At 39.0% G+C, this 57,671-nt stretch carries 36 protein-coding genes (2 of these 36 cut by a window edge); 9 read left to right on the top strand and 27 right to left on the bottom strand.

Annotation, left to right across the window (positions count from 1 at the left end; translation table 11 throughout):
- Positions 1-343, top strand: the 3' portion of a protein-coding gene (locus tag ABJN95_RS07985) for a RidA family protein (protein ID WP_348369856.1). 239 nt of this gene lie to the left of the window's left edge; only the last 343 of its 582 coding nucleotides appear in the window; the start codon falls outside the window, past its left edge; the stop codon is at positions 341-343.
- A 1-nt stretch (position 344) separates the two neighbouring features.
- Here ABJN95_RS07985 and ABJN95_RS07980 read toward each other — a convergent pair whose 3' ends face one another.
- On the bottom strand, positions 345-1,607 hold the full coding sequence (locus ABJN95_RS07980; protein WP_348369855.1) for an aminotransferase class V-fold PLP-dependent enzyme: 1,263 nt from the start codon (positions 1,605-1,607) through the stop codon (positions 345-347).
- Between the two features lie 166 nt (positions 1,608-1,773).
- Here ABJN95_RS07980 and aqpZ point away from each other — a divergent pair, with 166 nt between their 5' ends.
- The 7 genes from aqpZ (at position 1,774) to ABJN95_RS07945 (ending at position 8,142) form a co-directional block, all read left to right on the top strand.
- Positions 1,774-2,469: an aquaporin Z gene (aqpZ, locus tag ABJN95_RS07975; RefSeq protein WP_348369854.1), complete on the top strand. Its 696-nt coding sequence runs from the start codon at positions 1,774-1,776 to the stop codon at positions 2,467-2,469.
- A gap of 95 nt (positions 2,470-2,564) precedes the next feature.
- Complete coding sequence (locus tag ABJN95_RS07970) at positions 2,565-3,881, top strand: gluconate:H+ symporter (protein ID WP_348369853.1); 1,317 nt, start codon at positions 2,565-2,567, stop codon at positions 3,879-3,881.
- Positions 3,882-4,040: 159 nt separating this feature from the next.
- Positions 4,041-4,505, top strand: a complete 465-nt coding sequence (locus ABJN95_RS07965; protein WP_348369852.1) for a RidA family protein — start codon at positions 4,041-4,043, stop codon at positions 4,503-4,505.
- 4 nt (positions 4,506-4,509) lie between these two features.
- Positions 4,510-5,622 (top strand): D-TA family PLP-dependent enzyme, encoded by a 1,113-nt coding sequence (locus ABJN95_RS07960; protein ID WP_348369851.1) that lies wholly within the window; start codon positions 4,510-4,512, stop codon positions 5,620-5,622.
- A gap of 2 nt (positions 5,623-5,624) precedes the next feature.
- Entirely contained in the window at positions 5,625-6,689 is a 1,065-nt protein-coding gene (locus tag ABJN95_RS07955) for a membrane dipeptidase (RefSeq protein ID WP_348369850.1), read from the top strand.
- A complete protein-coding gene (locus tag ABJN95_RS07950) occupies positions 6,686-7,426 on the top strand; it encodes a GDSL-type esterase/lipase family protein (protein WP_348369849.1) in 741 nt (246 codons plus the stop codon). The genes ABJN95_RS07955 and ABJN95_RS07950 overlap by 4 nt, the downstream gene beginning before the upstream one ends.
- Before the next feature lie 68 nt (positions 7,427-7,494).
- Entirely contained in the window at positions 7,495-8,142 is a 648-nt protein-coding gene (locus ABJN95_RS07945) for a hypothetical protein (RefSeq protein WP_348369848.1), read from the top strand.
- 219 nt (positions 8,143-8,361) lie between these two features.
- Here the strand turns inward: ABJN95_RS07945 and ABJN95_RS07940 are convergent, their stop codons facing one another.
- Positions 8,362-10,545, bottom strand: a complete 2,184-nt coding sequence (locus ABJN95_RS07940) for an acylase (protein ID WP_348369847.1) — start codon at positions 10,543-10,545, stop codon at positions 8,362-8,364.
- Positions 10,546-10,678: 133 nt separating this feature from the next.
- Here ABJN95_RS07940 and ABJN95_RS07935 point away from each other — a divergent pair, with 133 nt between their 5' ends.
- Positions 10,679-12,418 carry an ABC transporter ATP-binding protein gene (locus ABJN95_RS07935; RefSeq protein ID WP_348369846.1) on the top strand — a complete coding sequence of 580 codons (1,740 nt, stop codon included), beginning with the start codon at positions 10,679-10,681 and terminating at the stop codon, positions 12,416-12,418.
- A gap of 72 nt (positions 12,419-12,490) precedes the next feature.
- Here ABJN95_RS07935 and ABJN95_RS07930 read toward each other — a convergent pair whose 3' ends face one another.
- The 25 genes from ABJN95_RS07930 to ABJN95_RS07810 all read right to left on the bottom strand — a co-directional run.
- Positions 12,491-12,823, bottom strand: coding sequence for a 2Fe-2S iron-sulfur cluster-binding protein (locus ABJN95_RS07930; RefSeq protein ID WP_348369845.1), 333 nt, complete (start codon positions 12,821-12,823; stop codon positions 12,491-12,493).
- A gap of 69 nt (positions 12,824-12,892) precedes the next feature.
- Positions 12,893-13,954: an NAD(P)/FAD-dependent oxidoreductase gene (locus ABJN95_RS07925; RefSeq protein WP_348369844.1), complete on the bottom strand. Its 1,062-nt coding sequence runs from the start codon at positions 13,952-13,954 to the stop codon at positions 12,893-12,895.
- Positions 13,955-14,028: 74 nt separating this feature from the next.
- On the bottom strand, positions 14,029-14,268 hold the full coding sequence (locus ABJN95_RS07920; RefSeq protein WP_348370080.1) for a NifU family protein: 240 nt from the start codon (positions 14,266-14,268) through the stop codon (positions 14,029-14,031).
- A 14-nt stretch (positions 14,269-14,282) separates the two neighbouring features.
- Entirely contained in the window at positions 14,283-15,422 is a 1,140-nt protein-coding gene (locus ABJN95_RS07915; RefSeq protein ID WP_348369843.1) for an Mrp/NBP35 family ATP-binding protein, read from the bottom strand.
- 155 nt (positions 15,423-15,577) lie between these two features.
- Positions 15,578-16,126 carry a LacI family DNA-binding transcriptional regulator gene (locus tag ABJN95_RS07910; RefSeq protein ID WP_348369842.1) on the bottom strand — a complete coding sequence of 183 codons (549 nt, stop codon included), beginning with the start codon at positions 16,124-16,126 and terminating at the stop codon, positions 15,578-15,580.
- 267 nt (positions 16,127-16,393) lie between these two features.
- A complete protein-coding gene (locus ABJN95_RS07905) occupies positions 16,394-17,059 on the bottom strand; it encodes an ABC transporter ATP-binding protein (protein ID WP_348369841.1) in 666 nt (221 codons plus the stop codon).
- 19 nt (positions 17,060-17,078) lie between these two features.
- Complete coding sequence (locus ABJN95_RS07900) at positions 17,079-19,472, bottom strand: ABC transporter permease (protein ID WP_348369840.1); 2,394 nt, start codon at positions 19,470-19,472, stop codon at positions 17,079-17,081.
- Positions 19,473-19,491: 19 nt separating this feature from the next.
- Complete coding sequence (locus tag ABJN95_RS07895) at positions 19,492-21,867, bottom strand: ABC transporter permease (protein ID WP_348369839.1); 2,376 nt, start codon at positions 21,865-21,867, stop codon at positions 19,492-19,494.
- A 231-nt stretch (positions 21,868-22,098) separates the two neighbouring features.
- On the bottom strand, positions 22,099-24,459 hold the full coding sequence (locus ABJN95_RS07890) for an ABC transporter permease (protein ID WP_348369838.1): 2,361 nt from the start codon (positions 24,457-24,459) through the stop codon (positions 22,099-22,101).
- Positions 24,460-24,486: 27 nt separating this feature from the next.
- Positions 24,487-26,886, bottom strand: a complete 2,400-nt coding sequence (locus ABJN95_RS07885; protein ID WP_348369837.1) for an ABC transporter permease — start codon at positions 26,884-26,886, stop codon at positions 24,487-24,489.
- A gap of 23 nt (positions 26,887-26,909) precedes the next feature.
- Positions 26,910-29,324 carry an ABC transporter permease gene (locus ABJN95_RS07880; protein WP_348369836.1) on the bottom strand — a complete coding sequence of 805 codons (2,415 nt, stop codon included), beginning with the start codon at positions 29,322-29,324 and terminating at the stop codon, positions 26,910-26,912.
- Positions 29,325-29,361: 37 nt separating this feature from the next.
- A complete protein-coding gene (locus ABJN95_RS07875) occupies positions 29,362-31,752 on the bottom strand; it encodes an FtsX-like permease family protein (RefSeq protein WP_348369835.1) in 2,391 nt (796 codons plus the stop codon).
- A 16-nt stretch (positions 31,753-31,768) separates the two neighbouring features.
- Positions 31,769-34,177 carry an FtsX-like permease family protein gene (locus ABJN95_RS07870; protein ID WP_348369834.1) on the bottom strand — a complete coding sequence of 803 codons (2,409 nt, stop codon included), beginning with the start codon at positions 34,175-34,177 and terminating at the stop codon, positions 31,769-31,771.
- 24 nt (positions 34,178-34,201) lie between these two features.
- On the bottom strand, positions 34,202-36,571 hold the full coding sequence (locus ABJN95_RS07865) for an ABC transporter permease (RefSeq protein ID WP_348369833.1): 2,370 nt from the start codon (positions 36,569-36,571) through the stop codon (positions 34,202-34,204).
- 25 nt (positions 36,572-36,596) lie between these two features.
- Positions 36,597-38,921 (bottom strand): ABC transporter permease, encoded by a 2,325-nt coding sequence (locus tag ABJN95_RS07860; protein WP_348369832.1) that lies wholly within the window; start codon positions 38,919-38,921, stop codon positions 36,597-36,599.
- Positions 38,922-39,188: 267 nt separating this feature from the next.
- The gene (locus ABJN95_RS07855; RefSeq protein WP_348369831.1) at positions 39,189-41,621 is read right to left on the bottom strand and encodes an ABC transporter permease; all 2,433 of its coding nucleotides are present in this window, start codon (positions 41,619-41,621) and stop codon (positions 39,189-39,191) included.
- 67 nt (positions 41,622-41,688) lie between these two features.
- Entirely contained in the window at positions 41,689-44,124 is a 2,436-nt protein-coding gene (locus ABJN95_RS07850) for an ABC transporter permease (protein ID WP_348369830.1), read from the bottom strand.
- A gap of 66 nt (positions 44,125-44,190) precedes the next feature.
- Positions 44,191-46,575 carry an ABC transporter permease gene (locus ABJN95_RS07845; protein ID WP_348369829.1) on the bottom strand — a complete coding sequence of 795 codons (2,385 nt, stop codon included), beginning with the start codon at positions 46,573-46,575 and terminating at the stop codon, positions 44,191-44,193.
- A 22-nt stretch (positions 46,576-46,597) separates the two neighbouring features.
- Positions 46,598-48,997 carry an ABC transporter permease gene (locus ABJN95_RS07840; protein WP_348369828.1) on the bottom strand — a complete coding sequence of 800 codons (2,400 nt, stop codon included), beginning with the start codon at positions 48,995-48,997 and terminating at the stop codon, positions 46,598-46,600.
- Positions 48,998-49,019: 22 nt separating this feature from the next.
- Positions 49,020-51,389 carry an ABC transporter permease gene (locus tag ABJN95_RS07835; protein ID WP_348369827.1) on the bottom strand — a complete coding sequence of 790 codons (2,370 nt, stop codon included), beginning with the start codon at positions 51,387-51,389 and terminating at the stop codon, positions 49,020-49,022.
- 35 nt (positions 51,390-51,424) lie between these two features.
- Positions 51,425-53,809, bottom strand: a complete 2,385-nt coding sequence (locus tag ABJN95_RS07830; protein WP_348369826.1) for an ABC transporter permease — start codon at positions 53,807-53,809, stop codon at positions 51,425-51,427.
- 22 nt (positions 53,810-53,831) lie between these two features.
- Complete coding sequence (locus ABJN95_RS07825; protein ID WP_348369825.1) at positions 53,832-56,264, bottom strand: ABC transporter permease; 2,433 nt, start codon at positions 56,262-56,264, stop codon at positions 53,832-53,834.
- Positions 56,265-56,275: 11 nt separating this feature from the next.
- Positions 56,276-56,851 (bottom strand): DUF2807 domain-containing protein, encoded by a 576-nt coding sequence (locus ABJN95_RS07820; protein WP_348369824.1) that lies wholly within the window; start codon positions 56,849-56,851, stop codon positions 56,276-56,278.
- Between the two features lie 57 nt (positions 56,852-56,908).
- Entirely contained in the window at positions 56,909-57,604 is a 696-nt protein-coding gene (locus ABJN95_RS07815; RefSeq protein ID WP_348369823.1) for an ABC transporter ATP-binding protein, read from the bottom strand.
- Between the two features lie 61 nt (positions 57,605-57,665).
- A protein-coding gene (locus ABJN95_RS07810; protein ID WP_348369822.1) for an efflux RND transporter periplasmic adaptor subunit crosses the window boundary here: on the bottom strand, positions 57,666-57,671 show its end. 1,245 nt of this gene lie beyond the right edge of the window; 6 of the gene's 1,251 nt are visible here — the last part of the coding sequence; its start codon lies beyond the right edge, outside the window; the stop codon is at positions 57,666-57,668.

Here is a 57,671-nt window from a genome sequence, read left to right as displayed (position 1 = left end):
ACCCATTTCCGCAACTGGTGAACGTATTGAAGGTAAAGTTGGAACAGACCTCACCACCGAAGAAGGTTATGCAGCCGCTCGTTTAACCGCCATAAACCATCTCTCCGTTCTAAAAGAACAAATTGGTGAATTGAACAAAGTAGTTCGCGTTGTAAAAGTATTCGGTATGGTCAATTGTGATGCCTCCTATTCCGATCATCCAAAAGTGATTAATGGTTATTCTGAAGTCATGATCGAAGTGTTTGGAGAACGTGGTAAACATTCTCGGTCTGCAGTCGGCATGAACTCGCTTCCTTGGAACTTGGCCTGTGAAATCGAAACTATTGTGGAGATTCAGGAATAAATCATCCCCTACCAGCCAAAGTCTTTATCGCCTTCACAAAAGAATCTAGCTCATTTGTTGTGGTATACACATTGGGTGTAATTCGGCAGCCCTGAACATTTTCACGATTAATACCCACTGTGAAGATCTTGAATTCATCCATCAAATTCTTGGCCAAGACGGTAGGTTTCATATGAGTAATACCCACATTGGCTATTCCACAACTTCGATGTTCATCAACAGGCGTATTGACAACCACGTTCTTAACTGCTCGTAATTGGTCGCTCCAATAACGCTGTAAGTACCGCATTCGTTTTTCCTTACGATCAATACCGATCATTTCTAAATAATCGATAGCATCATTTATGGCCAAGTCTGTATACACTGGGTGCGTTCCTGTATGATTTAACCTGCTAATATCTCCAGGCTCACGATCATGTTCTGCCAACAAAGGCCATATTTTAGAAATCTTTTCCTTTTTCACAAATAGTAGTCCTGCGCCCAAAGGAGTGCTTAACCATTTGTGCAAGCTACTACCGTAATAATCGCAGTCCATTTCTTTAATATTGACATCGATATGACCTACACAATGTGCCCCGTCAACCATCACTTCTACCCCATGCCTATGGGCCATATCACAAATCTTTCTTATAGGTAGTATTTGACCCGTAATATTTACCATGTGACTAACCATAATGAGTCTAGTCTTGGGCGTTAATTGACCTTCATACAATGCAACAATCTCCTCATCAGAGGCAGGATGGTTGGGAACGGAAACCATCTTATTTACGATTTTGTAGCGCTTCGCCATTAACTTAAAATGTTCTTGCATGGCCCCGTAATCTTGTGCTGCAAAAATAGCCTCATCTCCTTCCTTCCACGGAAAACCTCCCGTTATCAAATCAAGAGATTCCGTTGTATTTCGGGTAATAACAACTTCTTGTGCATCACAGTTTACCAACTTGGCCAAACGGTCGGCGACACTTTTTTTATTGTCCCATTGTACCGTCCGCATATAGTAAGAAGCTTCGTAATTCACCATTTTCACATGCTCCATAAATTTCTCAAGCGTAGGTTGGGGTACAAAGTTGTAGTAGCCGTTCTCTAGATTGATATAATCTGGTTTTAAGGCATAATCTTCTCTAATCCGTTCCCAAAATTCCTCTTCGCTATCAAAAGGATATGGTCTTGTTTTCTGTTTTACTTGAGCCTGGGCCGTCAAGGGTAAAAAAGGGGTTACCATGGCCATTTGCCCTAGGTTTTTAAGAAAGTCTCTTTTAAGCATATCATACCTATTTAATACCAACAAGATAAAAAAGAAAAGAGTACCAAATCGCAAACTGATCGGAATTAATTTGCTCTAAATGTGCGTCTTAAAGTTCTCTATTAAGAGAATTTTAACTACATTATAAGACAATTTTAATTTAATATTTAACTAAACCCTCGAAAAAATGAAAAAACTAGTAGCTGAATTTATTGGAACCCTATGGCTTGTGCTTGGTGGGTGTGGAAGTGCTGTACTTGCGGCAGGATTTCCTGAATTGGGAATAGGCTTTGTGGGAGTATCTCTGGCCTTTGGACTCACTGTTGTTACCATGGCCTATGCCATTGGCCATATCTCTGGCTGTCATCTGAATCCCGCTGTTTCTATCGGATTATGGATGGGTGGTCGTTTCGATGCTAAAGATTTAGTACCGTACATCATAGCGCAGGTTATTGGCGGTATTGCAGGCGCGGGAATATTGTACTTGATTGTTACCAATCAAGCCGGATTTGAAGGAGTAGGAGGTTTCGCTGCCAACGGTTTTGGAGAGCATTCTCCTGGCGGGTTTAACATGACCGCTGCCCTAATTACCGAAATAGTAATGACCTTTATTTTTCTTTTTGTGATTCTGGGTAGTACACACTCAAAAGCGCCAAAATATTTGGCTGGTTTGGCGATAGGTTTATGTTTAACCCTTATTCATTTAATAAGCATTCCTGTTACCAATACTTCTGTAAACCCCGCTAGAAGTACTAGTCAAGCACTTTTTGCCGAAGGTGGGTGGGCTATGGGTCAACTTTGGCTGTTCTGGGTCGCCCCTATTGTGGGTGCGATTTTAGCTGGGCTGGCATATAAATATCTTTCTCCGGAAACTGATAATTAAAGACTTACTAAAATTTTGGAAATGCATTCTGGCCAAGGGTCGGAGTGCATTTTTTATTTGGTATATTTAAACCGTACTTTTCAAAAAGCCAGCTAATGCCAATCGCCATTGTTATTACAGGGATACTCATTTTATTCCTTCTTATTGCCCGTTTTAAACTCAATGCCTTTATCGCCTTTATTTTAGTATCTCTCTTTGTCGGTGTAGGTAACCAAATGGAAATACTTGATGTGGTTAAATCTATTGAAACAGGACTCGGCAAAACCTTAGGCGGACTTATACTGATTCTAGGTCTTGGGGCTATGCTCGGTAAATTGGTTGCCGATAGTGGCGCAGCCCAGCGAATTACCACTAAACTCGTTGATAAATTTGGAAAAAAGAACATTCAATGGGCCGTGGTCCTCACGGGTTTTATTGTGGGCATACCCATGTTTTATACTGTGGGTTTTGTCATCTTGATACCTCTGGTTTTTACCGTTGCTGCTGCAACAGGTCTGCCATTGATCTATGTTGGGTTACCCATGTTGGCATCGCTTTCCGTTACCCACGGATACCTTCCGCCCCATCCAGCTCCAACAGGAATAGCCGTAATGTTCAAAGCGGATATTGGCAAAACCTTGCTCTATGGAATTATGGTAGCCATTCCGGCAATCATTGTTGCAGGACCTCTATTCTCTCGTACGATTAAGAATATAAAAGCAACTCCTTTAAAGGAATTTATAAATCCAAAAGTCTTGACAGATGATGAAATGCCCAATATGTTCATCAGTATTTTTACGGCTTTGCTCCCTGTTATTTTAATAGGAATAGCTGCTATAATTGATGTTGCTATTCCAGAAGAAAGTGCAGTAAAAGAAGTCGCATCGGTCATTGGCAATCCGGTGCTTGCCATGTTGATTTCGGTATTGGTTGCTATTTACACCCTCGGTCTGGCACGAGGTCGAAAAATGAGCGAAGTGATGAACTCTGTAGCCAGCGGTGTTACTGGTATTACCATGGTTCTGCTAATTATCGCAGGTGCCGGAGCATTAAAAGAAGTATTGATCGATAGCGGTGTTAGTGATTATATTGGCAATATGTTGAAAGGTTCTACCATTTCTCCTTTGATTTTGGCTTGGCTCATTGCCACCGTAATTCGAATTTGTGTAGGCTCAGCAACCGTTGCAGGATTGACAGCAGCTGGTATTGCACTTCCACTATTAGCAGATTCTGGTGCGAGTCCTGAATTAATGGTATTGGCAATCGGTTCTGGCAGTTTGATGCTTTCGCATGTAAACGATGGTGGCTTTTGGCTGTATAAAGAATATTTCAATCTATCTGTAAAAGACACCCTAAAAACATGGACGGTAATGGAAACCACCGTTGGGGTAATGGGTTTGTTAGGTGTTCTTGTATTGGATATCTTTATTTGAAATTCTAACAGCTGTTGAAGCGCGTATGGAAAATAAAGAAGATGTTATGTGTTTGTAAACGAGAACGCTATGCTACCAGAATTAAGAAACTAGACTAACATATAGGTGCTTTAAAACATCACCTTTTAGTAATCCATAAACTTTAAAAACGGAACAACGATGAGCACACCTTCAGAAAAAATTAAAGAACTAGGGCTAGTCTTGCCCCCAGCACCTCCTCCGGCAGGGCTATATAAGCCAGTATTGGTAGTTGACAACTTTCTATACGTATCGGGTCAAGGACCTATGTTGTCTGATGGTTCACTATATAAAGGACGTGTTGGAGACAACTTAAGTTTAGAACAAGGTAAGGAAGGTGCCCGCCATGTTGGCTTGACCATGTTGTCGACCATCACTACGCATTTTGGCGATCTTGACCGAATAAAACGCCTGGTAAAAACCTTGGGTATGGTTAATAGCCATCCCGATTTTGGCGATCAACCGCTAGTTATTAATGGTTTTAGTGAATTGATGGCAGCTGTCTTTGGGTCTGATCATGGCGTGGGTGTTCGAAGCGCTGTCGGCATGATACTACCCAGTGGTATTGCCGTTGAGATTGAAGCTATGTTTGAACTTCACAAATAGAATTATGCCTGAAAACCCTTGGTACGCATTAACAGATTCAAGTAAAGTGAATTCGCCTTCGTTGTTGGTTTATCCAGAACGTATTGAAGAAAACATTCGCAGCATGGTCGCTATTTCAGGTAGTGTTTCCAATTTGCGGCCACATATCAAGACGCATAAAATGGCCGAGATTGTACAGATGCAACAACGTCATGGCATTCAAAAATTTAAATGTGCCACTATTGCCGAAGCAGAATTATTAGGTCAATGTGGTGCTAGCGATATCTTATTGGCCATGCAACCCGTTGGCGCCAATATAGGCCGTTTTTTCAAGTTGGTGCATGCATTTCCAAAATCTCATTTTTCAACCTTGGTCGACAATGAAACTACGCTTTCTCAAATTGCCCAAAAAGCAGCAGAAGTAAATAAAATTGCAGCCTTATATTTAGATATCAATTCGGGTATGAATCGCACCGGATGTATTCCGAATGAGCAAGCTGTTTCCTTATATAGTTCCATGGAAAATAACCCGAATATTCATGCGCAAGGATTTCATGTCTATGACGGACATATTCACAATTCTGATATGCAAGAGCGAACTGAAACATGCAATGCAGCATTTCAAAAAGTGTTGGATTTGAAGGATGCCATTAAAAAGAATGGCATTATCGTTCCTGATATTATTGCCGGTGGTTCCCCATCTTTTCCTATACATGGAAAAAGAACCGGAGTTGATGCCAGCCCCGGAACCACCTTACTTTGGGATGCCCGTTATGCAGAACTTTTCCCTGAAATGCCCTTTATACATGCGGCCGTTTTGTTAATACGTATTATCAGCAAACCTGCAGAAAATATCCTTTGCTTTGATTTAGGTCATAAATCTGTAGCTCCTGAAATGAACTTCCCAAGGGTACAAATATTAGGCTTAGAGAATAGCAAACAAATAGGTCAAAGTGAGGAGCATTTGGTAGTTCAAACTCAACGGGCAGCAGAATTTGAGGTAGGCCATGTTTTCTACGCCATACCTGTTCACATTTGCCCCACCGTGGCCAAATATGAAGAGGTATTGACCGTTTCAGATGGAGCAGTAACAGATTCTTGGAAAGTTGCTGCCCGGAATCAAAAAATTACAATTTAAGCATGTTCATATTCGATGCCCATCTTGACCTTTCTATGAACGCCATGGAATGGAATCGTGATCTTACCAGGTCAGTAAGAGAAATTCGTGATAGTGAAAGGGGCATGACCGACAAACCCGATAGAGGAAATAACACCGTTTCCTTCGAAGCGATGCGCAAAGGCAATGTGGGGCTTTGTATGGCTACGCAAATCGCACGCTATGTACATAAAGATAATGCGCTACCAGGATGGAATTCACCGCAACAGGCATGGGCGCAAACTCAAGGTCAATTGGCTTGGTACAAGGCAATGGAAGAAGCTGGAGAACTAGTTCAGATTCGAAATAGGGAACAACTTAATGCGCATTTAGAACGCTGGAAAACGTCAAAAGAGAAAATACCCATTGGCTATATTTTGAGTTTGGAAGGAGCAGATTCTATAGTTTCTATTGATTATTTAGAGAGGAGCCATGCCCAAGGTCTGCGCGCTATTGGTCCGGCTCATTACGGCCCTGGCACCTATGCTCACGGCACAAACTCTGTTGGAGGCATTGGCGCAAAAGGCAAGGCACTACTCAAAGAAATAGAACGTCTTGATCTTATTTTAGATGCCACCCATTTATGTGATGAGAGTTTCTGGGAAACCATGGACCATTACAAGGGTGCGGTTTGGGCGAGTCACAACAATTGTAGATCATTAGTGAATCATAACCGCCAATTCGCCGATGAGCAAATTAAGGAGCTAATCAATAGAAAGGCTGTTATAGGAGTTGCCTTAGATGCTTGGATGATGGTGCCAAATTGGGAACGCGGTAAGTCTACCCCAAAAAGCATGGGGGTAAGCCTTCAACAAATGGCAGATAATATCGATCACATTTGCCAGTTGGCCGGTAATACGTTACATGTGGGCATCGGAACCGACTTGGATGGCGGTTTTGGTAAAGAACAAAGCCCCTTCGATTTGGATACCATTGCAGACCTCCAAAAGGTACCTCACTTGTTAGCGGAACGCGGATATACTCCGGAAGATATTGAAAATATTATGAGTCTGAACTTCATTCGATTCTTGCAAAATACTTGGCAATGAATAGAAGAGAATTTACCATCGCATCTGCCTTAGGGGTTACCGGAAGCATTCTTTTTGGTTGTAGCGATTCAAGACCTTACCCTTTTAAAAAGAATCAAGTTATTGCCTGTTTCGGTGATAGTATTACCTATGGTGGGGGCAATGGATATGTGGAAATTCTCCAAGAATTGGCAGATAAATCACGGCCTGATCTGAACCTCAACTTTTTGAATTGGGGCAAAAGCAGCGAGACCATAACGGGCTTAACAGAAGTCGGTCATCCCGGCCCTAGGCCTTATATTTTTGAAAGACTCGATGAGCTTTTAGCCAGTAGACCAATTGACATCGCCCTATTTTGCTACGGAATCAATTGCGGTATATACGGCAAACCTTCTCAAAAACTCTTTGACAGTTACAAAATAGGTGTGCTCTCAATTCTTGAAAAGGCAAAAGCGAAAAATATCAAAGTGATACTGTTGACTCCACCACCCCTGACCTTGAAAACCGCTCCTCTCGAAATTGATGTTGAAGCGGAATTCACCTGGTTGAATCCGTATCCAAATTACGATGAAGAGGTATTACAAGAATTTAAAAAAACGGTACTGACCTTAGAACATGATGCTCTATTCACAAGTATTGATATTCATACCCCGCTTTCTCAAAATCAGGCGACTTGTTATGATAAAGATCCGATACATCCCAATTTGACTGGTCACCGCTTAATTGCGCATACGATTATCGAAAAATTGAGGATTTAACAGCAATTTAAGCCCCTCTGGCAAGGTATTTGTTATTTTTGAGGAGATTTAACGATCTTTTTCTTGCTATGAAAACACTTCTTAGAACTGTAGTATTTCTGATTCCATTGTTAGGGTGGTCGCAAACAGATATTCCGACGACAAAGCCATTGAAGATCGAGGCTGCCAACAAATTAGACAAAGAAGGAAAAAAAGATAAAGGTACCGCCCTGCGCATACCTGATGTGATCAAGGAGCAACCCAAAATCAATTTTAAGGATTCACTAGGAAGAAAGCCTGTAAAAATGGTCGATGACCGTAAATTGGTGCAGGCAGGTGCTGGCATGAAAATCGACCCCAAAGTTGGACCACGAACGGCCAAAGAAGGGTCAAAAGATCACTTTCCAGATCAAAATCTAGGCGAAATCAAAAGCAATGGCAAATTCGTCGGTGTTGTAGCCCGAGATCATGAATTTGTTGATGGTGACCGAGTAAAAATATATCTGAACGAAACCATCGTAGACCCTAACATGTTGTTAACTGGGGCTTTTAAAGGGGTGAATATCGATTTGAATAAAGGTTTTAACAGAATAACTTTCGAAGCCCTGAATGAAGGTTCTTCATCACCGAATACGGCACAAGTCGATGTTTATGATGACCAAGGGCAATTGATTTACTCCAACAAATGGTTGTTATCAGGTGGGTCTAGAGCTTCTTTGATTGTCACCAAGGAATAGGACCATCTCAAGGCAAATTTTTCAAAATATTGTATTGTTGATAACTACAGCGATTCGCTCGTTGCGACATGGATTTGTCAATTTATCTCATTGACAAACGAGTGCATTTTACAAGTCTGAACTCTTTGCTGACCTCCGAATTTTTAAAAGTGCGCTTCAATGTGCTCAGCTTGAAAAGTATTTTGAGTTGTCTCACTCTTGCTTTCGAATTTAGTAAGCTTATCTTTTCCCAGGTACATAGGTTTCTTTCGCTCGTTTTAAAACATCCTCTTTATAATACGGTACATCTTTCCATTGCACATTGGCATACCTTTGAATTTGGTCGTCAAAATGTGGTGATGTTGGATCTCCACTTTGGCCTCCTGCTAAAACTGTTTTTGCCTTTACTTTTTCCCCAAATTCTACAGCCGCCACAAAGCTATTGCCCCTAGTACCATACATTTTTTTGGTATTGTTATCATATCTAGCTCCATATGCCGCTAAGGCACCCCATCTTCCAGAAGCAAAACCTATAGGAATGCTTGGTTTACTATCATCAAATGGCTGACGAATATCTCCGTTTAAACGTTGGTATCTGTTGACCTCTCCCCAAGGTATTTTCCAAGTGCCAAAATCAGCAGTTAGCTGATCAATTACAGCTTCAAAAATACGAAGGCGTTCTTGTATTGGAGATTGACTCCCCCAATAGGTAACGCGTTGCATAGGTGTCATTCCAAGAGGGTATTTTCCCTCTTGATAGTATCGTGTGCCATAATAGTGAGCCAGAGTCATAGCAACCGATGCTGTAGCAGTTCGATAATCCCATTCGCCTAGCACATCGATAGCACCCTGAAGCTTTGGATTTCGATCATGTTGGTCGTAATAGGCCTTTATCAAACCTGGAATCAATGCCTGAAAAGCAGGCAAATAAGGGTCATGGGCCAGGCTTATCAAACTATCTAGAGTGTAGCCTTTTTTGTCTTTTAACAAGTTGATGGCATGTACTCCACGAAAGTTCTCTCTGTCAATAGACATATAATCGGGATAGTTTTCTTTCTTGGGGCTGAATTCTAGGGCAGCAGTATAGGGAGTAGAATTACAATTCTGCAGCCAGCCGTTCTCAGGATTTAGCAAACCGATATTTTCATCAACCGTATGCAAGCCTTGCCAATCAGTTTTAGGATTCCATCCTGCTACGGGTTTCGAGTAGTCAAAAGACTGATCTCGCTTGGGAATAAAATTTCCGTGAAAATAGGCGATGTTGCCTTCGGCATCGGCATACACCGTATTGTTCGAAGAATTAGTTCTGATATCCATCATTTGCCGAAACCCTTTATAACCCTCTTGTTTTGTTCTAATAAATGACTGCTCTAAGGCTTTTACTGGTTCCCACATCATTGCTGAAGCTGTCCATTGACCATCTTCCATGTGGGTAATAGGTCCATGATGGGTATGGTAAGCAGCAAAAGTTTTTTGCGTTAAACTATCTCCTTCTTTGTACTTCAACTGAATCTTGGAAACCTTTACTGGTCTTAGCTCTTCTCCATATTGATAGACAATATTACCCTCTAGCCTCGTAATATTCTCCTTGAACTCGTCCATCACATCTGTATATGTTGATGTGTGCATCCATCCGGTTTTTTCATTAAATCCTTGGTATACAAAAAACTGCCCCCAAGTAACCGCGCCATACGCATTTAATCCTTCCTCACTAACCACATGAACTTCACCCCGAAAGTAGAAAGAAGTGTGTGGATTAATCAATAACATGGTGTTACCCGATTCGGTCAATTTTCCTGAAATTGCAATTCCATTGGAGCCTTGGGGTTCTGTTATCTCTTCTTTCTTTTCCAATTCTATAAGCTCCGCCTGGGGAATTTGTATCTCACCTTCATAAAAAGCTTTTAGTTTACTAGTTCGAATTCTTTCGATATCGCCCCCAATAGAACCTTCGCTGAAATACATAGGCATCCACGGTTCAAAATGAGTCAATAATCTAGGTTTAACTTCTGGGTGGGTTTCCAAGTAATAATTAATACCATCAGCGAAGGCGTCACAGAGTTTTTTCAACCAATCAGGACTCTTCTGATAATTAGCTTTTGCCTCCGCTTCAGTCATAAACAATTTAGCACGCAAATCACTAAACAACGCTTCTTCACCTTCAACTTCAGCTAAACGACCCGTTGCCCAAATATAATTTTGTTCAACACGATTAAAATCATCTTCACACTGGGCATAAAGCAACCCAAATACAGCATCTGCATCTGTTTGACCATAGATATGAGGCACTCCGAAATCGTCACGGATGATGGATACACGCTCTGCTTTTTCGGCAAGCGTCAATTGACTAAAATCTGTAACCGATTTGGAATCCGTTTTACAAGACGAAAAAACAACAAGTACAACAAGTAGTATGGTTCTCATAAGCATTGAATTAGCAGTGTAAATTAAGCGACTTGATAGTGAAATACTAATTTTTACTTAAAAAACAGTGGAGATTAAATTCACCATTTTTTTAAAGTACCTTGCATATTCAAACTAATTTTTACCTTTATAAATGGCCGAGAAAAAAGTAAGTGTTCTTAAGGCGTTTAAAACCATAATTTGGCCCAGACGCAATCTCGTTTTTATAGGATTATTGCTTATCGTAATTAGCAAAGCGGCAAGTTTTGTGGCTCCAATATCGCTTCGGTATTTTTTAGACGATATTGTTCCTAACAAAAACTATGACTTGCTAAAAATTCTAGTTGCAGTTGTAATTTTGTCTTTTTTGGTTCAGGCTATTATGTCTTTTCTCTTGACAAAAGTGCTTAGCATACAGGCACAATTCATGATTTCACAACTTCGGGCGCAGGTACAAAAGCAGGTGCTTTCATTACCAATACGTTTTTTCGACAATACAAAATCAGGAGCTTTGGTTTCTCGAATTATGAGCGATGTTGAAGGTGTTCGCAACCTCATCGGAACCGGGTTAGTGCAACTGGTGGGTGGAACCATTACAGCAGTGGTATCTGTTATTTTGCTTTTACGTATTAGTCCGGCTATGACACTCTTGACCTTTGTTCCTTTATTAATTTTTGCGTTCATAGCCTTAAAGGCATTTAAAATTATCCGCCCTGTATTTCGAGAGCGGGGTGAAATCAATGCAGAAGTAAAGGGAAGGCTCACGGAAACTTTAGGAGGTATTCGCGTAATCAAAGGATTTAATGCCGAAGCACAAGAAGGTAAAGTTTTTGAAAGTGGAGTTGAACGACTTTATAAAAACGTAAAAAAGAGTTTAACGGCAACAGCAGTTATGACGAGCTCTTCAACTTTTCTTTTGGGCTTAGCCACTACTGGTATCATGATGGGTTATGGGGGTATTAAAATGATGGAAGGTGATTTAACAACAGGTGAATATTTCGAGTTCACCTTTCTTTTGGCACTTATGGTGGCACCCATTGTTCAGATGAGTAATATCGGAAGTCAACTTACCGAAGCATTGGCGGGCTTAGACCGCACCGAAGAACTTATGAACCAAGTTACCGAAGCAGATGAAAAAGAGCGTACCATTAAGCTCTCGAGCATAAAAGGCGATATGGATTTTAAAGATGTATCTTTTGCATATGAGGAAGATAAAGATGTAATTCACAACATTAGCTTTAAAGCAAAATCTGGTGATGTAATCGCATTGGTAGGCAGTTCTGGTTCTGGAAAATCAACTATAGCCGGACTTGCTGCCAGTTTCTTAAACCCCGATTCAGGACAAATTACCATTGATGGACAGGATTTGGCTAAAGTTGATTTGACCAGTTTCCGACAGTTTTTAGGGGTAGTCTTACAAGATGATTTTCTTTTTGAAGGTACGATACGAGAGAATATTCTTTTTCCGAGACCGACTGCTAGCGATGAAGAATTACAAGCAGCGGTAAAATCGGCCTATGTAGACGAATTTACCGACCGGTTCGAAGAAGGGTTGGATACCCTTATTGGCGAGCGGGGCGTAAAACTTTCGGGCGGACAGCGGCAACGCATTGCTATTGCAAGAGCAGTGTTGGCAAATCCTAAAGTTTTGATTTTGGATGAGGCCACCTCTAATTTAGATACTGAAAGCGAAGCCTTGATTCAAAGGAGTTTGGCGACCTTAACCGAAGGGAGAACCACTTTTGTGATTGCACACCGATTAAGTACGATTCGAAAAGCGGATCAAATTCTGGTCATTGAAAATGGGAGGATTGCCGAACAGGGTACACATGATGCGCTAATAGCTAAAGAAGGGAGATATTATAATTTGTTTACCTATCAGGCCCGAATATAAATAGTAACAATTCATTTCAAGCGTATAGCGGCAATATCGATTTCAGTTTGTTTCTTCGCAGAGACAGTTACATTAAGGTTCTGCAGGTGCCAACGCTACTTCGAGTCCGTCAAGATCTTCCGACATATGAATTTGGCATCCTAAACGAGAATTGTCTTTTACATAAAAGGCTTCCGCAAGCATAGCCTCTTCATCATCTGATTTTTCAGGAAGCTCGTGCTCTGACTTAATATAACATTGGCAAGAGGCACACATCGCCATTCCACCACAGATACCAATAGTTCCTTCTGGAGCTAGTTCATAGGAGCGCACTACTTCCATTAAATTCATATTCATGTCGGTAGGGGCGTCGATTTCATGACTCACTCCTTCACGGTCGGTTATTTTGATTTTTATGTCTGACATTCAGGTTTTAGTATTAAAGCCTATAGCGATGTAGCCCTATGACAACGCTCAGGATGAAAAATTGATTTACTATTCGATTGCCTTTACAACAGCTTTAGGGGCTTCTTTTTTGCTACCGTCAAAACCGGTAACTCCTCCAACAGTGGTATATTTCATGACATATTTCTTATCAGGAAAAATACGTTGGTACGCACTTTGGCACATCAATGTTGCTTCATGAAATCCGCATAGGATCAGTTTTAATTTCCCCGGATAGGTGTTGACATCGCCAATGGCGTAAATACCAGGAATATTGGTTTGATAGTCTAAGCTGTTATCTACCCTAATAGCGTTCTTTTCAATTTCGAGCCCCCAATCACCTATGGGTCCTAATTTGGGCGACAATCCAAACAAGGGAATGAAATTATCAACCGCTAAAGTAAATTCCTTTTCATGATCTCCCGCTTTTTTAATCACCACAGCCTGCAAATTATCCTCTCCTTGTAAACCAACGATTTCAGCTGGAGTAATCAGATTAATTTTACCTTGATTCTTAAGTTCTTGTACTTTTTCAACGGAATCTAACGCTCCTCGAAATTCATTTCTTCGATGTACCAAAGTAACTTCAGAAGCTACGTCTGCAAGGAATATACTCCAGTCTAAGGCAGAATCACCACCTCCCGCAATAACAACGCTCTTATTTCTGTAAACCTCTGGGTCTTTTATAATATAGGCAATGCCTTTGTCTTCAAACTTCGATAGGTCTTCAAGTAATGGTTTTCTAGGCTCGAAACTTCCTAAGCCACCCGCTATGGCAACTATTGGAGCCTGATGTTTGGTTCCCTTATTTGTGGTGACAACAAATGTGTCGTCTTCCAACTTTTCTATGGTTTCTGCTCGTTCTCCTAAAGTAAATCCGGGTTGGAAAGGTTTGATTTGTTCCATCAAGTTATCGACCAATTCTCCGGCCAGGATGTCTGGAAAACCTGGAATATCATAAATGGGTTTTTTAGGATAGATTTCGGAACATTGCCCTCCGGCTTGGGGCAGTGCATCGATCAAATGACACTTCAATTTGAGCAACCCGGCCTCGAAAACGGCAAATAGACCCGTAGGTCCAGCACCGATGATCAATATATCTGTTTTAATCATTTAATAATCTGGTTTGTAGTGTCCACAAAACTATGGTGTTCGTCGGTATGAAAAGATGAGAATTGTCAGGAAAATTAGGCAAGATTAATGACTTCTTCTATTTGGGGGGCATACTTCTTGATAGTCATTTCTACGCCGCTTTTTAGGGTCATCTGGTTTACCGAACATCCAACACAGGCGCCTTCTAGCCGAACTTTCACCGAATTTTCATTTTCGATTGATACTAGGGTAATATCGCCCCCATCGCTTTGTAAAAAAGGGCGGATCTCCTCCAAGGCCTTTTCAACATTCATTTTCAGTTCTTCGGAAGTCATTGTTGTCATAATTCCTACTTTTTAACGGCAGAGCAACCTGCCATTGTTGTTATTTTGATTGCTTCTGTAGGTGGTAAGCTTTTATTTCTAGCAACTACTTCTTGTACAACATTCTTGGTCAAATCTTCAAAAGCAGTCTCAATGGGAGTTGCTGTTTGCATTGCTGCGGGCCTACCTATGTCACCTGCTTCCCGAATGCTTTGTACCAGTGGAATCTCTCCCAAAAAAGGAACTTTCAGGTCTTCAGAAAGATGCTTGGCACCTTCTTTTCCGAAGATATAATATTTGTTTTCAGGAAGCTCAGCAGGTGTAAAATACGCCATATTCTCAACAATACCCAATACGGGAACATTGATAGAATCTTGTTGAAACATGGCAACCCCTTTTTTAGCATCTGCTAAAGCCACTTCCTGCGGTGTACTTACAATAACAGCACCCGTAACGGGCATGGCTTGCATGATACTTAAATGAATATCTCCAGTTCCCGGAGGTAAGTCTAACAACATAAAATCTAATTCTCCCCAATGTGCGTCAAAAATCATTTGATTCAATGCCTTGGAAGCCATTGGCCCTCTCCATATAACAGCTTGGCTTGGTTGAGTAAAAAAACCAATGGATAGCATTTTCACACCATAGCTTTCAACTGGTTTCATTTTTGATTTGCCATTGACATTGACAGCCAAGGGTTTTTCTTGGGCCACATCGAACATAATAGGCATTGACGGCCCGTAAATATCTGCATCAAGTAATCCTACTTTAAAACCCATTTTTGCCAAAGTAACCGCTAAATTAGCAGTAACCGTAGATTTACCAACGCCGCCTTTTCCGGAAGCAACGGCAATGATATTTTTTATTCCGGGAATAGGCTTCCCTTTAATTTCATTGGTTTTTGGCTTTGCAGCAGCTGCTTCAACCTTAAGATTAACCTTTATTTTTGCCTTTTCATAGACCTCCTTATGAATAATCTTTAAGATTTCAACTTCCGTTTTTTTGCGCGCTTGTAAGCTGGGGTTGCTAATGGTAATATCTACCTCAACCTCATCACCAAAAATCTGTATGTTTTTTACCGCACCGCTTTCGATCATATTTTGACCTTCACCAGGAACCGTAATTTGCTCTAAAGCTTTGAGAACATCCTTCTTATCTATCTTCATTATATAAAATCATTCTAAACAACAAAGATACAGTATAGCCCTGAGAAGCTAAAAGGTTTAGATTGAAATGTAATATGAAGGTATTGATATATGCTATTCGCTTAAATGCACCAATTTTTTAAGAATATAGACCTTAGTAGCTCACCTTAAGAGTTTTATATTTTGTTAAACAAATCCGCTACGATCTCCTTTCCCATAGTCTTTGTAACAAGAGGTGATGCATTTCGCTCAGGAAAAATCGAAAAGTCCATTTTTATGCTTGGCAAAGGACCATCCATAACTTTTTGAACAAACTCTTTTTCACAATTTTCCGCAAAACGTTCATCAGTAATCATAATCAAGCCATCTATACTACCGTCAAATAAAAGGCTAACGATTTTGTTTTTTAGAGCCAATTTGTTTCTCGATTGATGCACTACCAACTTACAACCCCGTCTTGTGGCTTCATCACTAACACCTTCCATAATATTCGCGCAATGCATATTGGAGAATTCAGGAACTATTAAACCTATCGTATTGGTCTTTTTTAGCTTTAAAGATTTTGCTGAGTAGTTGGGTTTGTAATTATAGTTGTCGGCAATCTTCTTGATTTTAGTCCGTGCGGGTTCACTAATTTCCCGACTATTATTCAGGGCCTTTGACACGGTTGACTTTGAATATCCTGACAAATAGGCTATTTGTTTGAGATTGATTTCTGACTTCATATATACCTATAACACTTTTAAAACAATTCTTATTTTAAGTGAGTTATAGCCATCCTCACGAACTGATATCTCTTTGTATTACAAAGGGAAAACAGTAAGAATCACGTCATCATTATATCAGAGCATTGGCTCAACTACAACGTTTGCGTAAAAGACGTAAAATTTATGTGAACTGTTACAAGCCTGTCAAAAAAAGTTTGTTTTTTAACAGGATTTTTACGGTTTTGACATTAAAATCTTACATAAAGGTCATTGAAATAATCACGGTTATACTTTTCGCCCATCTAGCAAGTTGATAATGCGTGAACCGTAGGCTGCATTTTGCTCAGAGTGTGTGACCTGAATAATGGTCACCCCATCTTCCTCATTGAGTTTCTTAAAAAGCTCCATAATTTCCTCGCTCTGTTGCGAATTCAAATTTCCAGTAGGTTCATCAGCCAATATTAATTTTGGACTGGCAATCAACGCTCGTGCTACACCTACCAATTGCTGTTGTCCTCCACTAAGCTGTGTGGGAAACAAATCTTTCTTTCCAACAATATTAAACCGGTCTAACATATCGGCTACCATGGCTTTTCTTTCTGATCCTTTGAATTTTTTATACAATAAAGGCATTTCAAGATTTTCTTTTACTGTGAGGTCATCTAACAGATGGTAAGACTGAAAAACAAATCCGATATATTCTTTATACAAATTTGCGCGATGTTTTTCCTTTAAAGCATGAACAGATTCATGTAAAAATTGATATTCTCCCTCGTCAAAATCATCAAGCATACCGATCACATTGAGCAAGGTAGATTTACCCGATCCTGACGGACCCATGACGGAAATAAACTCCCCTTCTTGAACTTCAAGATTGATATCCTTCAACAGGAAGATTCTTTGACCTCCTGAATTGACCCATTTGAAAATATTGTTTAATTGTAATAACATCTTATCTCTATATTTAAATTTATTCTTCTCTTAAAGCCTTTATCGGATTTGCCATAGACGCCCTCAATGATTGAAAACTACAAGTTACTAAAGCAATTGCCAAAGTAATAAACCCTCCCAGCAAAAACATCCAATAAGATAAGTCTATTCTGTAAGTGAAACTCTCTAGCCATTGGTGTACGAAATAATAGGCAACCGGTGCAGAAAAAACAAAGGCAATCACTACCAATATGGTGTATTCTTTGGTAAACAAGGATAAATTCTCAGTTAATGACGCACCCAAAACTTTTCTAATGCTGATCTCCTTTCTTTTCCTAGCAACCAGGAAAGACATAAGGCCAAACAAGCCTAAACAAGCTATGAGTATAGCTATTATCGCAAACACTCGAAATCCAGCAAAGATGAGCTGTTCAACGTGATATTCTTTCGACATCGAATCATTCAAAAAGTTGTACTTATAAACGGAGTTCGTAAACACATCCTTCCAAACCGTTTCAACTACACTTAAACCCCCATTTGATACTTTTATAAAGGCTTTATTGGTAAAAAAAGCCCAATTTAATATGATACAGGGAGAAATCTTATGTTGCAGCGAATTATTATGAAAGTCTTTCACGACGCCAACAATGGTCGCTTGACCCTCGTTTATTTGAATCTTTTTTCCTATGGCTTGCTCGGGTTTCCACCCAAAAGATTTTAAAAAGGTTTCGTTGACAATGAACTCATCAAACTCTTCTTTGTTGGTCAAAAAGTTTCGGCCGGCTAATAATTCTAAATCATAGAAATCCAAATAACTAGAATCTCCAACTTTCATTTCCGCTTCCAATGCTTCTTCTTCCGCTTGCTCAGGCAATCTGAAGTTTGTACCTAGTTGAAACCCATCTACTGCCATCGGAGGGCCCGAGCCGAAGGACACTTTAGACACCGCACTATTGGCCAATAATTTTTCTCTAAAAACCCTAGATTTTTCAGTTTGAGGCGCTTCAGTAATGACTATGGAATTATGTGAAAATCCTAAATCAACACTATTAAAATGATTCATTTGGTAGGATATCACTATGGCCGCAATTAAGAATAATTGCACAATGATAAACTGAAACGTGACCAATGATTTTCTTTGATTAAATTGGCTTTTCGATTTAATAGGCATCTTGTTCTTTAAGGCTTGAACTGGCTTAATGGCCGAAACCACAACGGCAGGATATAGCGCTGCGAAACATACTATAAATAACCCAATAATTACCATAAAGCCTAAATGACCCCATTCCAACTGAAGATTTAAAGAAAATATAGTCAATGTATTGTTCAAAAAGTCTAAACTAAACGATATCGCCAAAGCAGATACCAATAGCGCGATTAGTATCACCAAACTATTTTCAAGTATGAATTGAAACACTAAACTTCTACGATTTCCTCCCATTACTTTGCGCACACCAACTTCTTTGGCCCGTGCGTTGGATTGGGCCGTTAAAAGGTTTATAAAGTTTACCATTGCCAGCAAAAGAATGAAGATGCCTACCACTAACGAAATAGTCAATACTTTCTGCGGCATGATATAACCTCCCGGACTTTGCCCGTACAAAGTAGTTGTATGCATTTCGTTAAGAGGTTGTAGTTTGTAAGAAATGCGCTTTTCATCCTTCTCATTCAAGTACTTCTTTTTCCAAGAATCAATATTGGTTTCCAAAGCCTGCTGCCCACTCTTATTATGTAGTGTTATGAAAGTTGATCCTTGATAGTTACCAGACCAATTGGAAGTAGCATATTGGTTGTTTATTTTAAAAAATTCATAGGGAATAAGCATACTGTATTGATGGTCGGAATTCGCTGGTGGATTCTCAACTACTCCGGTAACCAGCAATGGGTCTTTGCTCTGTAAATAGATAACCTTCCCTAAAACAGTTTGAAAGTTGCTGCTTTCTCGAAAGAACTTTTCCGCCAACTGCTTCGTCAATACAACAGAATTTGTTTCTTTAAGCGCTGTATTTTGGTCTCCAGCCAACCACTTCAAATCAAAAGTTCTGGGATAGAATGAATCGACAAACAACACTGCAGGTTCATCGAAGAGCTTCGTGTTTTTTAAGTTGTCTTCTACCTTAAAAGTTCTACGTACTGGTCCAGAAACTTGAGTTACATTTTCTATCTCGGGAAAATCACTTCTTAATGCCTCGCCCAATGGATAAGCAGTCGTGTTCCAATACAAAGTCTCATTAGGCAATACCGTATGTTGTACTAATCTATAACTCTGTTCGGCCTTGGCGTGATAATCGTCAAATGAAGATTCGTATTGAACAAATATCAAAATCACCATACAGACCACAACCCCTAAAGACAGGCCTACCATATTAATGATAGTGCTTGTTTTGTTTTTCAATAAGCTTCTTATTCCTATTTTAAAGTAGTTTCTAAACATAGCTGAAAACTTTATATAGTTATTCTTCTCTTAATGCATTAATAGGATTTCTATTCGCAGCACGTATTGCTTGGCTACTAACCGTAAACATTGCCACTACTAAAGCGACCACTCCTGCACCTAAAAAATATCCTAGGTGTAATGGAATTTTATAAGCAAACTGCGAGAGCCAATCCTTTGCCAATACGTATGCAATAGGCAAAGCTATGAGCATTGAAATCAATACTAGTTTTATAAACTCACCGGAAAGCATAATCATTACCTGACTGATGCTTTGGCCAAGCACTTTGCGAATACTTATTTCTTTGCGCCGTCTTTCTGCTGAAAATGCCGCCAGTCCGAAAAGACCCAAACAAGAAATTAAAATGGCCATCGCCGCAAAATATTTAGAAAGGGTAGCTACCCGCTGTTCAGATTGATAGAGTTGCTGGTATTGGGTATCTAGAAAACGAAAATTAAAATCCAATCCAGGATTGAATTTATTGTACAATTTAGTTAAGGCAGCTATGGTAGACTTTTCTTCACCTGCCTTTATTTTTACAACTAAATTGCTGACCCATTTCGTTCTGCACAACAATGCCATTGGTGCAATTTCCTGATATAAGGATTGAATATTGAAATCTTTAACAACCCCAATAATCTCTCTATTTGGGCCGCGCATGTCTACAATCGTACCTATAGGGTTTTCCAAGCCCATTAGTCTTACCGCTGTTTCGTTTAATATAATTTTTGAATCATTATCGGGTTTTTCATCAATATAAGAACGTCCTTCCTTCATTTCGATACCTAACGTCTCTATAAACTCAGGGCCAACATGTGCATGCCTAAAGGTTATTTCCTTGTCTTCTTCGCGTTGACCTGGCCATGAATGTCCTCGAGATGAATTACTGAAGTTCGTCATTCCTCCTTGCATATAGGATGCGTTGACCACTCCTGGCAATTGTCTAGCCTCATCAAGAAATACTTCCATATTCGTGATGAGTCCGTCTTGACGCTCAAAAATCAACACGTTATCCTTGTTGAAGCCAAGATTTTTGGATTGTATATAATCTAGCTGCGTATAAACAACACTCACTGCAACAATCAGCAAAAGAGAAATACTAAATTGAAAAATAACCAGACCTTTACGTATAAAAAGTTCACCCAACGAGGTCGTTATTTTGCCTTTTAAAACTTTAACCGGACTAAACTTCGTAAGATATAAAGCGGGGTAGCTACCAGAAAGCAAGCCGGTAAGTAATGTTATACCAATAATAGTAAAGACCACTGAGCCTTGGATTGAAAAAGCGAGCTCCTTACCAGTCAAATCATTGAACCAAGGCAAGATAAACACTACTGCGGCATAGGCGCAAATCAATGACAAGAAGGATAAGCATATAGACTCGGAAAGAAATTGAAAAATCAAAGACTTTTTACTGGCGCCAACTGCTTTTTTAACGCCTACTTCTTTCAATCTTCTTGAGGCCCTTGCGGTTGAAAGGTTCATAAAATTGATACAGGCTATCGAAAGAACAAATAGAGCCACAATGGAAAAGAGAATCACATATGTTATACGACCACCTACTTGTTTTCCGTTTTCATACCTTCCCTTGAGGTAATTATCACTATACTTCGTGAAAAATACTTGCTCAACTACATTTTTATTTTTCCTTGTTATAAAATCAGCCATTTTACTATTAAAGGCATTGATGTCTACATTTGACTTCAGCAAAGCATACATACTCGAGCTGTTGCTGTACCAATTTATGTAATCTGGATTTCTAAGTTTTAAAAAGGTTTTATAGGGCAGTACAAAATCAAAATTTTCTGATGAGCTCTTAGGAATTTCATAAACACCAGTTACTGTAAATACATTGTCTATTCCTTCCTCACCTTCTTTGATAGCAATGGTTTTTCCTAATGGGTCTGTGTCTTGACCAAAAAACCGGTTGGCAAGTTCAGAAGAGATGGCCACAGAACTAACATCTGACAACACTGTATTTTCATCTCCCGAGATTAATGGGTAGGAAAACATTTTAAAAAAATCTTCGCTTGCCATGTTGCCAAAGGCGCTCAGTTTTTTTTCTTTGGTTTCCAGCCTGGCATTACTATCAAACTCATAAACTGCAGTAACCATTTCTACTTCAGGTACTTCTTGTTGCAATGCCGTAAGCATCAAACTAGAATTTGAAGTAAAAGTGCCAATCGCCCCTTGGCCAATGGGGGTGTTTCTCCGAACTTGATATAGGCGTTCTTCATTCGCATGAAACTTGTCTTTGCCGAGTTCATCAGAAACCCATAAATAGACTAATAATACACATGCAAGTCCGGTAGATAAGCCCACCAAGTTAATCAGGAACCCGCTTTTGTTCTTTCTAATGTTTCTTAAGTACAGTATTAAATTGTGTTTTATCATTTTCAAGTATTATGGTTATGGCTCAAAAAGTCTTATGCATCGTTCAAGTATAAGCAGCGTTCGCTGCAGCTACCTGAAAACTTTGACAGCTTAGCCTTGGGAAGGCGTTTGCAAGCTTAGAAATTGCTACCAAGGCCTGCCATTTCTCAAGGTTTTGTTCTTAAGAAGGCCACGCCAAGTAATTTTTAAATGTTTTTAACATAATTGATTATTTCTTTATTGACTGCTGAGTTATTCAGTTCTTAAACTTTTTACAGGATTTACAATCGCCGCCTTAATCGCTTGATAACTTACTGTTATAAGCGCGATCGTAAGTGCCAAAATTCCCGATAAGGCAAAAGTCCACCAAGAAATGGTTATTCGGTATGCGAATTCCTCTAGCCACATGCTCATAAAATACCATGATACGGGCACTGCCAACAGGATAGCAATTAAAACCAGTTTCAAAAAGTCTTTGGAAAGGAGGGTAGTTATGCTTTGCACGGAGGCGCCTAGTACCTTTCGAATACCTATTTCCTTTATTCTGTTCTCTGCCATGTAACTTGCTAAACCGAACAGACCAAGGCACGAAATGAAAATAGCAAGTAATGTAAATAAGCTTACTAATTCACTTGTTCGTTGCTCATCATTAAACTTTTGGGCATACTGTTTATCTACAAACTCATAGTGAAACGGGTACTCTGGATTGTATTTTCTGAAAATGGTTTCAGCGGTTGCAAGACCCTGTTTGGTACCTATAGCATCGTTAAACTTAAGGTGTATCACATTAAACCAGGCCTTGGCACCTTCAATCGCCATAGGCTCGATTTTTTGAAAAGGGGAGTTCATCACAAAGTCTTTGACCACACCAATAACATGCCAGTCGATACCATTGTCTTTGATCATTTGTCCTAGTGGCTCTTCAAAACCCATAAGTGTCACTGCTGATTCGTTGATAATGACAGCTGTTGAATCTGTTGGATAATTCGCCAAATTAAAGTCGCGCCCCTCAATCAATTCTAAGCCAAAGGTCTTTACAACAGCATCATCGGCGGGAAGCCTATGCACCAAGGTTTTATTGTCCTTGTCTTTACCCCTCCACTCAAAATTCCAGGAGTTACTCCAGCTTTCGGTAATGGGTGATCCTGTCTTGGTAACTGAAGCCGCAATACCTGAGGCTAGTAATTCTTCTTTTATGAGTGGATAGTTCTTTTCCACATCTCCTTCAATTATTGTATAGATAAGATTATTCTTTGCATAACCTGTTTGTCTATCTTGTACTTTATCCAATTGTTGGGTTACAATTATGCTTGCCGTAATCAGTATTATAGCGGCTGAAAACTGGAGGACAACCAACACTTTTCTTGGCGTAATTGCTGCATTCATCTTTTTGAAGGTGCCTTTTAAGACCGAAGACGGTTTAAAGCCGGAAAGATATAAGGCTGGGTAACTTCCTGCTATTATACCTGTAAATAGAACAACACTAAGAGCGGTCAACCAAAATTCGATATGGGTTATGTTCAACGACAACGGTTTTTCTATTAAAGTGCTAAAGGCAGGTAAGCAAAGAAGTATGATTAGGAATGCAAGCAAGGCCGCTATAAAAGAAATGAGTATAGACTCTCCTAAAAATTGACCAACCAGTGCAGTTTTTCTGGCTCCTACGACCTTACGAATACCTACTTCTTTGGCACGTTTCTCACTTCTGGCTGTACTTAAATTCATGAAATTGATACAGGCGATGACCAAAATAATGATGCCAATGATGCTAAACATTCGAATCATATCGATTCTTCCGCCTATCTCTTTACCATTTTCAAATTCTGAATACAACCAAGATCTTGTAAAAGGATATAAAAAAGTGACCATTTCAGGCGAGTCTTTATCATAGTTCTTTCGCAGTGTTTTGATTTTATTCGCGAAGTCATTATAGCTAGTACCTTCATGGAGCATGGCAAAGGTGGCCACTGAATTATTGCTCCAATTTTCATCGTCCCAACCTTTTTGATGAATATAGGCCCAAGGCATCAAAAATTCAAAATCGAATGCTGAATTGTTTGGAAGGTCTTTTAAAATTCCGGTCACCACAAAGCTATCAGCATTATCTACCTTTATGATTTGCCCCACCGCCGATTCATTACCGAACAACTTTTTGGCAAATGTTTCGGTGACAACAACCGAATTTACATCTTCCAATACCGTTGCTATGTCTCCTTCTAGGAGTGGAAAACTGAACATGTATAAAAAATCTGGGTCAACAATGGTACCGGTAGATTTTATTCTTTTATCATTTTGAGCAAAAAGGAATTCTGTATCATAGAAGTATCGCGATATGCGCTCTACTTCGGGATAGTCTTTTTTAATAGTTGGCGCCATGACCTTTGGCGTGGAATTCCAGGTCCATATTTCCCCATCTACAGGAAATTTATTGTAGACTTCGTAAATGCGGTCTTTCCTCTCATGAAATTGATCAAATCCAATTTCAAAATTGATCCAAATTAAAATAAGACCTGTTACAGCAAGACCAATAGAAAGCCCAAGAATATTCAATAACGAAAAACTCTTATTTCGAATTAGGTTTCGCCAAGCGATTTTTAGATAGTTTTTAAGCATAAATCAATTTTTTAATCGAATACTATTTTACTCATCCTTAAGTGCATTTATCGGGTTCATGGTAGCAGCCTGAAAACTTTTCCAACCTATAGTAGTGTAGGCGATAAGAAGTGTAATCAACCCTGCCAATGCAAAAAGCCACCATTGTATTTCTATCCGATACGCAAAACTTTCCAGCCAATTGTTCATTAAGTAATAACCTAAAGGAAAAGCGACTAGGAACGATATAAAAATCAGTTTTAAAAAGTCCTTAGAGAGCATTGTCACAATCTCGGTCACAGAAGAGCCTAAAACCTTGCGTATACCAATTTCCTTAAAGCGTTGTTCGGCCGTAAAGGTTATTAACCCGAACAAGCCTAAACAGGCAACCAAAATGGTCAATAATGTAAAAATAGTCAGTACAGTTCCCATTTTTTGTTCGGTAACATAAGTCTGACGATATGATTCATCTAGCACAGTGAATCCAAAAGTTTCATCACTTTCGAAACCATCCCAGAGCAAATGTGCATCAGCTATCAAGCCAGACATATCAGTCGACTTCGCCTTTATGATGAGTCCGCCATACGGATTATATAACATGAATAAAGGGTCGATGGGCTGGTGCAGTGACTTGAAGTGAAAGTCTTTGATTACTCCAATCACGGTTTTTACACCACCACCATCAGTAATTTTTTTACCCAAGGGGTCGTCACCTAAACCTAATACTTGTGCGGCGGTTTCATTGATAATCACATTTGTGGAATCAGCACCAAACTCTTTTGAAAAATTCCTTCCTAATACCAACTTCATACCCATCGTGGGTATATAGTTCTCGTCGATATTATATACCGGCATTCTCCTTACAAATTGACCATTTTTAGAAATCATGGTCTGGTTATTATCTGAAAACCCAGCCGGGGCAAAAGCCGATTGCGAAATAGATGCCACCTTAGGGTTTTTAAGCAGCTCATTTTTAAAAGCCACTTGATCGTTGCCAAGCAAATATGCCTCTCGAACTATTAGCAACTGATCTCTATCATAACCTATATCTTTATTTTGTATATACTGCATTTGTTGGTTTACGATTAAGGTTGACAAAATTAATCCGGCAGAAATAACAAATTGAAATACCACTAAACCGCTCCGTACACTTTTGTTTTCGTTACCACCCAAGAACTTATTCTGTAGTGCTGTAATTGGTTTAAAGGATGATAAAAAGAAAGCCGGATAGCCCCCTGCAAGAATGCTAATTAAAAAAGTTAAAAGTAATAGAGACAATAGAACAGTGGGTTGCCATAGGTAATCGAGTTGTAGTTCTTTTCCTGATAGATCATTGTAGTATGGTAGCGATACCACTACTAAAATCGCCGCTAATAGCATGGCCAACAAGGTTGCAATAAAGGATTCCGACAAAAATTGATTGAGCAACTGATTTCTATTGGACCCCAAGACTTTACGAATACCTACTTCTTTAGCTCTTTTGGCAGCTGTAGCTGTAGAGAGATTCATAAAATTAATACAAGCAATCAGCAACATAAAAAGGGCAATTGCGCTAAAAATGTAGACATATTTAATATCGCCACCCTGCTCTAGTTGGCTATATGAAGAATTATCAGCGTATAAATGAATATCAGTCAATGGAAAAATTCGAAACCCTAATTGATTCTCCTTAGTAAACTCCTCAAAGGGTACGCCCATTTCCTCCTGCATCTTAGAGCCCATATATTTTTCCAAAATGTACGGCAGCTTCGTTTCTAAGTTTTTGTAATCGGTACCTTCCTTTAAAACTAAATATGTGAAGAAATCGCCTCTAAACCAGGAGTCACTCTTTGCCTCCTCAAGTCCTTCTATAGAAGCGAAGATCTCAAAATGAAAATGAGAATTTGGAGGTACTCTTTCAATGATTCCAGTTACCCTAAAGGGTTGTTCTTCACCTTCCAAAAAAAACAGTTTTCCTATAGCGTTTGCCGTACCAAAAAACTTTTCTGCCTGAGTTTCTGTAATCACAGCAGTATTCGGTTCCTGAAGTGGAGACCTTGAATCCCCATCGATTATTGGAAGCGTGAAGACATCAAAAAAATTAGAATCCACAAATGCAAACCTATCTTCGCGATAAGACTGATTGTTAATAAGAATCTTAGGTGTTCCTATATTTCGAATACGGGTAGCATCTAAAACTTCAGGAAATTCTTGTTTTAAGGTCTTGCCCACAGGTGCCATAACGGCTCCTTCTTTAATTTCTTCGCCATTAATTTTTGCTCTAAACACAACGTTTACAATTTCATTGGCCTTTTCGTTGTATTTGTCATAACTCAATTCGTCAATCACAAAAAGTGCAATAACCAAGCAAGATGCAATTCCCAAACCTAGCCCGACTATGTTAATGGTGAACATCCCTTTGTTCTTCAAAATATTCCGCCAAGCGATTTTCAAATAGTTTTTAAACATAATTCTCGTGTTTATAATGTTTTTCATTCAGCCCGCAAACTCTCTACCGGATTTGCCTGTGCGGCCTTTATTGACTGAAAACTAACGGTTGAGATTGCGATAAGCAATGCACCCAATCCGCCCATAAAAAAGACTGCCGCGGTAATATCAATATGGTAAGTGTATGCCTCTAACCATTGCCCCATAAAATGCCAGGCCACCGGAGCCGCTATCAAAAAAGCTATTGCAATCAACACGATGAACTCTTTAGAAAACAGGTACACGATATTGCCGACTGTAGCGCCCAAAACTTTTCGAATACCAGCTTCCTTAGTACGTTGGTTCACCATAAATGAAGCCAAGCCGTAAAGCCCTAAACAACTAAGTAAAATGGCTATTAAAGCGAATACCTTGTACATTTGGGACAGTTTCTTTTCCTCGGCATAAAAATTTGCTATTTTATCATCCAAGAATTGGTACTCAAAGGCATAATTGGGAAAGGTGTCGTTCCATGTTTTTTCCACTTCTGATAGCATCTTTGAAAAATCAGTACCGTTCAATTTAATTCCCGCCAAACCGAACCAGCTTTTTCTATTGACCATTAGTATCGAAGACATTCCATCTTTGAAGGTACTACTGTGATAATCTTTGACTACCCCAACTATTTCTCCTTCTATCAGACCTCCGGCTAAACTCATCTTTTTGTTCAGAATTTCTGTTGGGTCAATAAGTCCAAGACGCTTCATAAGGTCTTCGTTTACAAGCATTTCTGTTGCTTCGGAAGACTTTCTCACATTTCTGCCTGCCACCAAAGAGAGTCCATAGGTTTCTAAGTAATTGTGGTCGATTCCTTTTCGTATGCTGTAAAAGTCTGTGTCTTCTGACGCATTGTTATAAACAAACCTGGTCCAGTGATCAGTTCTGTACTCGGTTGGAGTATTCGAGCTAAAACTTACATTCTGAACACCGTTTAAAGTCAATAACGTATTACGAAGGAAATCAATTTTACCCCTGCTAATGCTATCTGTGGGTATTAATATGTTTACAAGCGCCTCTTTGTCATAACCCATAGATTGTTGCGTAAAGTAATCCATTTGCCTTACGATTATCAGCGTTCCAAAAATTAAAACCTGTGCAATTGCAAATTGAAAAACAACGAGCCCTCTTCTTAAGGTAACACCCTCCTTCTTACCGACCTTACCTTGATTTTTAAGGGCCGAAATGGGATTAAACCTAGCGAGTACTATTGAAGGGTAAAATCCTGCTAATAAGGTAACGCAAACAATAATGCCGGTAATCAATAATAAGGCCTCGAAATCTAAAACCCTTGTAATAACCAACGGCAAATCAAGAAGTTTACCTAGTAAGGGTAAGGACGCAAAAACCAACAAAGATGCAATACAAACAGAGGCAATTACAATTAAAAAAGTTTCAATTAAAAATTGCACTTTTAATTGTGTTCTTGTGCCACCGATTACCTTACGTACTCCTATTTCTTTCGAACGATTTACCGCTTGTGCGGTAGACAGGTTGATAAAATTTATGCAAGCGATTAAGAGTATGAAAACCCCAATTGTCCAAAGGATGTTAATTAATTTTTTGCTGATTGTTTTTCCGCTGTAATTTCCTGTACGGGTATCATAATGAACTTTATTTAATGATTGCAATACATGGATATCTTTATTTCTTCCCGTCTTTTTTTCTTTGGACAAAACTTTTAATCGGGCATTGATATCGCTTTCCGTAACGTTTGGTGGCAGTAACACATAACAGCCAAAACTTCCATTGGTACCGTTCCAATTATCAGAATTCTGAAAATTGCCCGTATAACCCGTACCATAAGATATTACTGCTTTAAACCTTAAGTCAGTATTTGTAGGTACTGTTTGGAGAATACCCGTTACAGTTAAAATTTCTTTATTATTCCATTTAATAGTTCTTCCAACCGCATTTTCCCAACTGTCAAAATATTTTTCTGCTGTTTCCTTGGTGAGCACAACATTGTTTCTGTCTTTTAAGGTAGTAGGGTTGCCTGCCAGCCATTCATAATCTAGAATATCAAACAATTCAGGTTCGGCCAAAAACACCCCATCCGCTTCCTTAAATTTTTTAACGGGTTTACCATCATTCGCAGGCACCAGTATTTGATCATCACCATCGGAATATATAGTTGAAACCTTTTCCAGTTCGGGAAAAGAATTTTTTAACTCCATTGGCAATGGATATGGTAATCCACTCCCATAGAAGATTTCGGGTTCGGCATGGTGGTATTCGGTAAGTACCCGATACACACGGTCTTTCTTTTCATGATAATCATCAAAACTCGATTCGAATTGTGTAATAATAAAAATCATAAAACAAACCGCAATTCCAATGGCCAACCCGCCAATATTTATTAGCGCATGGCTTTTTCGACGAATAAGATTTCTAAAGGCGACCTTAAAGTGATTTTTTATCATGATTTTATACTAATTCTATTTTACCGTCTAGATGGTTTCATTCTGTTCGCAAAGTTTTTATCGGATTGATCCTGGCAGCTTTAATCGTTTGAAAACTAACGGTCATTAAAGTGACCAATAGCGCACCGACAATGGCCAAGCAAAAAACCCACCAAGATAGCTCTATGCGGTATGGGTATTTTTCTAACCAATTGTTCATTAAGTAGTAGGCAATAGGAACCGCAACAATACATGAAATCAAAACCAGAATTATAAAATCTTTTGAAAGCATTTTCCAAAGATTGTATAAAGAGGCACCCAATACCTTTCGTATTCCTATTTCTTTGGTACGTTGTTCGGCAATAAAGGAAGTCAACCCCAACAGACCCAGACAGCTAATGAGTATTGCCAAAAAAGCGAATATGCCCGATAATTTTCGGATGCGATCTTCTGAAACAAATTTTTTGGCAAAGGAATCATCCACAAATTGATATTCAAAAGGCACACTAGGAATATGCTTTGTAAAAACGCTCTCAATTGCCGCTAGCGATTCTGTTATATTTTTTTCAGGATTTAGTTTAAGTTCTATCCAGTTCGTATTGTCGTATTTTATCATGTAGACAACTTGCTTTACAGGTTGAAAAGGCGATACGGCAACCAAATCTTTAACCACACCGATAACTTTATGCTCTTGATTGTTCCATCGTATGGTTTTACCTACGGGGTTTTTTAAGCCCATATATTTTACTGCGGCTTCATTTAGAACAAATGCTGTGGAATCTGTGGAAAAATTGCGAGAAAAATCACGCCCTTCGGCAATATTCCAGCCGATTGTTTTTCCATAATCATGTGACAGACATACTGTGAAAATATTGGTAACAAAATCAGATGGTTTTCCTTCCCATTCAAACCCACCTCCGCTAGACCACAAACCCGTTATCGGACTTGAAGATTCAGCCATGTCTAAAACAGCACCACTATTTTTGAGTTCATTACGAAGCAAGTTGTATTTACCCTCATAGTCTTCTGTAACCTTTTCGATCATCACCAAGCCCTCTTGTTCATATCCGACTGGGCGATTCTTCGAGTTTTCTATTTGCAGTTGTACCACAAGGGTTCCTATAATAAGAATGACCGAAACGGTGAATTGAACAATCACTAAAATCTTGCGCAAGGAAGTTGTAGACCTACCTGCCCTAAAAATACCTTTAAGCGCCTTAACGGGTTTAAAAGAGGATAAATACAACGCAGGGTAACTTCCAGCCAAAAGACTGGTGATTCCTATAAAACCAATACTTAACGCCCAAAAATAGGGATTTGCAAAGGGAAATTCTATTTGTTTATTCGTCAGTTGATTGAAGGCGGGCATTACCAATAAAACAAGTAAAACAGCAAATACAAAGGCCAAGACAACGACTAAAAAAGCTTCTCCTAAAAACTGATTTACCAATTGAGACTTCGACGAGCCTATTGACTTACGGATGCCTACCTCTTTGGCCCTTTTTTCGGATTGGGCAGTACTTAAATTCATGAAATTAATACATGCTAATAGCAATACGAACAAACCAATAATTCCGAAGAGCCATACGTAGCGAATGAACCCTCCTATGTTGACCCCATTACTCCAATCTGATCTTAAATGCCAGTTTTTCATTGGATGAAGAAACAGTTCGATATTTGTGTTTCTCTGATTTTCATTCAAATTGTCATTAATGGTGTTTTTGATTCTTGAACTTACCTGCGTCATAGTAACACCTTTCGCAATTTGAACATATAGCTCATAGGAATTGTTATCCCATAATTTAAGATCGCGTGCTCTTCGTACCCAATCATACGAAGAAGCGTACAAATCCCAAGGAGCGATAAACTTCAGTTCGGCAAACTCTGAATTGGAAGGTAAATCGTCATAAACACCGGTTACCTTTACACTGAGTTGATTTCCAATCTCCATAATTTGCCCTATTGGATCAGAATCTCCAAAAAATGCTTGTGATGTCGTTTTTGAAATCACAATCGAGTTGAGATCTTTCAACCCATCCCAATCACCACTTGCCATCTTTAATGAGAGCATAGGTAGGGCATCAGGTTCCATAAAACCGCCTGAGACCGTGAGGTTTTTATCTTTTACCGATAGAATATTATCTCCATGATATGAACTCATCACTACATGCTTAAAATTACTACCGTAAGTACTTCTTAGTTCATTGCCTAAAGGAAAAGGGATAACGTCTCTTGTCCTTGTGCTTCCATTGGCAGTTTTGTGAACCATAACTTGTGCGATACTGTCGTAGTTTTTATGGTTCTTGTTATAAGAAATCTCGTCAAAAATCCATAACCCAATAAGTAAGACTACTGCGATACCTACTGCAAGTCCTCCTATATTTATCATAGAATAGCTCCAATTCCGTTTTAGACTTCTCCATGCGATTTTCAAATAATTTCTAAACATCTTTTCCTATTTTTCTTTATTCCGTTCGCAAGCTTTTAATAGGGTTCACCAAAGCCGCCTTGACTGCATGAAAACTCACCGTTAGAATAGCTACCAATGCGACTAAGAGGCCAACTCCAATGAATGTTAAGGGGCTTATTTCTATTCGATATTCATAGCCCTGAATCCATTTTTCCATGGCGAACCATGCCAGAGGTAAGGCAATCAAAAGACTTATCGATACTAACTTTAGAAAGTGTAAGGATAACATAGAAACTATACCCCTTACCGAGGCTCCCATCACTTTTCGAATTCCGATTTCTTTAAAGCGCAGCTGAATGACCATTAATGAAATTGCAAAAAGGCCCAGACAAGAAAGGAAGATGGCGATACCGGAAGCAATACCGAAAACTGAAGTAATGACCCTTTCCATTTCATACCATGCTTGAAGGTTTTCATCTAAAAAAGAACCGTTAAAGACTGTCTTCTCAGCAACCTTTTCCCAAACGGGTTCAAGGCGGCCCATAGCCGATGCAGGATCATCTGACTTTACCTTAACAAAAATATAATTGATTGGCTCCTTCGCCGATAAATGAATGGCTACTGGCAAAGCTTGTTCGGAAGGGGAATGAACATTAAAATTCGGAACTACCCCTATAATTCTGTTCCCTGACATTTCATCTTCACCACCAAAATATTTACCAATGGGGTCTGACTCGCCCATAGCCTTTACAAAACTCTCTGTTACTACCACCGCGTTTACGGTATCAGTGGCGAAGTTTTTATTAAAATCTCTTCCTTCAATTATGGGGATTTGCAGTGTTTTTAAGAAATCGAAATCCCCCAAAAGCGAATAAGCCTGTATTTGATTTTGTCGGTATTCGGTACTGACTATGGATCTCGTAGTCGAACGATCTCTTCCCCTACCTAGATTGGCCCCACTTCCGGCTATGGATACAAAAGTGGGGTCATCGGCCAGCTCGTTTTTCATTCTAGCCAACACTTTTCGGCCGTCATTCTGATAACCAACAGGTATGCTTATGACTTGTTCTTTTTCAAATCCTATAGGCTTTTGCTTTAGAAAACCCAGTTGTTGGGCCGCAATAATACTGGTACATATCAGTAAAGTCGAAATCGAGAATTGAGCGATTAAAAGGGTATTGCGAAGTAGTCCAGGTTTTTTGGTCGAAACGTTTCCCTTTAAAATTTCAACAAGCCCGAAATTTGCCATTTTAAGGGCCGGATATCCCCCGGCAATTAAGGTAACCATCAAAAAGACCCCACCCATAATGATCAAAAAGGAGGGTTCAAGCAAAGTGGAAATCTCCACGCCACCACCAAACTGTGCATTGAACGCAGGTACGAGTTGAGATGCCAGAAGCATACCAAATACGAATCCGATGAAGTATATAAAGAAAGCCTCACCCCATAATTGAAAAAAGAGCTGCTTTTTATAGGCCCCCAAAGTTTTTCTCACACCCAATTCACGACTTCTTTTAAATGACTGGGCCATATTGAGATTTATAAAATTGAAGCATGCGATCAATAGAATAAAAGCACCCAATCCCATAATGGCAAAAATTAAGGCCTTGGGGGCACCCCGCGCGCCAAAATGAACATCTTCGATATTGGTCAGGTTCAAACTGAGTAATTCACTGGTCTTAGCGGTCTCAGGGTGTTCCATTTTGAGCTGGGTCAGCTGATCTGGGTAATACTTTTCAACAAAAGGCACTAATTTACTTTCTAGCTGCTGCTGATTGCTCTTTTCAGATATCTTTATAAAAACATTGTGTGCATTAGCCCCCCAATTGTTTTGGTTTTCTGCAAAATCTGCCAACGATTCGATTCGGGCTACGGCATCGAAACGAATACTTGAGTTTTTTGGGGCGTCTTTAAGAAGTGCCGAAACGGTGTAAACCTGCTCCGCTCCGATTTTTCCAATTTTGAGCTCTTTTCTTATAGGATTCTGTTCACCAAAAATAGCTTTAGCGGTACTTTCGCTCAATGCAATATCTTGTATGTTAGAAAGTGCTGTCTTTGCATCTCCGCTAAGGATCGGAAAATTGAATAGCTCGAAAAACTCCGGATTAGTTCTTACAATTACGCGGTTGAGATCCTTATTTTGATAGGAGATGTTTTCTGGTCTTCCCCTATTGACGATCACTGCAGTCTCAATATCTTCAATATCTGATTTTAACGCCTGGGTTAAAGGCAAGGGCATGTTGGATGTCAACTGCGGGCCTTGGGCATTATTTTCGAAACGTGTTGTTTGAAATAATCGGCTTTTTTCATTGTGAAAAGAGTCAAAACTCAAATGGAAGTACGAGATCAAAAACAAAAGGGTGCATATAGCAAATGCCACAGCCAATCCTATAATGTGAATGCTAGCGTGTAGCTTGTTTCTTTGTGCGTTTCGCCAGGCAATTTTCAAATAGTTTTTTAACATAGTTAGCGTCTTTCGATTGATGTTCTATTCTGTTCTTAGACTTTCCATGGGGTTAGACAAAGCCGCTCTTATACTTTGATAACTAACTGTTATTAGGGTAATCAACAACACAGCCACAGCCGCAATGACAAACATCCACCATGAAATGCTGATTCGGTATGCAAAGACCTGTAACCATTCATTCAAATAATACCATGATAAGGGTATGGCGATTGCTAGTGCAAGCAACACCAGTTTAAAGAAGTCTTTTGACAATAGGTTTACCAAGCTCAGTGTTGTAGCACCTAACACCTTTCTGACTCCTATTTCTTTGACTCTTTGTTCTGCCATAAAAGCCGACAATCCATAAATACCCAAACATGAAACAAAAATTGCCAATAAGGCCAAAAAATTAAAAATCATGCCCATTTGCTGTTCACCATTGTACAAATTTTCCAGGTCGGTGTCTAAAAATGAGTACGAAAATGGAAAAGCAGGATTCAAGGTTGTATGAATATTTTCTAAGGCATTAATACTCGCTTGAGTTTGGTCAATGGTCGTTCGCACCGCCAAAAAACCAGGATAAGTTTCGCGCTGCCACAAAACCAAGGGTTCAATATCGTATTGTAAAGGTTTAAAATGAAAGTCTTTTACAACCCCAATTACCCGGGCATCACGGTCATTAAATACTAGTTTTTCACCTATGATATTATCAAGGTTTTTTCCCATTAGTTTCATCAAGGTTTCATTGATCACCAGGTTTTTGTCATTGATCGCAAATTTTTCAGAATAGCCCCTTCCTGCCAATACCTCAATACCAAATAAATCTATAAATCTATCATCCATTCGTAAATCTGGTACCACTAGGCCATCATTTTCATCTTTTCCTTCCCAAAATATATCGGTAGTACCGGTATCTAAATCGGTGGGCATATTTTTAAAAATCGAATATTTTTTTAAAAGTGGGTTTTGTTCTAAAGCCGCTATCAAAGCATCTTGTTTTTGAGCCATTTCACCTTTAAAAGGAATAATAATCATATTACTTTTATCAAAGCCCAAGTTCTTATCTTTAATAAAGTTCAATTGATTATAGACCACTCCGGTGCCCACAATTAGAACAGCAGAAATAACGAATTGCAGGGTCACTAGGCCATTTCTTAAAAACAAATTACCTCCCGTTTTTTTTAAGTTCCCCTGAAGTACTTTAATCGGATTAAAGCCCGATAAATACAATGCCGGATAACTACCAGCAAAAAGACCTGTTACCAAAACTATAGCCAACAAACCAAGCCAAAAATTTATGCTAGCAATATCAATATTCAACGACTTTCCTGCAATTTCATTAAAGAAAGGCAAGGCCAAAAAGACCAAACCAATAGCAAGTAGCAAAGAAATACAAGACAGTAAAATGGATTCGCTCAAAAACTGCCATACCAATTGGCCTCTTTGAGCACCTATCGCTTTGCGCATCCCAACCTCTTTGGCTCTTTTAGCAGAACGAGCAGTGGAAAGATTCATAAAGTTAATGCAGGCTACGAGTAAAATAAAAAGGGCAACAATAAAAAATATGTTGACATATTGAATATTTCCGTGCCCGGCAACATCTAACTGTAAATCTGAATGCAGATGAATATCTTCTAGGGGTTGTAGTCTGAAATTAAAAATATCATTGTCAAATCGATCATCTGCAATGGCATTAATCTTTACTTCTAAATCGCTTAGAGCTGTTTTTGAAAAAGCTACATTTTCGTTCAACTTGAAATACGAATAGTAATCAAAATTACCCCAAGTATTATTCGCGAAATTTTGATCATCTGCAGCAATAGTAGCTATAGGTGCTAAGAAGTCAAATTTAAAATGTGAATTGGGGGGTACGTCTTTGAGAATACCTGTAACTTTCCAGTTTTTAGAATTATTGAAACTAATAGTCTTACCCCAAGCATCTTCTTCACCAAAATACTTTTTGGCCATAGACTCGGTCAGCACAATGGTATTCGGTTCCATTAAGACTGTACTTTTTTCACCTTGAATCAACGGAAAATCAAAAAAGGAAAGAAAGTTACTGTCAACATACATGAACTGGTTTTCTTCATAAATAGCATCGCCTACACTAAAAAGAACGTTTTGAAATTTAGTGGTTCGTACTACAGATTCAATTTCTGACAGTTCATCTCTCAAATCAGGACCCATGCCCGCAGAAGAAACCGCAGTTTTAAAATCTCCTGAATTAACAATAAATCGGTAGGTTCTTTTAGAATCGGTATGAAACTGATCATAACTGACTTCATTTTGTACCCATAACAAAATAAGAATGCTACTAGCCATCCCTATTGAGAGCCCAAGAATATTTAGAATGGTAAATGACTTACGTTGAATCAGGTTCCGCCAAGCGATTTTTAGATAGTTCTTAAGCATTTTTTATACGCTATTTATTGATGAATCATTCGGTTCTTAAGCTTTTTACGGGGTTTGCAGAAGCTGATTTCACAGCTTGAATTCCTAGCGTACATGAGGTAATAAATAAGGCGATTAAACCTCCTAAGGCAAACATCCACCATTGCATAGTTATGCTATAAGCGAAGCTACTCAACCACATATGCATCATATACCAAGCGGTAGGGAAAGCGATCAAGGCCGCTATGCCCACCAAAATCATATAATCTTTTGATAACAGCATAACTATTTTGAATACGCCCGCACCCAAAACCTTACGAATTCCAATTTCCTTGATGCGTCGCTTGGCCATAAATGAGATCAAGCCAAACATACCTAGGCACGAAATAAAAATGGTCAATAATGCCACCACGTTAACGGTTTTCAACATGCCATCAATCAGGCGATATTGCCCACTAACCTTATCGCTTAAATAGGTCTGCTGGTAATTTCTTCTCGTATCAAGTTGTGCGAACTTCGAACGTAAACTATGGCTTATAGCTTCCTCTTGCCCCTCTTCGACTCGAAGCGATAAGTATCGGTGACCACTCAAGCTATTTTTATCTCGATATAAATGCACCAAGGGTTCAACCGAATTCTGTAAATCTTGATAATGGAAATCTTCCATCACCCCTACAACCAAATATCCAGGGTCAGAGCTGTTTTTGAATTTTAAACGTTTCCCTTCTATCGAATTCCAACCCAATGCCTTCATCGCTGTTTGATTAATAATGGCATGACGTTCTTCCATAGTATCGATAGAATCGTCAAAATCTCTCCCCATAATCAATGGTATTTCAAGTGTTTTCAAATAACCTTCATCGGTACTAGAGCGACGCATGCGTACATCGGTGTCTGTGTTTGGGTCATAATAATTGGTATAATTGAAAAAATAATCAGAGGGAATTGCCTCACTAGCTGAAAAACTTTTTACATATGGGTTGGCTTCAAGCTCGTCTATCAGCGTCTTAAAATCGGACTCTGCCGATGCGATATCCTTGTACTCTAAATCAATACTGCCTACAATCACGTTTTCTTTTTTAAATCCGAGATCTGCATTTTTCATAAACCCAATCTGGTTGTTGAGAATGATCGCAATACAGATAAAAAGGATAGCTATGGTAAATTGAAGAATGATGAAGGAATTTCGGAGGAAGAAATTGCTCTTTGCAGCATCTATTTTTCCTTTAATGCCCTTTGAAATCGGTAATGAAATAAATCGCAATGTGGGGAGAATACCAACTACCAAAGTCACCAGTACACCTAAGCAGACGGTATAAAGAATAACAGGGTAATCTTTTTCTACACTAAAATTAATCTTACCAAAATCAGCACCAAAAACATCATTCATTTTTGGCAGTAAGAACCCGAGAAAAAGTCCGCCAGAAATCAATGTAGACAGTACGACTAAAATGCCGTTTTCCAAACAGAACTGCGCAATGACACTCTTTTTACTACCACCCAAAATTTTTCGAACGGCAATATCTTTCGTTCTGCGAAACATGGTAGAAGTATTTAGGTTGAGTAGGTTAACCAGTACAAGAAGTAACACGAAAAAAGAGGTTGCGATGTTTCCACCAACAATTATTTCAGCAACAGGTATCGCATCCATTCGAAAATCTACATGCGGCATTGCTTTCAATTGAGCAATAGTGGTTGGGTCTGAATAATTGTTTTTAACCAGCGTATTGACGTGTTTTTCTAGTTTCGCTATATCAGCATCTGGTCTTAGCCTAATGTAGTTTGGAGAAAAACTATTAGACCAATTTGCTTGTGAAATAAAATTCGGATTGTCTTTCAAAACTTCATTAGATAAGACTACACCTAATCGAAAAGAAGAATAAGGACTAATGGGCTCAAAAACGCCGGTAACCGTAAGATTCAAAGAGTCAGCCCCTATGAGATTCTCGCCAACAGGATTCTTTTGTCCAAAAATCTTTTGACTTATTTGATCTGTTAAGATGATGGAATATTTTTTTTGTAGTGCCGTCTCAGCATCACCATATTTTAGAGGTAAGGAGAAGACTTCGAAAAATTCGGGGTCTACATAATCAGTCCGTTCTTGTATTTCCAATTCATCATGCTCCAACCAAATATCACCCCAACCATGTATATGTGTGCCAGCTATAACTTCTGGAGAAGTTTCAATAATCTTATCCATTAGGGGGTATGGGTTTGACCGGTAACTATCACCTCCCGAAGTTATGGTCTTGAAATAGTAAATGTTTTCTTGGTCTTCTATATTGACATCAGCGGTATAATAGGCATAAACTGAAAACATTAAAGTCAATACACTCCCAATTCCAATGCTCAATCCGAGAAGATTGAGCATGGATAGCAATCTATTTTTCCAAAGATTGCGAAAGGATAGTTTTAGGTGGTTCTTTAGCATGACTGATTGTAATTCGATTGATGTATTTCGGATATCGGAAAGAAGCCGTCCAAAATATGGCAAATACATCCCCAATTTCATGCCATACAATTAAACTACTTATAATCAATTACTTATGCGCAATAATCAAAAATAGGGCCGCCAAAACTGTAAAATATTTTTACAAAAAGTGTCTATTATTTGTACAGTGATTTTACCGAAACGGTTTCATTCTGTTCGCAAACTTTTTACCGGGTTGACAATAGCCGCTTTAATGCTTTGATAGCTCACAGTAACTATTGCAATTGAAATAGCTAATAGTCCGGCTAGGGCCAGAATCCACCAACTAACTTCTATTCGATATGAAAAATCTTTTAACCATTGATTCATTGCATACCATCCGACAGGTAAAGAAATAAATATTGCTATCGCTACAAGCTTTAGAAAATCCATGGTAAGTCGATACGAAATTTGGCTCACGCTTGCCCCAAGCACCTTTCTTACGCCAATTTCCTTGGTTCTTTTTTCTGCATTAAAAGCAGCTAACCCAAATAATCCAAGGCAGGCGATAAATATTGACAGTAGCGTAAATACAATAAAAATATGCCCAAGTCTTTGTTCAGCCCGATAAGTATTATTGAATGAATCTTCCATAAAATTATAGGCAAAAGGCTGTTCTGGAATGTTCTTTTTCCATAAATCTTCTATTCCCGCTAGGGCAACGGAGAAATCACCCGCATTTAACCGTAATGCCATGTTGCCAGTTGAACGTCCTAATTTTAAACTTAGGGCTCCTATGTCATCTCGCAATGTTGCGAAATGAAAATTTTCTACAACACCGATAACGGTTGAATATTCTCCATTCTCGTCTCCAAGATCACTTGATAATCTTAGCCCTAGGGCATCTTCGGGGCTCATTCCTAAAAGTGCAGCTGCGGTTTCATTTATGATTATCGCAGTAGAATCGTTCATTCGTTGCTCACTAAATTCGCGTCCGGCTTTCAGATTTATGTTTAAGGTGTTTAAATAGTTGTAATCAACAAGCCATCGTTGCATATTAACCGCATCTTCCTGATTGGGAAACCCTTCTTTAAAATAGGTATAATCTGATCTTGAGGATGGTGTAGGAAGAAAACTGCTTATTGTAGCACTTTCAACTTGTACCAATTTTTGAACTTCTTGCTTGAGGGCTTCACCTTTTTCGCCAGCTCCATAAAAATCTTGAACTACCAAAACCTGATCTTTGGAGAAGCCCAAATCTTTACTTTGAATAAAATCTAGTTGTTTAAAAACAACAAGTGTCCCGACGATTAAAAAGACGGAGATTGCGAACTGAAAAATCACCAGAGAATTTCGAATATTTCCGCCTCCTACATTTCCTTTTCCTATACCTTTAAGGACCTTAACTGGAATAAATCGGGACATAAAAAATGCAGGATACCATCCAGAAAAAAGGCTTAAAACAAGGGCCGAGGCGACAAGAGTCAACCAAAAAAATGGGTTGGCAAAAGGGATACTAATTTCTGTTCCAGCAAGCTCATTGAAGAACGGCATGGCAATAATTGCTATGGCAACGGCAACCATAAGAGACATAAAGGATATTAGCCCAGATTCGGTAAGAAATTGTTTTACTAGTCCAGATTTATTAGATCCTAAGGTTTTTCGAATTCCTACTTCTTTTGCCCTTTTTAAAGAATGCGCGGTTGATAAATTCATGAAATTTACACAAGCCAAGAGTATCAAGAATAATCCGATAAAAGATAGAATATAGATGTTTTGAATAGAACCATTTGCACTAAGCTCTATACGTGCTTCTGAATACAAGTGTATATCTGTAAGTGGCATGGAGTAATAATTCACATAGTTGCCGGTAGCCCTAAAATTTTCTTCAGTTATGCCGGGATAAATATTCTGTACCCATGGAATCAAATAGTCTCCGACAATTCCTTGTAGTGGGGCTTGAAAGTCCTCAATTCGAGCACTAGGAATGAGTTTAATAAAGGTAAAGTAGTTATGGCTGCCCCACTCACTTTGCTGAGCATCTTCATAACCCGACATGGCCATAAAAACACTATGGTCTCGTAATAAAGAATTCTTTGGTAAATCGTCAATTACGCCCGTAACCGTGTATCTATCAGTATTATCTAGCAGCACTTCTTGGCCAACGGCATTGTTCACTCCAAAATGTTTTTCAGCTGCAGTTTTAGTGAGTATTAAGGTGTTTGGTTCTTTTAGAGCTGTTTCAGTATCGCCAACCAATAAATCTAAACCGAACATTTCGAAGAAATTGGCATCAGCAAAAGCCGAATTCAATTCTTTGGTGTTGTTATTGGTAGTACTTCTTCGGATAAGAATGCTTCCTAGATTTCTAATTCTGGTTGCCATTTCCACCTGAGAAAAATCATTTTCTAAAACCGCAGCCATTGGTGCAGCCGTTTCTGCCGATTTGCTTTCATCTCCGCCAAACTTTATGTCAGCATTGACTCTATGAATGCGTTCTGCATCGGCAAACATTTTGTCGTAGTTCAATTCACTGTGTATATAAAGAGCGATAATTAACCCTCCAGCCATTCCCACGGCGAGTCCGAAAATATTCAAGAAGGTAAAAAAGGGCTGCCTTTTAAGGCTACGCCAGGCAATTTTTAAGTGATTTTTAAACATGATCGATGAATTTTGTACCCGTGCAAGTTCTCTTTATAGAAGAAAAACTTGTTCAGGCTTGTTGTTTTTACTCCGTCCGCAGGCTTTTAACAGGGTTCACAATTGCGGCTTTAATACTTTGATAGCTCACCGTGATAATGGAAATAATTATGGCCAAGAAAGCTGCAATTACAAAAACCCATATCCCTATGTCAATGCGATATGAAAAATCTTCAAGCCATTTGTTCATTGCAAACCAGCCCAAGGGTAGAGATACAAAAATGGCAATACCCACCAGCTTTAGAAAATCTACCGAAAGTCTATATGAAATCTGACTTACACTTGCCCCAAGTACCTTGCGAATGCCGATCTCTTTGGTTCGCTTCTCAGCGTTAAAAGCGGCCAAACCGAAAAGACCCAAACACGCAATTAAAATGGAGAGACCCGTAAAGATGAAAAATATACGGCCCAATCGCTGCTCTGATTCATAGGTGTCGTTAAACGAATCTTCCATAAAATAGTAATCGAAAGGTTGTCCTGGTGCTACCTTGTTCCAAATACCTTCAATGCCTGAAAGGGCATTTGAAAAATTTCCTGATTCAAGTTTAACCGCCATAGCATAAGCCCTATCACTCAGATGGAGACTCAGGGATTCTATTTCTGCTCTGAAGGGTGAAAAATGAAAATCTTTGACTACTCCAATTATGGTGTAAAAGGTCATATTTTCTTCGCCCAAATCAGGGGTATAGCGCTTACCGATTGCCTCATCTGGTGTAATTCCGATGACTGATACGGCTGATTCATTAACAATAATACTGGTAGAATCGCTTTTAAAATTGCGATCAAAACCCCTTCCAGCGATTAGCTCAAAGCCCATTGTCGCTACATAATCAAAATCAACACCCCATCTTTGCATACTAAGGGCACTTTCTTGATCTGTAAGACCTTCTTCTGGCGCAAAAGTAGAGTCGCTCCTTGATGAAGGAGTAGGGAAATAGCTACTCAAGGTGGCATTTTTGACATAGCTCAATTTTTTCACCTCCTCTTTAAAAGAATCCGCTTGACTGCCAAGAGAAAAAACATCATTAACAATCAACACCTGATCTTTTGAAAAACCAAGATCTTTGCTTTGAATGTAATCTAATTGTTGGTAGACCACCAGCGTACTAATAATTAAAAAGACCGAAATAGCAAATTGAAAAACAACTAGGGCATTTCGCACCTTACCCCCGCCAAGGCTGTTACTGCTTGTGCCTTTCAGCACTTTTATAGGAATGAATTTAGACATGAAAAAAGCCGGATAACTTCCGGAGAATAGCCCAAGTAGAACAACCGCTCCTAGCAAAATCAACCAGAAAAACGGATTGCCATAGGGTATAGCAATGTCTTTATCGGCCAAGTTGTTGAATAACGGAAGTAGTACAATTGCCAAAACAATTGCCAATAGCATCGAAGCCAGTGACACCAGGCCCGACTCGATCAAAAATTGTCTGACAAGCTCCCTTTTATTAGACCCTAAGGTTTTTCGAATGCCAACCTCTTTGGCTCTTTTTAGGGAGTGTGCTGTAGACAGATTCATAAAATTGACACAGGCTAAAACCAGAAGAAATATGGCAATAAATGAAAGTATGTAAATACTTTGAATGTCATTATTGCCGCTTATTTCGGCTACCCGATCAGAATGCAGATGAATGTCAGTCATTGGCATCGTGCTATATACCAAATAATTACCTGCTGCTTTAAATTGTTCTTCGGTGATACCGGGCATAAACTGCTGCACACCTGGCACAACATACTTGCCTAAAAAACCTCTCAACGGTTCTTGTATATCTTCGACATTGGCAGATGGAATAAGCTTGATGTAGGTTTGATAGTTATTGCTCCCCCAGTTTACTATACGTGAATCTTCGTAGCCTGCCATTGACATAAAAACAGTGTGATCACGCAAAAATGAATTTTGCGGAAAGTCATCAATTACCCCTGTTACCGTATAGGAATCATCATTATCTAAAATTAAGGTCTGACCAACCGCCTTATTGATATCAAAATGTTTTTCAGCAGCTGTTTTGGTTAACACTAACGTCTTGGGAGACTTCAAAGCTGTTTTAACATCACCGCGCAGTAAATTGAGTCCGAACATTTTAAAGAATGTTGAATCTACATAAGTTGTACCCAGCTCTTTTATGTTGGCCTCCGTACCATTTTTTCGAAGCAACAAACTTCCCACTGTTCTAAATCGCATGGCCAATTCAACCTCTGAGAAATCGTTCTGAACCGTTTCAGCCATTGGCGCCGGGCTTACTGCAAAATTTCGAGCATCACCTCCAAATTTAATGTCTGCGTGAATACGGTGTATAAGATCAGCGTCAGCGAACATCTTATCGTAACTTAATTCATCATGAATATACAATGAGATGAGGAGTCCCCCGGCAATTCCTATCGCCAACCCAAAGGTATTCAGGAAGGTAAAAAACGGCTGCTTTTTGAGGCTTCTCCAAGCAATTTTTAGATGATTTTTAAACATGACTGATGAATTTGATTGTTGCTATTTTTTAGTGTTAATTTTTAATCCTCTTTAACTTGTTAGGTATCATTCCATACGCAGGCTTTTTACCGGATTGGCCAATGCCGCCTTAATACTTTGAAAGCCAACAGATATAAAAGCCAAGATGATTGCAAAAATTCCTACCAAGATTCCTAACCACCATTGAATGGAAATTCTATATACATACTCCCGTAGCCATTCTTCCATAAAATAATATGCGATTGGTGCGGCAATCAAGAGTGCGATTAAAATTTGTTGGATAAAGCCTTTGGCTAGCAATTTGACTATTCCGGTTACCGAGCTACCTAACACTTTTCGAATGCTTATTTCCTTTGAGCGTTGTACGATCTGAAAAGAAACCATACCAAATAAACCCATGCCCGCTATAAATAAGGCCAATATGGTAAAAAGGCTAAAGGTGTGACCCAAGCGTCTTTCTTCATCATAAAATTGGGCGTATGAGTCTTCAACAAATCGCACTTCATAGGGAACCTGGGGAACTATACTTTTCATTGTTTGCACTATAAATTCAGCGGTTTCTTCGTACGCGAGCATGTCTACCTTGAGTACAACCTCGCCCGCATTTCTTGTAAATTCAGGGCTTCTTAAGGCCATAAATAGGGGTTCAATGGCTTGGTCAAATGTTTTCAGGTGAAAATCTTTTAGAACTCCAATTACTTTACCATTATTAAAACTTTTATCAATTGCCGTTTGCCAACCCAGCGCTTTTACAGCCGCCTCGTTTATAAGGAAGGCTGATGAATCAGAAGCTATTTCAGAGGAAAAGTTTCTACCCTCCACCAAGTCCATTTCAAACAATTCTAAGAAGTCATAGTCGACATATGTTCGGTGTATATACAGTTGTTCGTTATTCACATTGTCTTGCCAATTGCGTATTGGGCCTTGACTGGTAACATTAAAAGGTAACTGAGAGCTTAACGAGACGCCATGAATGTTTGGGTGACTTAGTAGCTGACTTTTAAGGACCTCTTGCTTCGCGGTAATTTCGGGTTCAAAATACCGAACGTGTAGTAGCTTCTCTTTAGCAAACCCTAATTTTTTATTTTGTGTGTATTCTACCTGTTGATAAATTACAACACTGGCTATGGTTAAGCCAATAGCCACGGCAAACTGACCAATAACCAGCGTGTTTCTTAAAATAGATCCTTCTTTATGATTCTTGAGAAAATTGCCTTTTAGAGCCCTGACCGGACCCATTCCTGACAGAAAAAAAGCCGGGTATAGACCAGATATGATTCCAGTAGCAAAAGCAATACCTAAAAGAACAAGCAAAACGAGGGAGCTGGAAAAAATACTAAAGTCGATTTGGCGATTTAGTAACTCATTAAAAAATGGAAGTAAAATTGAAACCAAAAGAATCGAAATAAAGAAACTCAGGAGTGTCAGAAAAGTCGATTCACTTAAATATTGTAAGACCAAATTTTTCCTCTTAGCACCGAGCACTTTACTAATTCCGACCTCTCTGGCTCGGTGAGCAGACTTTGCAGTAGCGAGGTTGGTATAATTAATCGCAGCAAGAGCAAGAATTATTAGTGCAACAAAAGCAAACAACTTGACATATTTGATATCTCCGTTTTGACTTAACTCAATGTTTATATTAGATTTTAAATGAATATCCTCTAAGGGTTGTAATTTGTAATCTGGATAAAATGTAAATCCTTGTTTGACGTAAGCTGGCTTGGTAATTTTTTGATAGACGACCATTTTTTTCTCAAGATCCTTATAGTCTGTACCCTTACTTAGCGTTATATAAGTATGGTAATTATTACTAACCCAGAAGCCCACGTCATTTGGGTAGTATTCTTCCCCTTTATAAGAAACGATAAAGTCATAGGTAAAATGTTGATTCTTCGGCGGATCTTCTACTACGGCCTTTACCGTATAGATCTTTCCGTTTCCAAATTCCAAGGTCTGTTCTAGGGGCGAACGATCTCCAAAAAACTTATACGAAAGTGATTCGGTCAGAAGTACGGCATTCGGGTCATCTAAGGCTGTTTGGATATTTCCTTCTTTAACCACGGTAGTAAATACATCGAAATAAGCGCTGTCAGTATATAGCCCTTGTTGAACAAAAGACTTTTCGCCATTGATCAAAAGGGCACCACCAGTATTAAGATTGGTAACCATTTCAACATTTGGAAAATCTTGAAGTAAGGCTTCGCCCAATGGTAATGGCGCTACGGCAAACATGTCTGTTCCTTGATAGCTATTTCCTTTTTGCTGCTGTACTATGCGATACGTTCTATCAGACTTTTGATGATGCTTGTCAAAACTAAGTTCAAACTTAATAAACAGAGCTATTAGAATAAAGCAAGTCATTGCAACGGTTAAACCCGACAGATTAATGATAAGGTAAGATTTGTTTTTAATGAGATTTCGCCAAGCTAATTTTATCTGAGTTTTTAACATGATCTTAGTTTTTAGATTAATCCTATTCGGTTCTCAAACTTTTAACAGGATTGGCCTTCGCGGCTTTGATTGCCTGAAAACTTACGGTCAATACCGTAACTCCCATTGCGCCGACCACGGCCAAGACAAAAATCCACCATTCAAGGATGACGCGATACGGATAATCTTGCAACCACCCATTCATAATGTAGTATGAGATAGGTATCGCTATGAAACAAGAAATGGTAACCAGTTTTAAAAAATCTTTGGAAAGCATGTTCCAGACATTAAACACAGATGCGCCAAGCACCTTGCGTACTCCGATTTCCTTGGTACGTTGTTCAGCAACAAAAGAGGTCAATCCGAATAGTCCTAGACAGCTAATTAAAATGGCTAAGGCCGTGAATATTCCAGATAAGGTTCCGATGCGTTGCTCTGAGGCAAACTTCGCAGCATATTCGTCATCTACAAAGTCATATTGAAAAGGGATGGCCGGAAAGTTCTCTTTAAATACACGTTCTACCACCGCAAGATTTTCACTAGCACTTTTTGCTGGGTTTAAGCGCAAATTGTAATAGCTAAAATTATTATGGCGATCATATACATACCATCCTTGCTTAACGGGTTCGTAGGGCGATTGTGCAATAATATCCTCTACAACTCCCAAAATTTTCATTGGCGGACCAGGATCTTCCTCGTCGGAATCACGTATGATTGTACCCACAGGGTTTTCTATACCCATATATTTAACCGCCGATTCGTTAATCAAAATTCCCAAAGAATCTGATGCCATATCTCGGGAAAAATCTCTCCCTTGAATCACTTTTAGATCTAAAGTGCTAGCATATTCAGGAGATACTTCAGTCCATGCAAAATCTTCTTGAAAGCCTTCAGGTTTTCCTTCCCAAGTAAATCCGCTCCGATTTGACCAGATACGTGTAGTCGGACTGCTGCTTGTAGCCATGGCGACAACCGCACCAGAACTTAAGAACTGTTCACGCATTAGATCGGTCTTACCTGTAAAATCTGCCGACCAGGTTGGTATTTGTATAAGACCCTCTCTATCATAACCAATGGGCCTATTCTTAGCATGATTGATTTGTTGCATTACAATTACCGTTCCGATGATAAAAGCTACGGAAACTGTAAACTGCAAAACCACGAGTATTTTTCTAGGCAAGCCCGCATATTTACCTGCTTTAAATGTGCCTTTCAACACATCTACAGGTCGAAACGAAGAAAGGTATAGTGCTGGATAGCTACCTGCTAAGAGCGCGGTAAATAATATAAAAACAATCGAAATCAACCAAAAAGCACCAGTACCCCAAGGAAAAGTAATTTCTTTCTTTGCCAGTTCATTAAATCCGCTCAAGGACAAGAGTACTATGGCTAAGGCCACAAAAAAAGCAAAAAGTACTACTAAAAATGACTCGCTCAAAAACTGATAAATCAGTTGACCTTTTTGTGAACCGATCGACTTTCGAATACCAACTTCTTTGGCACGTTTTTCAGATCGCGCTGTGCTCAGATTCATAAAATTTATGCAAGCCAACAGCAAAACAAAGGCTCCTATTATACCAAATAACCAGACGTATTTTATCCGTCCACCTACTTGTTTGCCTTCCTCAAAGTTATTTCGTAGATACCAGTCTTCCATAGGCAGAAGAAACAATTGCGGATTAAATTCTGCCGTATCTTCATTAAGGTCTTTTTTAACGTTTCTAATTTTGCTAGAAACAGTTTCCATATCTGTATTTTCACCCAATTGAACAAACATCTGGAACGAGTTATTACCCCAGTTATCCAATGAGTTTTTAATCCATTCTCGATTCGCAACATAGTTGTCCCAAGGAATGATATATTCTGTATCGTTAAAGGTATTATTGAAAGGAATGTCTTCATAAACCGCTGTGACATTTAAATCGTACTCGTTGCTAATTTTGACAACCTTACCTATTGGGTTTTCATTACCGAATAGTGCATCAGCGGTTGACTTTGATATCATAATAGAGTTGATTTCCCGCAAGCCATCTTTTTCACCTTTAATAATTTTCAAGTTCAGAAAGTCGGGGGCCATGGTTTGCATATAATTACCAGGGCGAGAGATACTATTTTCCTTGTATTTGATATAACTATCTTGGGTCCAAGAGGCCATCATCAAGTGCTTGAAATTATCTCCATATCCATCTCTTAAGGCAGGCTCTAGTGGTAGCGGTATGGCTGGCCCGGTGCCAGTTCGGCCATTAAACGTTTGCGACTGATAGACCTGTGCAATACTATCTTTATTCTCAAAGTAGCTATCACGGGTTAATTCATCGTGCATCCAAAGGCCGATGATCAGTGTTACGGCCATTCCTAGGGCAAGACCACCTACATTAATAATGGTATAGCCCTTGTTCTTTACAAGGTTTCTCCAAGCGATTTTTAGATAGTTTTTAAACATGATAGTTATTTTTTGATTGATTTTATTCTGTACGTAAACTCTTTATGGGTTCTACCATTGCGGCTTTAATAGATTGAAATCCAATAGTTATGAATGCAATGAATACAGTTAAAAGACCAGTTAAGGCAAAAACCCACCATGATATCTCAATGGTATAGGCAAACCCTTGGAGCCACTTATCCATAAGGTAGTAGGCCAAGGGAGATGCAATTACGATAGCAAGCGCTACAAGTTTCAAAAAGTCTACCGAAATGAGCGCCGTAATACTATTTACACTAGCTCCCAATACTTTTCGTATTCCTATTTCCTTAGTACGTTGTTTGGCAGTGAAAGTTGCCAGTCCGAAAAGACCTAGACAAGAAATAAGAATAGAGATAAAGGCAAAATAATACGTAAGGGACCCAGTCAGGGTTTCACTTTTGTACTTGGCCGCATATGCCTCATCTACGAAATCAAGGTGAAGGGGAACATCAGGCAAAACTTTGGCATAAATTGAATGCATATGTGCGATTGCTTCCTTAGTTTTATTAGCCTTTAATTTCACGAACATGGTACCCGCATCAGTAGGGTCTAAGAAGAAAACAGCAGGTTGTATTGCTTCATATAGTGATCTATTGTGAAAGTCTTTTAAGACCCCTATTATTTGTCTTTGATTGCCCCATACTTCTACTGTTTTTCCTACGGGATCTGATAGTCCCATTATCTCTACAGCTTTTTGGTTGACTACAATATTTAAGGTATCCGAACTTCCTTCAGGATAGTATCTTCCTTCATTAAGTGGTATATCGAAAACTTCTGGAAAGTTATGTGCTGTCCATAATAACGAGAATTCGATGTTCTGCTCTTCAAGGGTTTTGCCGGGCCAATTGACCCCACTTGTGGAGGCCCCCATATCTAATGGAAAAGGACCTGCCAAAGTAACATCTTCGATAGCATTTGAAGCTAGTAATTCGTTGCGCAGTACTTCATATTTTTCCGTCAACTGTTGATCTTGATGGGTAGAGGCTATATGATCTTTGGCAATTCCGAGGTCTTTTTCGTTGATATAATTTACCTGTAATTTCACAATTATCGCGGCAACGATCAATAAAACTGCCAGACCGAACTGCAGCACCACCAGCCCCTTTCTTAACGAAATGGTATTCTTATTCTCATTTGCTTTTCCTTTCAACGCCGCTACCGTTTTAAAGGAAGAAATAACGAAGGCCGGGTACATACCTGAAAGAACAGTGGTTGTCAAGAATACTCCGACGATCAATAACCATACTTCAAGTCGATCGATGCCTATACTCATGCTTTTTCCTACGAAATCATTTACGTTGGGTAATAATAGCCAGACCAAAAGAAAAGCTAATACAAACGAAACGAATGTTACCATGCCCGTTTCGGTTAGAAACTGCCTTATCAATGTTTTCTTACCAGCACCATTTACTTTTCTAATACCAATCTCAGCCGACCTTTTAGTTGCATAGGTTGTAGAAAGATTGATGAAGTTGATACATGAAATAATCAAAAGAAAAATAGCCGCAATCATAAATATCCTCACATATTCTATGCGGCCACCCGACACTTGAGCCCTTTCATCATATTTACCATAGAGGTAACTATCGGAGAATTGTTGCAAAAAACAACCTTCTTTTTGTTCTCCTTCTATATTTTCTTGAAAAAGCTTTTGAAGTTTTGCGGCAACTTCTTGATGATCTGAACCTTCTTTGAGAAGATATGCACCTTGCATTCCCCCATTTCCCCATTCCAACATCCAGTCGTTTTTCTTCAGATAACCGTTGAAACCGTAATAAAAGTCATTTTGAATGGATGAATTTTCTGGAAAGTCTTTGTAAACTGCTTCTACGGTATAGTCTCCATTATCCATAATTTGCACGCTACTTCCGAGGGCTGTTTTCTTCCAATCAAACCCCCAAAACTTTTGGGCAAGCGTTTCCGAAATTGCAAGGGCTTCTGGCTTTTTATCAAGTTGCGTAATATCACCTAAAAGCACAGGATATGAAAAAGCTTGAAAAAAGTCTGCATTCGTAAATGTGCCAGCGGCCCTGAAATCTATATTTTCGACTTTTAGGTTATCTTCGAAACTCCGCCCCAAAGTGATGTACTTTTCTATTTCGGGAAGTTGATCCTTGGCTGTTTTTAATAATTGATATGGTACCGATTCGTAAACGTCAAGTACTCCTTCTTCCAAGGGTATGGTCCGTTTCACTTGATACAATCGGTCATTGTTCACGTGAAACTTATCTACACTATACTCATCGTTTACCCATAGCAGCAATAGAAATGATACCGTTAAGGCAATAGAAAGTCCAAGAACGTTTATAAAAAAATAAACTTTGTTCTTAAGGAGGTTTCGCCAGGCGATTTTTAAATACTGTTTCAACATGTTTCTCGTTTTTGATTTGATGCGCTTTTTTTACCTTATTCTGTACGTAAGCTTTTGACCGGGCTTGTAAATGCGACTTTTAAAGTTTGGTAACTGATAGTAGCCATTGCAATGAACATTATCACAATTACCGCAATTGCAAAGTACCACCAATGTATTTCGGTTCTATAGGTATATTCTTGAAGCCACTTATTCATAAAATACCAGGTAATCGGAGTTGCAATTAAACCTGCGATTAGAACCAACTTCAAAAAATCACGTGAGAACAAAGCTAAAATACTGCTAACATTGCTGCCCAAAACTTTACGAATTCCGATTTCTTTTGTTCGCTGCCCAACAAAGAACAATATCAAGCCATAAAGCCCTAAACAGCCTATGAGTATGGCAAGACTAGAAAATACTTTGGAAAGAGATAAATACCGTTGCTCTCGTTCATATTGCTCTGCTACACGGTCATCTAAGAAGCGATATTCAAAAATATAGCCCTCAAAAGTTTCTGACCAACGTTCACCTATTCTGGACAGCGTTTGTTTCATATTTAATGGAGTCATCTTTACTGCAATTTCTCCATATGCATTGGTATGTGGGGCTATGAAAATAGGGTTGATATCACTGGTAAAGCTTTGATCATGGAAGTCTCTTACGACCCCTACTATGGTAGCTTTCATTGATTCCCCATTGACCGCAATTTGCTTTCCTAACATTTCTTCGGACGAACCAAGACCTAGTTTTTTTGCCAGCTTTTCGTTGACCAAGACCTCATCAATCGTGTCCTTCTTGAAAAAATTTCTACCAGCAACCAATTCTAGACCAAAAGTTTCCATATAGTCTTCATCCCCCAGCTTTGCCTGAATATTAAACTCTTCTGCCTCCGGCCTATTATGAAACCGTATTCCCGTTCCCCAATTATTTTCCGCAGCACCAGGGCTACTTAAACAACCTGAAACATTTTCTACTCCCGAGATTTGTTTTAATCTGTTCTTAAGACTATACAAATTCTCTTCTTCAATATCCCTAGGAATAGACAACATTACCATGGATTCTTTGTTAAAACCTAAATCTGAGTTGATCGCATAATCAATTTGCTTCGATATGATTATGGTGGAAGCTATCAAAACTATGGATATTACAAATTGGGCAATAACCAAAATTTTTCGGATGGAAGAACTTCCCGTATCATTGTGTCTTAGCTTGCCCTTTAATGCCAGCACCGGCACTATTCGACTCATCAATAACCCAGGATAACTTCCCGATAAAAATGAAACTACAAGTAGAATTAGTGCTATATAAGTAAAGAACTGCGCGCTCAATAAATCTTGTAGCTCAAGCTGTATGCTGAATAGGTCGTTAAACATGGGTAGGAATAAAAACGCAAACACTAATCCCAAACCAAGTGCGAAAAGACTTATTACGAAAGTTTCAGTTAAAAATTGCCAAAATAGGTGGGCTTTAAAACTGCCCAATACTTTTCTTATTCCTATTTCTTTCGAACGATAAAACGCTTGGGCACTTGATATGTTGATAAAATTAATTCCGGCAATTACAATAAGAAACAATCCGACAATTCCAAAAATCCATAACAAATTAGGGTCGAGTCCGCCATAATCTGGGCTAAAGTGAATATCATTTAAATGTTGCAGTTTATAAACATGTTTACTTTTGCTATTTGGGCGGTATTTCTTTGGAAGCTCCAATAAAGCAGCTTCGATGTTAGCAATATTCTGATTTGGTCTTAACAACGCATAAGTTTCCAAATTCGATGTAATACCTCCCCAATTTTCTCCTGCTGCAAATTCGAATACATCTATAAGATTTTCAAAAGAAACGAACAATTCATCTGTAAAATGAGAAGTCTTGGGAAAGTTCTTTAAAACACCTGTTATCGTAATCGTCTTGTCCTTTTCCAAAACAAACGTTTTACCAACAACATTTGATTTGCCGAACATCTTAATGGCCATTGACTCAGTTAGAATAGCTGTATTTGGTTCAGACAAAGAAACTTCAGCACCTCCATAAATCAATGGAAAACTAAATATGTTGAAGAAATCTTCCTCAGTATAGGCAACATCTTGTTTTAGTTTCTTTTGATATCCATCGTCATCAATATCAACTAGTAATCCACCTTGAAATGCAATTTTTGCTACCTTTTCGGAATAATCATATTCCTCGCGAAATACATTTGCAAAAGCTGGTGGTACACTTGGATCATACTCAATATCATCTCTATGCTGCTCAGTATTTATACGATAAATTCTATCTCCGTTTGCGTGAAAATTATCAAAGGTTAGATTATAATTCAAAAACAGATAAATCAATATACTACTGCCAAACCCAATGGCTAATCCCACGATATTGATAAAGGTGAAAACCTTTCGTTTTAAAAGGTTTCTCCAAGCTATTTTTAGATAGTTTTTAAGCATGATCGCTATTATTGGATTTATTTTATTCGGTACGTAAACTATTAACAGGGTTTGCCAGTGAAGCCTTGATGGTCTGAAAACTAACGGTGACCAAAGCTATTAGAACGATTGTTACAAAAGGTAACAGAAAATACGACCAATGCATATTAATTCGAAATGCATAACCTTCTAGCCAATTGCTTGACGTAAACCACGCAATCGGAATGGCAATTATAAAAGCCAGTACCAATAAGAAAGCAAATTCTTTGTACAAGAGCTTTAAAATTCCAGGTATCGATGCGCCTAAGACTTTTCGGATTCCTATTTCCTTGGTGCGCTGTAAGGTTGTAAAAGATGCTAATCCAAATAAACCTAGACAAGCTACCAAAATTGCCAAACCAGTAAAAAGACCGAACACTTTTCCGAAGCGTTGATCTGCGTTGTACTGGTCGTTAAAATGATCGTCTAAAAAGAAATATTCATAGGTATTGCCGGGAAAAAACTTGTTCCACTCTTGCTCTACCTGAGCTACGGTTTGTGCAATATCTTGTGAACTTTGTTTGATGGTGAAATATCCTCGAACATCTGGAATTAATCGAATTACCAAAGGTTCGTAAGGAAGCCGTAGTGATTCTTGATTGAAGTTTTCAGAAACACCCACGATGGTATATTGGTTTCCCCAAAAATCAATTCGCTTGCCCAATGCGTCCTCTGGGTTTTTAAACCCTAACTGGGCAATACCAGCTCGATTAAATATAACCGCTTCAGGGTCTGTTCCGAATTCTTCTGAAAAGGCGCGTCCGGCAACCAATGTCAATCCAAATTGTTCAACGTAATCATAGTCGACACCAATAACACGATATTGCTTGCCTTCGGTTTCTTCTTGAGTTGTCAATTTTATCCCTCCTGCATTCCAGCCCACTGGTTGACCCGGAATGGTAGAAGCAGCGGCTACGCTCTTAATCGTTGGATAACGCAACAAGCTTTCTTTAAATGATTGCATTTGACCCAGATAGGTTGAATCTGTAACTACAGGTGGAACCACAACTAAGGTTTTATCGATATCAAGCCCCAAAGACTGTTTTCTCATGAACTGTATCTGCTGGTATACGGTTAAGGTTCCTATCAATAAAAATAGGGAGGCAGCGAACTGAAATACAACCAATGCTTTTCGCAACAAGGAACCTTCTTTCGTACTTACCATCTTTCCTTTTAACACCTCCACCGGACGAAATCTAGACAAAACAAAAGCAGGATACGCTCCAGAAAGCAACACGCCAAAAACAAATAACGAAATTAGGGCCAGCCAAAAATTGGCATCCAATAAGAAACTGATAGATAATTCTTGCCCTGAGATCTCATTGAAAAAAGGAATGGAAACCGCGGTAAGCGCCAATGCTATGCCTAACGCAAGGCCATTAAATAAAAACGATTCTGTAAAAAATTGAAAGATTAACTGCTTTCGTTGTGAACCCAACGTCTTTCGTATTCCGACTTCTTTTGCCCTACTGATGGCCCTTGCGGTAGCTAGATTAATATAATTCACCCATGCAATGACCACTATGAAAAAAGCTATCCCTAATAGAAGGTATACTGTTTTACCATCTCCAGTTGGGTTGGGTTCCATCATATAGTTCGAATAGAGATGAATATCGGTTAGGGGCATTAAGGAGTAGGTAGCACTAGAATTAGATGCTCGCAGTTCCTCCCCAGCCAATTCGTCTACAATTGGACCGAATTTGGCCTCAACTGTCGAGGGAGCCACACCTTCCTTAAGTTTAAAATACGTCAAACAGCCATCGGAAAACCACCAGGTATCGGAATCGGCTTCGGGATCTTGATCATTCTCTGCAAGAATTCTTTCCCTGAAAGTGGTATAAGACAGTAATATATTTGGCTTAAGTTGCGTATTCGTTGGCATATCTTCGAAAACACCCGTTATACGATAGCGGCTGTTACCGTTGAATTCAATCGTTTTTCCTATGATATCGGTAGTTCCATAAACTTTAAGGGCCGTTGCTTTTGAAAGTGCCGCGGTGCGATTCTCCTCTAATATAGTTGCCTTATCTCCAGAAATCAGCGGGTAGGAAAACATTTCAAAGAAAGCCTTGCTGGAATACAGTACATTTTCAATTTTTAAAGTTTCACTTCCATTATCAACGATTACCTCACCAGCATCGATGAGTTTAAGGTAATCTTCAATTTCAGGAATCGCCTCACTGAATTGTGTTCCTGCAGCAAAAGCGCCTGCTGCCCATTCAGTGGTCAACACCCCATCATTGTAGCGGTCTTGCTTTACTCGATAAATTAGGTCTTTGTTTTCGTGAAAATCCTCGTAACTGGTTTCAAAAGTTACATATTGCAAAATCAATAGGCATGCAGTAATGCCAATAGCTAGTCCTCCAATATTTATGGCAGAGTACGCCTTGTTCTTTATAAGGTTTCTCCAAGCGATTTTGAGATAGTTTTTAAACATGATTCACATTTTTACTGGACGATTTTAAGACGACTATTATCTAAAGTGCCTCTACTACTTTGTCTAGATCTGGTTATATCTTGCTTGCTGGTTATACCAGAAATAGTCAAGTCTCCACCATCCATATGTATTGCCACCTTCTCCACGTCTACACCAATATTAGCCGATGCTACATCTTTTACTTCGATACGAAGCGTTTTCATCTCCATATTTTTAACGCTATGAAATTCGGCTCTATCCGACACGCTAATCGAAGTCAATGACGGGTTACTTACGAAGACTTCAACGACCTCATTGTGTGCCTCTCCCTCAGTATAGATTTCCAAAACACCATTCTTAATCTTTCGAATAACTTGAGGATAAGGATCACCTGATACAATCATTTCAATTTCTTTATGCGCTTCTTGAGTGAAGAAAACTTTGGCAACACCAGATACGTGTATCGCCTGAAATTCGGGTGAACTCAATTCATTCCTTTTTTCTTCTTGTGCTAGTAGCACGTAAAGTGATGAAAAGATAAATGCTAAGGCAAGTGTCAAGAATTTCTTGGCACTCTTTCGCTCTTTTGAAATCTTGAATTCTAACATGATGATCGATTTAAGATCCTGAAATAAATTCAGGAACAATTGATGAATAAACTCCTTTTATATCATGGCACCTATTTCTCTATTTTGACTTTCAGTTACAATCTGACCGTCAAATAGGTTGACCACACGATGTGCATAATGCGAATCACGATCAGAGTGGGTTACCATGACAATGGTAGTTCCTTCCTGATTGAGTTCGGTAAGCAGATTCATAACCTCGATCCCGTTTTTAGAATCAAGGTTACCAGTTGGCTCATCTGCTAAGATCAGTTTAGGGTTGGTAACTACAGCCCGGGAAATAGCTACACGCTGCTGCTGCCCTCCAGATAGTTGCTGTGGAAAATGCTTTTCACGATGGGCAATTTTCATTCGTTCCAACACCGCCATCACCTTCTGCTTACGTTCAGCCTTCCCCATTTTCAAGTAGATTAATGGGAGTTCAACATTTTCGTATACTGTCAGCTCGTCAATTAGGTTAAAGCTTTGAAAGACAAAGCCCAAATTTCCTTTTCGCAATTGGGTTCGTTGACTTTCTTTTAGTCCGCCTACTTCATGACCTGCGAAATTGTAACTTCCCTCCGTAGGGTTATCTAACATTCCTATAATGTTCAAAAGGGTAGATTTACCACAACCAGAAGGCCCCATGATCGCGGTAAATTCTCCCTCCTCTACTTTCAGGTTTACATTATTTAAGGCTAAAGTTTCTACTTCCTCGGTTCTAAAGCTCTTTTTTAAATTTTGGATTGTTATCATTTTTTGATCGATTTAAGCTGTTATAATTAATGACTTCTATATTCTATTTTTGTGACAGTTTTTATTT

This window comes from Maribacter sp. (assembly GCF_039974175.1).
Lineage (GTDB): Bacteria > Bacteroidota > Bacteroidia > Flavobacteriales > Flavobacteriaceae > Maribacter_C.
Note: the sequence above shows the minus strand (reverse complement) of the source record. Positions and strands in the feature narration are given on the sequence as shown.

Coding starts and splice junctions, on each gene's coding strand:
- ABJN95_RS07980 (WP_348369855.1), bottom strand. CDS start 1,607: ATGCTTAAAAGAGACTTTCTTAAAAACCTAGGGCAAATGGCCATGGTA.
- aqpZ (WP_348369854.1), top strand. CDS start 1,774: ATGAAAAAACTAGTAGCTGAATTTATTGGAACCCTATGGCTTGTGCTT.
- ABJN95_RS07970 (WP_348369853.1), top strand. CDS start 2,565: ATGCCAATCGCCATTGTTATTACAGGGATACTCATTTTATTCCTTCTT.
- ABJN95_RS07965 (WP_348369852.1), top strand. CDS start 4,041: ATGAGCACACCTTCAGAAAAAATTAAAGAACTAGGGCTAGTCTTGCCC.
- ABJN95_RS07960 (WP_348369851.1), top strand. CDS start 4,510: ATGCCTGAAAACCCTTGGTACGCATTAACAGATTCAAGTAAAGTGAAT.
- ABJN95_RS07955 (WP_348369850.1), top strand. CDS start 5,625: ATGTTCATATTCGATGCCCATCTTGACCTTTCTATGAACGCCATGGAA.
- ABJN95_RS07950 (WP_348369849.1), top strand. CDS start 6,686: ATGAATAGAAGAGAATTTACCATCGCATCTGCCTTAGGGGTTACCGGA.
- ABJN95_RS07945 (WP_348369848.1), top strand. CDS start 7,495: ATGAAAACACTTCTTAGAACTGTAGTATTTCTGATTCCATTGTTAGGG.
- ABJN95_RS07940 (WP_348369847.1), bottom strand. CDS start 10,545: ATGAGAACCATACTACTTGTTGTACTTGTTGTTTTTTCGTCTTGTAAA.
- ABJN95_RS07935 (WP_348369846.1), top strand. CDS start 10,679: ATGGCCGAGAAAAAAGTAAGTGTTCTTAAGGCGTTTAAAACCATAATT.
- ABJN95_RS07930 (WP_348369845.1), bottom strand. CDS start 12,823: ATGTCAGACATAAAAATCAAAATAACCGACCGTGAAGGAGTGAGTCAT.
- ABJN95_RS07925 (WP_348369844.1), bottom strand. CDS start 13,954: ATGATTAAAACAGATATATTGATCATCGGTGCTGGACCTACGGGTCTA.
- ABJN95_RS07920 (WP_348370080.1), bottom strand. CDS start 14,268: ATGACTTCCGAAGAACTGAAAATGAATGTTGAAAAGGCCTTGGAGGAG.
- ABJN95_RS07915 (WP_348369843.1), bottom strand. CDS start 15,422: ATGAAGATAGATAAGAAGGATGTTCTCAAAGCTTTAGAGCAAATTACG.
- ABJN95_RS07910 (WP_348369842.1), bottom strand. CDS start 16,126: ATGAAGTCAGAAATCAATCTCAAACAAATAGCCTATTTGTCAGGATAT.
- ABJN95_RS07905 (WP_348369841.1), bottom strand. CDS start 17,059: ATGTTATTACAATTAAACAATATTTTCAAATGGGTCAATTCAGGAGGT.
- ABJN95_RS07900 (WP_348369840.1), bottom strand. CDS start 19,472: ATGTTTAGAAACTACTTTAAAATAGGAATAAGAAGCTTATTGAAAAAC.
- ABJN95_RS07895 (WP_348369839.1), bottom strand. CDS start 21,867: ATGATAAAACACAATTTAATACTGTACTTAAGAAACATTAGAAAGAAC.
- ABJN95_RS07890 (WP_348369838.1), bottom strand. CDS start 24,459: ATGCTTAAAAACTATCTAAAAATCGCTTGGCGAAACCTAATTCGAAAT.
- ABJN95_RS07885 (WP_348369837.1), bottom strand. CDS start 26,886: ATGTTTAAAAACTATTTGAAAATCGCTTGGCGGAATATTTTGAAGAAC.
- ABJN95_RS07880 (WP_348369836.1), bottom strand. CDS start 29,324: ATGATAAAAAATCACTTTAAGGTCGCCTTTAGAAATCTTATTCGTCGA.
- ABJN95_RS07875 (WP_348369835.1), bottom strand. CDS start 31,752: ATGTTTAGAAATTATTTGAAAATCGCATGGAGAAGTCTAAAACGGAAT.
- ABJN95_RS07870 (WP_348369834.1), bottom strand. CDS start 34,177: ATGTTAAAAAACTATTTGAAAATTGCCTGGCGAAACGCACAAAGAAAC.
- ABJN95_RS07865 (WP_348369833.1), bottom strand. CDS start 36,571: ATGCTTAAGAACTATCTAAAAATCGCTTGGCGGAACCTGATTCAACGT.
- ABJN95_RS07860 (WP_348369832.1), bottom strand. CDS start 38,921: ATGCTCAATCTTCTCGGATTGAGCATTGGAATTGGGAGTGTATTGACT.
- ABJN95_RS07855 (WP_348369831.1), bottom strand. CDS start 41,621: ATGTTTAAAAATCACTTAAAAATTGCCTGGCGTAGCCTTAAAAGGCAG.
- ABJN95_RS07850 (WP_348369830.1), bottom strand. CDS start 44,124: ATGTTTAAAAATCATCTAAAAATTGCTTGGAGAAGCCTCAAAAAGCAG.
- ABJN95_RS07845 (WP_348369829.1), bottom strand. CDS start 46,575: ATGTTAAAAACTCAGATAAAATTAGCTTGGCGAAATCTCATTAAAAAC.
- ABJN95_RS07840 (WP_348369828.1), bottom strand. CDS start 48,997: ATGTTTAAAAACTATCTAAAAATCGCTTGGAGAAACCTTGTAAAGAAC.
- ABJN95_RS07835 (WP_348369827.1), bottom strand. CDS start 51,389: ATGTTGAAACAGTATTTAAAAATCGCCTGGCGAAACCTCCTTAAGAAC.
- ABJN95_RS07830 (WP_348369826.1), bottom strand. CDS start 53,809: ATGCTTAAAAACTATCTAAAAATAGCTTGGAGAAACCTTTTAAAACGA.
- ABJN95_RS07825 (WP_348369825.1), bottom strand. CDS start 56,264: ATGTTTAAAAACTATCTCAAAATCGCTTGGAGAAACCTTATAAAGAAC.
- ABJN95_RS07820 (WP_348369824.1), bottom strand. CDS start 56,851: ATGTTAGAATTCAAGATTTCAAAAGAGCGAAAGAGTGCCAAGAAATTC.
- ABJN95_RS07815 (WP_348369823.1), bottom strand. CDS start 57,604: ATGATAACAATCCAAAATTTAAAAAAGAGCTTTAGAACCGAGGAAGTA.